The sequence below is a fragment of the Flavobacterium sp. LMO8 genome, from assembly GCF_009495755.1.
In the GTDB taxonomy this organism is placed as follows: Bacteria; Bacteroidota; Bacteroidia; order Flavobacteriales; family Flavobacteriaceae; genus Flavobacterium.
The window spans coordinates 57,672-101,851 of record NZ_WIBJ01000008.1; the positions used below are offsets into that span (position 1 = coordinate 57,672).

General features: G+C 32.3%; 40 protein-coding genes, 1 tRNA gene and 1 pseudogene (1 of these 42 only partly in view). 21 read left to right on the forward strand and 21 right to left on the reverse strand.

Features of this window, described 5'->3' with window-relative positions:
- The 3 genes from rlmD to GFJ94_RS01505 form a co-directional block, all read left to right on the forward strand.
- Positions 1–450 carry the end of a 23S rRNA (uracil(1939)-C(5))-methyltransferase RlmD gene (gene rlmD, locus GFJ94_RS01495; RefSeq protein WP_153199701.1) on the forward strand. The gene continues 963 nt to the left of window position 1, outside the view, so the window shows 450 of its 1,413 coding nt (coding positions 964–1,413); its start codon lies off the left edge, out of view; its stop codon occupies positions 448–450.
- Between the two features lie 150 nt (positions 451–600).
- Positions 601–1,104 (forward strand): DUF6452 family protein, encoded by a 504-nt coding sequence (locus GFJ94_RS01500; protein ID WP_153199703.1) that lies wholly within the window; start codon positions 601–603, stop codon positions 1,102–1,104.
- A complete protein-coding gene (locus GFJ94_RS01505; protein WP_153199705.1) occupies positions 1,085–1,771 on the forward strand; it encodes a DUF6048 family protein in 687 nt (228 codons plus the stop codon). Before GFJ94_RS01500 ends, GFJ94_RS01505 begins: the two co-directional genes overlap by 20 nt.
- Positions 1,772–1,808: 37 nt before the next feature.
- Here GFJ94_RS01505 and mtaB read toward each other — a convergent pair whose 3' ends face one another.
- A complete protein-coding gene (gene mtaB / locus GFJ94_RS01510) occupies positions 1,809–3,137 on the reverse strand; it encodes a tRNA (N(6)-L-threonylcarbamoyladenosine(37)-C(2))-methylthiotransferase MtaB (protein ID WP_153199707.1) in 1,329 nt (442 codons plus the stop codon).
- Between the two features lie 113 nt (positions 3,138–3,250).
- On the opposite strand from mtaB, the gene GFJ94_RS01515 reads away from it, so the two are divergent.
- The gene (locus tag GFJ94_RS01515) at positions 3,251–4,099 is read left to right on the forward strand and encodes a hypothetical protein (protein ID WP_153199709.1); all 849 of its coding nucleotides are present in this window, start codon (positions 3,251–3,253) and stop codon (positions 4,097–4,099) included.
- Between the two features lie 46 nt (positions 4,100–4,145).
- On the opposite strand, the gene GFJ94_RS01520 is transcribed toward GFJ94_RS01515, so the two are convergent.
- Together GFJ94_RS01520 and GFJ94_RS01525 are read right to left on the reverse strand one after the other, a co-directional pair.
- Positions 4,146–5,321 (reverse strand): GlmU family protein, encoded by a 1,176-nt coding sequence (locus tag GFJ94_RS01520; protein WP_153199711.1) that lies wholly within the window; start codon positions 5,319–5,321, stop codon positions 4,146–4,148.
- Positions 5,322–5,449: 128 nt separating this feature from the next.
- Complete coding sequence (locus GFJ94_RS01525; protein ID WP_026724762.1) at positions 5,450–5,701, reverse strand: type B 50S ribosomal protein L31; 252 nt, start codon at positions 5,699–5,701, stop codon at positions 5,450–5,452.
- A gap of 228 nt (positions 5,702–5,929) precedes the next feature.
- Between GFJ94_RS01525 and GFJ94_RS01530 the strand changes: the two genes are divergently transcribed.
- The 5 genes from GFJ94_RS01530 to GFJ94_RS01550 all read left to right on the forward strand — a co-directional run bounded on the left by GFJ94_RS01530 (position 5,930) and on the right by GFJ94_RS01550 (position 11,939).
- On the forward strand, positions 5,930–6,457 hold the full coding sequence (locus GFJ94_RS01530) for a DUF4199 domain-containing protein (RefSeq protein WP_153199713.1): 528 nt from the start codon (positions 5,930–5,932) through the stop codon (positions 6,455–6,457).
- 4 nt (positions 6,458–6,461) lie between these two features.
- Positions 6,462–7,403 carry a glycosyltransferase family 2 protein gene (locus GFJ94_RS01535; protein ID WP_153199715.1) on the forward strand — a complete coding sequence of 314 codons (942 nt, stop codon included), beginning with the start codon at positions 6,462–6,464 and terminating at the stop codon, positions 7,401–7,403.
- Between the two features lie 39 nt (positions 7,404–7,442).
- Positions 7,443–9,170, forward strand: coding sequence for a phospho-sugar mutase (locus tag GFJ94_RS01540; protein WP_153199717.1), 1,728 nt, complete (start codon positions 7,443–7,445; stop codon positions 9,168–9,170).
- Positions 9,171–11,018: an ABC transporter ATP-binding protein gene (locus GFJ94_RS01545; RefSeq protein ID WP_153199719.1), complete on the forward strand. Its 1,848-nt coding sequence runs from the start codon at positions 9,171–9,173 to the stop codon at positions 11,016–11,018.
- A 219-nt stretch (positions 11,019–11,237) separates the two neighbouring features.
- Positions 11,238–11,939: a hypothetical protein gene (locus GFJ94_RS01550; RefSeq protein WP_153199721.1), complete on the forward strand. Its 702-nt coding sequence runs from the start codon at positions 11,238–11,240 to the stop codon at positions 11,937–11,939.
- A 245-nt stretch (positions 11,940–12,184) separates the two neighbouring features.
- Here GFJ94_RS01550 and GFJ94_RS01555 read toward each other — a convergent pair whose 3' ends face one another.
- From GFJ94_RS01555 to GFJ94_RS01565, 3 genes are read right to left on the reverse strand one after another with little or no spacing between them, the layout of a single operon-like run.
- Complete coding sequence (locus GFJ94_RS01555) at positions 12,185–12,892, reverse strand: hypothetical protein (RefSeq protein ID WP_153199723.1); 708 nt, start codon at positions 12,890–12,892, stop codon at positions 12,185–12,187.
- 43 nt (positions 12,893–12,935) lie between these two features.
- Positions 12,936–15,404, reverse strand: coding sequence for a carboxypeptidase-like regulatory domain-containing protein (locus GFJ94_RS01560; protein WP_370513777.1), 2,469 nt, complete (start codon positions 15,402–15,404; stop codon positions 12,936–12,938).
- Positions 15,405–15,413: 9 nt separating this feature from the next.
- Positions 15,414–17,093 carry a M23 family metallopeptidase gene (locus GFJ94_RS01565; protein ID WP_153199727.1) on the reverse strand — a complete coding sequence of 560 codons (1,680 nt, stop codon included), beginning with the start codon at positions 17,091–17,093 and terminating at the stop codon, positions 15,414–15,416.
- A 193-nt stretch (positions 17,094–17,286) separates the two neighbouring features.
- Here GFJ94_RS01565 and GFJ94_RS01570 point away from each other — a divergent pair, with 193 nt between their 5' ends.
- From GFJ94_RS01570 to rny, 3 genes are all read left to right on the forward strand, one after another.
- The gene (locus GFJ94_RS01570) at positions 17,287–17,577 is read left to right on the forward strand and encodes a hypothetical protein (RefSeq protein WP_153199729.1); all 291 of its coding nucleotides are present in this window, start codon (positions 17,287–17,289) and stop codon (positions 17,575–17,577) included.
- Between the two features lie 7 nt (positions 17,578–17,584).
- Complete coding sequence (locus GFJ94_RS01575) at positions 17,585–17,878, forward strand: cell division protein ZapA (RefSeq protein WP_153199731.1); 294 nt, start codon at positions 17,585–17,587, stop codon at positions 17,876–17,878.
- Positions 17,879–18,086: 208 nt separating this feature from the next.
- Positions 18,087–19,643 carry a ribonuclease Y gene (gene rny / locus GFJ94_RS01580; protein WP_153199733.1) on the forward strand — a complete coding sequence of 519 codons (1,557 nt, stop codon included), beginning with the start codon at positions 18,087–18,089 and terminating at the stop codon, positions 19,641–19,643.
- Positions 19,644–19,942: 299 nt separating this feature from the next.
- Here rny and xerA read toward each other — a convergent pair whose 3' ends face one another.
- Both xerA and GFJ94_RS01590 read right to left on the reverse strand, forming a co-directional pair.
- Positions 19,943–20,842 (reverse strand): site-specific tyrosine recombinase/integron integrase, encoded by a 900-nt coding sequence (gene xerA / locus GFJ94_RS01585; RefSeq protein WP_153199735.1) that lies wholly within the window; start codon positions 20,840–20,842, stop codon positions 19,943–19,945.
- 76 nt (positions 20,843–20,918) lie between these two features.
- Complete coding sequence (locus GFJ94_RS01590; protein ID WP_153199737.1) at positions 20,919–21,569, reverse strand: porin family protein; 651 nt, start codon at positions 21,567–21,569, stop codon at positions 20,919–20,921.
- Positions 21,570–21,874: 305 nt separating this feature from the next.
- On the opposite strand from GFJ94_RS01590, the gene GFJ94_RS01595 reads away from it, so the two are divergent.
- From GFJ94_RS01595 to GFJ94_RS01605, 3 genes are all read left to right on the forward strand, one after another.
- Positions 21,875–22,429, forward strand: a complete 555-nt coding sequence (locus GFJ94_RS01595; RefSeq protein WP_153199739.1) for a porin family protein — start codon at positions 21,875–21,877, stop codon at positions 22,427–22,429.
- 76 nt (positions 22,430–22,505) lie between these two features.
- Entirely contained in the window at positions 22,506–22,919 is a 414-nt protein-coding gene (gene aroQ, locus GFJ94_RS01600; protein WP_153199742.1) for a type II 3-dehydroquinate dehydratase, read from the forward strand.
- Positions 22,920–23,021: 102 nt separating this feature from the next.
- Positions 23,022–25,487 (forward strand): DUF5686 and carboxypeptidase regulatory-like domain-containing protein, encoded by a 2,466-nt coding sequence (locus tag GFJ94_RS01605; RefSeq protein WP_153199743.1) that lies wholly within the window; start codon positions 23,022–23,024, stop codon positions 25,485–25,487.
- A gap of 36 nt (positions 25,488–25,523) precedes the next feature.
- Here the strand turns inward: GFJ94_RS01605 and GFJ94_RS01610 are convergent, their stop codons facing one another.
- From GFJ94_RS01610 to GFJ94_RS01625, 4 genes are all read right to left on the reverse strand, one after another.
- A complete protein-coding gene (locus GFJ94_RS01610; RefSeq protein WP_153199745.1) occupies positions 25,524–26,291 on the reverse strand; it encodes a TSUP family transporter in 768 nt (255 codons plus the stop codon).
- Between the two features lie 82 nt (positions 26,292–26,373).
- Positions 26,374–27,684 (reverse strand): UDP-N-acetylglucosamine 1-carboxyvinyltransferase, encoded by a 1,311-nt coding sequence (gene murA, locus GFJ94_RS01615; protein WP_153199747.1) that lies wholly within the window; start codon positions 27,682–27,684, stop codon positions 26,374–26,376.
- 8 nt (positions 27,685–27,692) lie between these two features.
- Positions 27,693–28,394: a DUF4290 domain-containing protein gene (locus tag GFJ94_RS01620; RefSeq protein WP_153199750.1), complete on the reverse strand. Its 702-nt coding sequence runs from the start codon at positions 28,392–28,394 to the stop codon at positions 27,693–27,695.
- 7 nt (positions 28,395–28,401) lie between these two features.
- Positions 28,402–28,686 carry a DUF493 family protein gene (locus GFJ94_RS01625; protein WP_153199773.1) on the reverse strand — a complete coding sequence of 95 codons (285 nt, stop codon included), beginning with the start codon at positions 28,684–28,686 and terminating at the stop codon, positions 28,402–28,404.
- A 302-nt stretch (positions 28,687–28,988) separates the two neighbouring features.
- On the opposite strand from GFJ94_RS01625, the gene GFJ94_RS01630 reads away from it, so the two are divergent.
- From GFJ94_RS01630 to GFJ94_RS01650, 5 genes are all read left to right on the forward strand, one after another.
- Entirely contained in the window at positions 28,989–29,528 is a 540-nt protein-coding gene (locus GFJ94_RS01630) for an AAA family ATPase (protein ID WP_153199751.1), read from the forward strand.
- 38 nt (positions 29,529–29,566) lie between these two features.
- Positions 29,567–31,453, forward strand: a complete 1,887-nt coding sequence (locus tag GFJ94_RS01635; protein ID WP_153199753.1) for an ATP-dependent DNA helicase RecQ — start codon at positions 29,567–29,569, stop codon at positions 31,451–31,453.
- Positions 31,453–32,400: a methionyl-tRNA formyltransferase gene (gene fmt / locus GFJ94_RS01640; protein ID WP_153199755.1), complete on the forward strand. Its 948-nt coding sequence runs from the start codon at positions 31,453–31,455 to the stop codon at positions 32,398–32,400. The genes GFJ94_RS01635 and fmt overlap by 1 nt, the downstream gene beginning before the upstream one ends.
- Before the next feature lie 176 nt (positions 32,401–32,576).
- Complete coding sequence (locus tag GFJ94_RS01645) at positions 32,577–32,855, forward strand: HU family DNA-binding protein (RefSeq protein WP_111567791.1); 279 nt, start codon at positions 32,577–32,579, stop codon at positions 32,853–32,855.
- Between the two features lie 120 nt (positions 32,856–32,975).
- Entirely contained in the window at positions 32,976–33,536 is a 561-nt protein-coding gene (locus GFJ94_RS01650; protein WP_153199757.1) for a YqgE/AlgH family protein, read from the forward strand.
- Here the strand turns inward: GFJ94_RS01650 and GFJ94_RS01655 are convergent.
- The gene (locus GFJ94_RS01655) at positions 33,529–34,368 is read right to left on the reverse strand and encodes an aminotransferase class IV (RefSeq protein WP_153199759.1); all 840 of its coding nucleotides are present in this window, start codon (positions 34,366–34,368) and stop codon (positions 33,529–33,531) included. The genes GFJ94_RS01650 and GFJ94_RS01655 overlap by 8 nt on opposite strands.
- 52 nt (positions 34,369–34,420) lie before the next feature.
- The gene (locus GFJ94_RS01660; protein WP_153199761.1) at positions 34,421–34,813 is read right to left on the reverse strand and encodes an START-like domain-containing protein; all 393 of its coding nucleotides are present in this window, start codon (positions 34,811–34,813) and stop codon (positions 34,421–34,423) included.
- A gap of 152 nt (positions 34,814–34,965) precedes the next feature.
- Between GFJ94_RS01660 and GFJ94_RS01665 the strand changes: the two genes are divergently transcribed.
- Positions 34,966–35,039 (forward strand) — tRNA-Met (locus tag GFJ94_RS01665).
- Between the two features lie 76 nt (positions 35,040–35,115).
- Here the strand turns inward: GFJ94_RS01665 and ilvA are convergent.
- The 7 genes and pseudogenes from ilvA to GFJ94_RS01700 all read right to left on the reverse strand — a co-directional run.
- Positions 35,116–36,357, reverse strand: a pseudogene (gene ilvA, locus GFJ94_RS01670) (threonine ammonia-lyase IlvA).
- Positions 36,357–37,403 (reverse strand): ketol-acid reductoisomerase, encoded by a 1,047-nt coding sequence (gene ilvC, locus GFJ94_RS01675; protein WP_153199763.1) that lies wholly within the window; start codon positions 37,401–37,403, stop codon positions 36,357–36,359. The pseudogene ilvA and the gene ilvC overlap by 1 nt, the downstream one beginning before the upstream one ends.
- 23 nt (positions 37,404–37,426) lie before the next feature.
- Positions 37,427–38,014 carry an acetolactate synthase small subunit gene (ilvN, locus tag GFJ94_RS01680; protein WP_040470898.1) on the reverse strand — a complete coding sequence of 196 codons (588 nt, stop codon included), beginning with the start codon at positions 38,012–38,014 and terminating at the stop codon, positions 37,427–37,429.
- 10 nt (positions 38,015–38,024) lie between these two features.
- Positions 38,025–39,770 carry a biosynthetic-type acetolactate synthase large subunit gene (gene ilvB, locus GFJ94_RS01685; protein ID WP_153199765.1) on the reverse strand — a complete coding sequence of 582 codons (1,746 nt, stop codon included), beginning with the start codon at positions 39,768–39,770 and terminating at the stop codon, positions 38,025–38,027.
- 3 nt (positions 39,771–39,773) lie between these two features.
- The gene (ilvD, locus tag GFJ94_RS01690; RefSeq protein ID WP_153199767.1) at positions 39,774–41,453 is read right to left on the reverse strand and encodes a dihydroxy-acid dehydratase; all 1,680 of its coding nucleotides are present in this window, start codon (positions 41,451–41,453) and stop codon (positions 39,774–39,776) included.
- The gene (locus GFJ94_RS01695) at positions 41,453–42,340 is read right to left on the reverse strand and encodes a branched-chain amino acid transaminase (RefSeq protein WP_153199769.1); all 888 of its coding nucleotides are present in this window, start codon (positions 42,338–42,340) and stop codon (positions 41,453–41,455) included. Before GFJ94_RS01695 ends, ilvD begins: the two co-directional genes overlap by 1 nt.
- A 232-nt stretch (positions 42,341–42,572) precedes the next feature.
- On the reverse strand, positions 42,573–44,180 hold a 1,608-nt coding region (locus GFJ94_RS01700), incomplete at its 5' end, for a T9SS type B sorting domain-containing protein (RefSeq protein ID WP_153199771.1).

Genomic DNA, 44,180 nt, shown 5'->3' on the forward strand with positions numbered 1-44,180 from the left:
ACTGGAAATGAAACCGTTTACGATTTATATACAGGAACTGGAACTATTGCGCAATTCGTTTCGAAAAAAGCGAAGAAAGTTATTGGTGTTGAAGCCGTTCCAGAAGCAATTATTGATGCAAAAGCGAATGCTGAACGCAATAACATTACCAATTGTGAGTTTTATGTAGGTGACATGAAAAACGTTTTCAACGACGAATTCATCAACCAACACGGACAACCAGACGTTATCATCACCGATCCACCAAGAGATGGAATGCATAAAGATGTGGTAGAAATGTTATTAAAAACAGATGTGCCAAAAATTGTGTATGTAAGTTGTAATTCGGCAACACAAGCCCGTGATTTAGCTTTGATGGACGAAAAATACAAAGTAGTTCGTGTACGTCCCGTGGATATGTTCCCACAAACGCATCATGTGGAAAACGTGGTTCTTTTAGAAAAAAGATAATTAAATTTAAACCACATAGAAACATAGAAAAGCATTTTTTTTGAGATAAACATAGCATTTCATTAACACTGAGCTATGAAAACTATGAAAAGTGTCACGTCTCAACTCATTTTGGAAAACTATGTGTCTATGTGGTAAAATAAAAAATTTATGAAAAAATTAGTTTTTATAACCCTATCCTTGCTTTTAGCCGTTTCGTTTTGGAACTGCGAAAAAGATGATATTTGCGCTGAAGGAACGCCCGTAACACCTCGGTTAATTATTGAGTTTTACGACGCTACTAATCCTTCTGTTTTAAAAAATATTACGAATTTAGGTATAATTGAACCTACTTTCACACAAGGATTTCCTTTTAATGGAGTCTCTAAAATTCAAGTTCCATTGCGAACAACGGCTGATATTACTACTTTGAATTTTATCCAAAACGGAAGCGACACCGATTCTGCAAACGACAATATTGATTTGATTACTTTTAACTATGAAAGAATCAATGAATATGTTTCTCGTGCTTGTGGCTATAAAACACTATTTTATTTAAATGATATCAATCCAATTGAATTAACTGCTGATGGCAACAACTGGATTCAAAACATTGAAGTAATGCAACCTAATATAGAAACCGAAAATGAAGTACATGTTAAGATTTATTTTTAGTCTGAGCTTGGTTTGTATTTCATTATTAGGAAATGCACAACCCAAAGACACCGCAAAAGTTATATATCCTGAACGCTATGGATTGCGCTTGGGCGTTGATTTACACAAAATAGCGCGTTCGTTTTACGAAAAAGACTATAGAGGTTTTGAAGTAGTTGGAGATTATCGTTTAACCAAGCGTTTTTACATAGCAGGTGAAATTGGAAACGAAGATAAAACCGTGGACGACGACCGTTTAAACTTTACTACAAAAGGAACGTATTTTAAAGTAGGTTTTGATTACAACTCGTTTGAAAACTGGCTCGACATGGAAAACATGATTTACATAGGAATGCGTTACGGAGTAAGTAGCTTTAATCACACTTTAAATAGTTATAAAATCTATGATCCAACAAATTATTATGGTGAAAACACCATAATTTCAGGAGCAGAATTTGATGGCTTAAATGCAAGTTGGTTAGAAGTTGTTGGTGGAATCAAAGCTGAGTTATTTAATAACCTTTATATGGGTTTTTCGGTACGATTGAACTATTTGGTATATGACAAAAAACCTGAAAACTTTGATAATTTATTTATTCCAGGTTATAATCGAACATACGATGGGAAATTTGGTGCAAGTATAAATTACTCTGTAAGTTATTTTATTCCAATTTATAAAAAAAAGTAGAGACTGTAAAATAATTATTAATTCATTTATTTGAATTTTACTTTTTCGGAAAAACAAATTCTATTCTTACACTTCCGTCTTCGTCGATTTTTGTTAATTGAATATCGTGTAAAGTATTGACTAATTCTGGATTCCAAGGGGTTTTTACTTTTACGTAATTTTCGGTAAATCCGTGGATATAGCCTTCTTTATTTTCACTTTCAAATAAAACCGTTCTGTTGGTTCCAATTTGACTTTCGTAAAATGCTCTTCTTTTCTTAACAGAAAGCCCGCGTAGCATTTTACTTCTTTTCGAACGTACATTAGCTGGCACTACTCCATCCATATCAACCGCTTCCGTATTATCTCTTTCCGAATAGGTAAAAACATGTAAATACGAAATATCTAAATCATTCAAGAAATGATACGTTTCTAAGAAATGTTCGTCAGTTTCCCCTGGAAACCCAACAATAACATCAACTCCAATACAAGCGTGTGGCATTACTTCACGAATTTTTGCAACACGTTCTGTATATAATTCACGCATATAACGACGTTTCATTTTTTTTAAAATATCATTAGAACCCGATTGTAAAGGAATATGAAAATGTGGCACAAATGTTCGGCTTTGTGATACAAATTCAATCGTTTCGTTTTTCAACAGATTAGGCTCGATGGAAGAAATTCGTAAACGTTCAATTCCTTCTACTTCATCTAATGCTATTACTAAATCTAAGAAAGTGTGTTCGTGTTTTTTATTTCCGAATTCCCCTTTACCGTAATCACCAATATTTACTCCAGTAAGAACAATTTCTTTGATGCCTTGTTCTGAAATTTCTTTAGCATTTTTCAATACATTTTCCAAAGCATCACTTCTAGAAATTCCTCTTGCTAATGGAATCGTACAATACGTACATTTATAATCGCAACCATCTTGCACTTTTAAGAAAGCACGAGTTCTGTCGCCAATTGAATAACTTCCTACATAAAAATCGGCTTCTTCGATTTCGCAGGAATGCACTTCGCCCATGTCGTTTTTCGACAAGTCGTTGATATAATCGGTGATTTTAAATTTTTCGGTTGCTCCTAAAACCAAATCTACGCCATCAACTGCGGCTAATTCTTCTGGTTTTAATTGCGCATAACAACCTACAGCTGCTACGAATGCTTTATCATTCAGCTTCATTGCTTTTTTAACAATCTGCTTGAATTGCTTGTCCGCATTATCGGTAACCGAACACGTATTAATTACATAAATATCTGCAATTTCTTCGAAATCAACACGTTCAAAACCTTCATTTTGAAAATCACGTGCAATAGTAGACGTTTCTGAGAAGTTCAATTTGCATCCTAAAGTGTAGAAAGCGACTTTTTTCTTGTTTTCCATAAGTACAACTCAATTAATGAAATCGTTGTCAAAAAATTGAGAGTGCAAACTTAATATTTTATTTCAATAAAATCAGAAACATTATCCAATGTATTACAAAATAATTTTTAATTTTGGAAGAAACTATCTCAATGAATTATAGAGAATTACTAGATAAGTTAAAATCAGACATTGAAAATATTACCAATGAAACTGAATCTTTAACCAAAGAACTAAATTTAAAAAATAATGATGTCAGAAAAGACTTTTTTGGTCTATTTCAAACTGTAATTGATGAGTATTATTTGGGATTAAATACATTTATTTTTTTTAAAACCAATAATCCAGTTAAGATTTATGAAATTTATGTTTATGAAAATGAAATAAAGTTCCTTGATAATCACATCAGAAAATTGTTTGCAATAAAAGAAAATGAAGTTCTAAAGAAGAAATATATTAACAACTTGGAAAAAAATTTAATATTGGGTTGTTTTGCTGTTTTCGAAACATGTGTAAATCTGATTTTTAATAAATTTTATGAAGAATCTAAATTTCATGAATTTATCATACAAGAAATAAAAAAAGATGAATCTAAATTTTTACATCAAAATGATTTCAATGAAAATCAAAAAGAAAAAATTATTGAAAAACTTTTTGATAAATTAACTCTGCATAAAAAATTCAGATATCTATCAAAAGATAAATATTCAAAAGAAATGAGACCTTCAGATTTGGAATTTATAAAATTTATATCAGACTATAGAAATTGCAATATTCATTCAAATGGGATTTGTAATAATGATTTTGAAAAAACATATTTCAATTCGACTTTCATCTTTAAAAAGAATCATACTATTAAAATTATAGATAAAGAAGATTTTTCATTTACGAGTTGGAGTATATGCTTTGAAATGAAAGACATTTTTACAAGGCTAATAAAAACTATCAACTACGATGAATTAATTGAACATCCAGAACAATAAAAAGCCTATATTTTATAGGCTTTTTATTAAAATATTTCTAATCAAACTACTCTTTTCTATACTTCTTCGTTTCTTCAAAAACGTGTTCTAAAATTTTAGCGTCTTCTTCGGTGAATTCTACATGACGGCGACTCATTACAATTTTAGCGGTTTCAAAAGCTTTTTTAGTGATGTAAGTGGTAAATCCTGAAGCACCGCCCCATGAGAAACTTGGTACAAAATTTCTTGGAAATCCAGAACCAAAAATATTCGTTGAAACTCCAACTACAGTTCCTGTATTGAACATGGTATTAATACCGCATTTGCTGTGATCGCCCATCATTAATCCGCAGAATTGCAAACCTGAGCGAGCAAAGCCTTCGGTTTCATAACTCCACAAACGTACTTCTTCGTAGTTGTTTTTTAAGTTGGAATTATTAGAATCGGCACCAATGTTACACCATTCTCCTAAAACGGAATTCCCTAAAAATCCATCATGTCCTTTATTAGAATACCCAAATAAAACCGAATTATTTACTTCGCCACCAATGCGACAATGAGGTCCCACGGTTGTAGCTCCATAAACTTTGGTCGCTAATTTCACTTGTGCTTCTTCGCACAAAGCAAATGGTCCACGAATAACCGAACCTTCCATGATTTCTGCATTTTTTCCGATGTAAATTGGACCCGTTGAAGCGTTTAAGGTTACGAATTCTAACTTCGCTCCTTCTTCAATGAAGATGTTTTCAGGTGCAATTACGTTGACGCTTTTTGGAATGGGTTGAGAAAATCTATCTTCTGTAAGTAGTTCAAAATCTTCACGAATAGCCGCATCATTCTTTGCGAAAATATCCCAAGTATTTTCAATTCTTAAAACGTCACCTTCATATTCAATTAATTCATATTCATCAAAATCGATATCTTCTTGTGTGTCATGTGTATGAAAAGCAATGATTTCTTCCCCAAAAAGAATCGCTTCTTTTGGATTCAGATTTTGAACCATATCAATTAAAATTGGATTAGGCAAAAACGAAGCGTTAATCATGATGTTCTCTTCCATTTCTACCATTGGGTATTTCTCCATCAAATATTCTTCGGTAAGTGTTGTGGTAGTATATCCTAAATATTTTTCCCACTTTTCACGAATGGTTAAAATTCCGATACGAATATCAGCTACTGGACGCGTAAAAGTAAAAGGAAGTAACGCATTGCGAACGGTTCCGTCAAAAAGTATATAGTTCATTATTTTTTATTTTATCGTTGAATCGTTGCAATGCAACGATTGTACATTATAGATTCAAAAATACAATTTATTCCATAAAAAAAGCCTCACCTAAGTGAAGCTTTTCTCTATTTTGAAAAAGCGAAAAATTATTTAGCTTTTTTAGCGTATTTGCTGTTGAATTTATCGATACGACCTGCTGTATCAATAAGTTTAGATTTACCTGTGTAAAAAGGGTGAGAAGTTCTTGAAATCTCCATTTTGAAAACTGGATACTCAACACCTTCGTGAGTAATAGTTTCTTTAGTTTCTACTGTAGATTTAGTGATAAAAACATCTTCATTTGACATGTCTTTAAATGCAACTAATCTGTAATTTTCTGGGTGAATACCTTTTTTCATTTTGTAATTCTTTTTTTATTAAGCGATTATAACTTGTTTCGCGGCTCTACATTAAAAGAGGTGTAAACATTTTATAACCTTTTGGTTTATAAACTTTTTATTTCAGAGTGCAAAATTACATTTATTTTTTAATCTAACAATCTTTATGTAACTTTTTTTTATTTTTTATCACTCATATAGAACGATTAGAATTCTTATATTTGTAAATTAATTAAACCAAAACAAACTATGAACGAAATTATTAAAAAGAACGGAATTAACTTTGGAATTATTACCGGAGTATTAAGTGTATTGATTACAACATCAATTTACATTGTTGATTTAGCCTTAATGACTAAATGGTGGTTAGGCATTTCTATTTTGGTTGTCTACATTATTATTGGTTGTGTTTTATTAGTTAAAACTAAAAAAGACTTAGGCGGTTATATGAGCTTTAAAGAAGGTTTTACTGTTTATTTCATTTCAGCACTTATTGGTATTGCAATTTCTGTTATTTATAATATTTTATTGTTCAATGTTATCGACCCTGAAGCAGCTATCCGATTAAAAGAACTTACACTTGAATCAACTGTTCAAATGTTAGAGAAATTTGGAACACCAACTTCTGCCATCAAAGAAACTGTTGACAAAATGAAAGACTTTAATCAATTTTCTCCGATGGAACAATTAAAAGGAAGCATCTGGAGCATTGTTGGTTCTGCTGTTTTTGGTGCTATTTTAGCTGCTATCTTCAAAAAAGACAAACCTGTATTCTAAATAAATGAATTTATCTATAGTTATCCCATTATTAAACGAAGAAGAATCGTTACCAGAATTACACAATTGGATTGTGAAAGTGATGCAAGCGCATAACTTTTCATACGAAATCCTGTTTATTGACGATGGTAGTACCGATGCTTCTTGGAATGTTATTTCACAGCTTTCAAATGAAAATCCGAATGTAAAAGGAATCCGTTTTCTTAGAAATTACGGAAAATCGCAAGCATTACACGCAGGTTTTGCTAAAGCGCAAGGCGATGTCGTAATTACCATGGATGCCGATTTACAAGATAGTCCAGATGAAATTCCTGAATTATTCCGTTTAATTACTGAAGATAATTATGATTTGATTTCGGGATGGAAGAAAAAACGTTACGATTCAGTTGTAGCGAAAAATATTCCTTCTAAATTGTTCAATTGGGCGGCTCGAAAAACGTCTGGAGTTCATCTGAACGATTTCAATTGCGGATTAAAAGCTTACAAAAATATTGTCATCAAAAACATAGAAGTTTCGGGAGAAATGCACCGATATATTCCAGTTTTAGCGAAAAATGCAGGATTTGGAAAAATCGGTGAAAAAGTCGTGATTCATCAAGCCAGAAAATACGGAAGTTCTAAATTTGGAATGAGTCGTTTCATCAACGGCTTCTTAGATTTAATTACGATTTGGTTTCTATCAACTTTTGGGAAGCGACCTATGCACCTTTTCGGATTATTAGGCTCTATCATGTTTGTAATTGGATTTTTATTCGCTTTCTACTTAGGAATCGATAAATTATTCATCAACACTTCAGGAAGATTAATCACCGAAAGACCGCAATTTTATTTGTCGTTAACCGCAATGTTAATTGGAACGCAATTATTCTTAGCCGGATTTTTAGGCGAAATTATCCTAAGAACCAAAAACAACGAAGAACGTTATAAGATTTCAGAAGTATTATAATATATGAGAAAACACTAGTTTTCTCAAAACATACAGATTATGCACATCGAACAAAGTATTTTAAACAAAGTAAACGAGTGGTTAACCCCAACATTTGACGAAGCAACTCGAAACACTATCAAAGAAATAATGACTTCGGCTCCAAAAGAGTTGGAAGAAAGTTTCTATAAAAATTTAGAGTTTGGAACCGGTGGAATGCGCGGTGTTATGGGTGTTGGAACCAATCGTATCAACAAATATACACTTGGAAAAAACACGCAAGGTTTGTCAGATTATTTACATAGATCGTTTCCTAATGAGCAATTAAAAGTAGCAATTGCTTACGATTGCCGTCATAACAGCGATACATTGGCAAAAATAGTGGCCGATGTTTTTTCTGCTAACGGAATTCAAGTATATCTGTTTTCAGATTTGCGTCCAACACCTGAATTATCATTTGCAGTACGTTACTTAAATTGTCATGCAGGAATCGTGTTAACCGCTTCTCACAATCCACCAGAATACAACGGATACAAAGTATACTGGCAAGATGGCGGACAATTAGTACCACCTCAAGATGCAGAAATTATCAAAGTAATTGAAGATTTAAAATACAGCGATATCAAATTCGAAGCGAACAATGGTTTAATTAAATATATTGATGAAGAAATTGACGAAGCATTTGTAAATTCTACTGTAGAAAATGCAAGTTTTAACACACCGCAAAGCGCAAAAGACAATCTAAAAATTGTTTATACTTCATTACATGGAACATCAATCAAATCAGTTCCAGACGTTTTAGCAAAAGCAGGTTATAAAAATGTAAATATAGTTGCTGAACAAGAAGTTCCTGATGGAAATTTTCCAACAGTAAAATCACCAAACCCAGAAGAACCCGAAGCTTTAGCAATGGCTACCGCTTTAGCTGAAAAAATCAATGCAGATATTGTTGTAGGAACAGATCCAGACAGTGATCGCGTTGGTGTTGCTGTACGTAATTTAGAAGGCGAAATGGTTTTACTTAACGGAAATCAAACAATGGTCGTTATGACTGCCTTTTTGTTAGAAAAATGGAAACAAGCGAATAAAATTACAGGCAAACAATTTATTGGTTCAACAATTGTATCAACGCCTATGATGTTAGAATTAGCATCTGCTTATGAAGTTGAATGTAAAGTTGGATTAACCGGTTTTAAATGGATTGCTAAATTCATAAAAGACTTTCCTAATCAGCAATTTATTGGTGGTGGCGAAGAAAGTTTTGGTTACATGGTTGGTGATGCCGTTAGAGATAAAGATGCCGTTGCCGCTATTTTATTAGTTTGTGAAATTGCTGCAATTGCAAAAGCGAACGGAAGTAGTATTTTCCAAGAACTTTTAAATCTATATGTTGATTATGGTTTTTACAAAGAAAACTTAATTTCTCTAACCAAAAAAGGAATCTCAGGTTTGGAAGAAATAAACCAAATGATGATTGATTTACGCGAAAATCCAATGAAAGAAATCAACGGGCAACGAGTAATTTGCATCGAAGATTATCAAGCTTCCAAAGGAAAAGACTTCATGAACAATGAAGAATTTGAAATTCATATTCCAAAATCAAACGTATTAATTTACTATTTGGAAGACGGAAGTAAAATCTGCGCAAGACCAAGTGGAACTGAACCTAAAATTAAATTCTACTTCAGCGTCAATGGAGTTTTAGATTCGATTGAAAACGCTGAAACAGTAGAAAAAGAATTAGACAACAAAATTGCTGGTATTATTTCAGCAATGAAATTAAACTAAATGGACGAAAATCTAAAGAAAATAATTCCGTTTGCCCTGAAGTACAAAAAAGATGTGGTAATGAATATAATTTACAATATTCTTTATGCACTTTTCAGTACGTTATCTTTCGTTGCATTAATTCCAATGCTAGACGTTTTATTCAAAGATGCTGAAAAAATTGTCACCGAACCAAAACTAACATCAATTTGGGAGATAGCAAGTTATGGAAATGATTATTTATACTTTTATATTACAAAACTCACAAACGAAAACGGAGCTCAATATGCACTTTTGTTAGTAGTTTCTATAATTATTACAACATTTTTATTAAAAAATATTTTCAATTACCTCGCTCTTAACCACTTAATGCTACTAAAAAATGGTGTTTTAAGAGATTTAAGAAATAAAATGTTTGATAAGATTATTAGCCTACCTATTTCTTATTATTCCGAAAAAAGAAAAGGTGACATGATGGCAAGAATGCTTGGTGATGTTATAGAAGTAAAAAATTCTTTTTTTAACATTTTAGAGTTGGTAATAAAAGAACCTATGACAATTGTTTTTACAATAGGTGCAATGATAGTTATTAGCTTTAAATTGACATTATTCGTTTTTATTTTCATCCCAATTTCGGGTTTTGTTATTTCTAAAATCGGAAAAAGCTTAAAAGCAAAATCAAAAAGAGCACAAGATGAAAACGGCTATTTGATTTCAGTTGTAGAAGAAACTTTAGGCGGATTAAAAGTAGTGAAAAGTTACAATGCGGAAGGCACTTTTACCAATAAATTCAATAGTTCTATACAAAGATTATATCGATTAACAAACAGCATAGGAAGAAAAAATAATCTTTCATCCCCAATGAGTGAATTTATGGGAATTGTCGTAATCGCTATCTTACTTTGGTATGGAGGAAACATGGTTTTAGTTGAAACTTTTGCAGATGGAACTCCTTTACTTGAAGGTTCTAAGTTTATTGCGTATATGGGATTAGCTTATAATATTCTTACTCCAGCAAAAGCAATTTCTAAAGCTTCCTATCAAGTAAAAAGTGGATTAGCTGCAGCCGAACGTGTTTTTGATGTATTAGAAGTAGAAAATACCATTACCGATAAAGAAAATGCAGTTGTAAAAACTTCTTTTGAAGATTCCATCACAATTGAAAACATCAACTTTAAATACGAAGAAGAAAATGTACTGAAAAACTTCTCTTTGGAAGTTCCAAAAGGAAAAACAGTGGCTTTAGTAGGCCAATCAGGTTCTGGAAAAAGTACGATTGCAAATTTATTGACTCGTTTTTATGATGTACATGAAGGAAGCGTAAAAATCGATGGCATCGACATCAAAGACATGACGTTAGAATCGTTACGTCATTTAATGGGATTGGTTACACAGGATTCTATTTTATTTAACGATACGATTAAAAACAATATTCTATTAGGCAAGCAAGACGCAACCGATGAAGAAATTATTGCGGCTTTAAAAGTAGCCAATGCCTTCGAATTCGTGAAAGATTTACCTAACGGAATTGAAACCAATATTGGTGATGCTGGAGGAAAACTTTCGGGCGGACAAAAACAACGTTTATCGATTGCTAGAGCGGTTTTGAAAAATCCACCAATTATGATTTTGGATGAAGCTACTTCGGCGTTAGATACGGAAAGTGAAAAGTTCGTTCAAGTAGCGTTAGAAAACATGATGCAAAACCGAACCTCAATTGTAATTGCTCACCGTTTATCTACAATTCAAAAAGCCGATAAAATTGTGGTTATGCAAAAAGGCGAAATCGTAGAACAAGGAACACATGACGAGTTATTAGCATTAAACGGAACGTATTCGAAGTTAGTGATGATGCAGAGTTTCGAGTAGTTTAGCACGCGGATGAAACTGATTCGCTAAATCAAAGCGCGGATTTATACTGATTTCTTAATTTTTAAACATATAAGTCAGATAAGGTTTTGTAAGTTCATTATCTTTATGAATAAGTTCATTTAAGATCTAAACGCAAACTTGTCATTCCGATAGGAATCTCTTTAATAATTGAATTTTGAACTTGTAATTGATTTTGATTTTTGAATTTGAACAACTATGTATATAAACCATCCAAATATCACTTTACCCGAAGACAATGACACCATTGTTTGGAAATATTTGGACTTGTCTAAGTTTTTAGACATGTTGTTGTCGCGTCAGTTATTTATGTCGCGTTCAGATAAGTTTGAAGATCAATATGAAGGCACATTTTCGGAACCTACTTTTGAAGAAATTAAGAAAATTGCTGCTAACAATCCGAAGTTCTTAGATTACTATAAATCGCATCGTGAAAAAGTAGTAATTAGTAGTTGGCACATTAACGAATACGAATCGTTTGCTATGTGGCAAATTTTTACTCAAAATACGGAAGGTTTAGCGATTCAAACTACAATTGGCAGACTTAAAGAAGCCTTACAACCTGAAAGACAAACCGAACAATACATTGGAGCAGTAAATTACATCGATTACAAAAAAGAGTTTATTCCCTTTGAGGATACGTTTTTCCCGTTCTTGTTTAAACGCAAAAGTTTTCAGTATGAAAGAGAAATTCGCATTATTTCTGACGTTACCAACAGCGGAATGAAAATCGACAACGGATTAAAAGTAGATGTTAATTTGAATCAATTGATTGAAAAAATCTACATTCACCCAAAAAGTGAAAACTGGTATAAAAAACTAGTAATTGAATTAGTTTCGAAATTAGGATTTGATTTTGAAATTGAAAAATCAGATTTAGAGAGTGATATTTTGATTTAGTGTTGGAACGCGGATGAAACGGATTCGCTAAAACGAAACGCAGATTAAGCAGAATTTTAATTGTTAATGTCGTCCCTACGGGACTTTTATTCATGCTTGGAGTATTTTACCAAAATATCGTTCCTACGGAACTAACAAGTTTATGCTAAAATAAATATTTCTGCAATTTGAATAAATGCCGTTAGGCATTAAATATTGGTAAAAAAATATCAGCAGTATCTAAAATCCCGAAGGGATGTCATAAACTAATTCGGAGTATACATCTCCACTTTCCACTCGTCTGCCAACAAATTTACATAGTGATAATGTACTTTATCATTTTTATCAAAAGCACCGTTTTTGTTGATGTCTTCGATGCATCTGAAGTATAAACGGTTTTGTGCTTCGATGATATTCCAATCGATTAATTCTAAAAGGTTTTCAGATAACTTAGTGAAATTTTCTCCACTAGATAAACTCAAATATAACGAACGAATATCATTTTGATCAATTTTACCATCTTTATTGGTATCGTTATCGACTAAAGTATATACAATGATTTGCTTTTTAGCTTTATTTGTAATTCCGTCTAAAAAAGTAGCGGTTTGAATTTGGATCTTTTTATCGGTTAACGGTTTTATATTCGTAGAATCAATGTGTTGAAAATTCAAATTATCAAAATATCCTGTAATTTCAAATCGGTTATAATTGGAAATCGCATAACTTACCTGATTCGTTTTGCTACTTCCATACACTTTACTATTTGTATCATAAACTCGAACATCGCCCACAGGATGAATCAAATATTGCGTTCCTTCCATCAAAATTGGCAAATCGGCCACTTTTATAGACGAAGTATCTATCGCTTCTGCTTTTGTTTTTCCTTCTTCGTAGATAACCTTAGGGGTTTCTGCTTCTTTTTTACAACTCACTAAAGTTGCAACCAAGCTAAAAGTGAAAAGAATACGCTTCATTTGTTTAAATTTTATAGTCAAATATACTAAAATAATCGTTGGCTTACAATCGGGCAACCAATTTGATATTGAAAACACGAGTCGTCATATAATTTGGAATTCCGTATTGCGATTTCGTATATACATCACGCACCCAAGTATTGGTAATCGAATTTTGATTGTTAAACAAATTGAAAATCTCTAAACCTAATGAAAACTCATTAAATGGTTTCAGCCAAGTTTTTGTCGATTTGATACTTTCGTCTTTAAACACATATGAAAAACCTACATCGGCTCTTCGATAATCATTCAAACGTAATTGATAGGCATATGGGTCAGCATAAGCAGGCGAACCGCCTGGTAATCCAGTATTATAAACCAAATTTAAATATAATTTTAAGTTAGGTATATTAGGCATGTAATCTTGAAATAACATTCCAAATTTCAATCTTTGGTCAGTTGGACGAGCAATAAAACCTCTTTCATCTTGATTTTCTTCTGTTTTTAAGTAGCCAAAACTAAACCAAGATTCTGTTCCTGGAACAAACTCACCATTTAAACGCGCGTCAAATCCGTACGCGTAAGCTTCCGCTTCGTTGTTGGCTCTATATCGAATTCGTACATTGTCGATTGTGTATGTATTCACATCAGTAATGCTTTTATAATAAGCTTCAGAAACTAGTTTAAACGGTCGCTTCCACATTTTGAAACTGTAATCGTTACTCAAAACAATATGAAGCGATTGTTGTGCTTTTACATTCGTTTGAACTACTCCATCATAATCACGCAATTCTCTATAAAATGGCGGTTGATGATATAATCCACCAGACAATCGGAACAACATATCTTTTTCCCAATTTGGTTTAAATGCAAATTGAGCTCTTGGTGAAAAAGTAATTTGGCTATCACCTTTTGGTCTTCCATCGGCTTCAACTTGCCATTGATGTGCACGAACTCCAGCATTTACCCAATAATCATGATCGCCAATATTTCCTCTATAATTCCATTGTGCATAACCTGACAATCTATTTATTCTAGTGAAATTTGTAGCTCTTACATTTTGATAAGGTGCTAATGGTCCAACATATGGATTATAAGGTTGGTCGTTTTGATAGTCTAAAATGGGGTTAGGCAATGAAAATCCTGCTGAATCCAAAACTTCCCATTCTACAATTCTATCACGAATATCTTCTTTTGTGAATTTTGCACCCCATTCAAATTGCGATTTTTCATTTAATTCGTGAAAACCTTTAACTTCGGCATTAACGATTAAAGCGTCTAAGTTGTTGCGGGCGTGATTTAGTTGTGAGCCGATTCCACGAGTAAAAACTACATCACCAAACGTTTCTGAGCCAATATTAGCATCTACTTCGCCCAAACGATATTGAGCCAAAATATCATAATATTCTTGCTCTTGTGTATGATATCCTGAAAGGATGAATTTCAATTTATTTTTTTCGTTGTATTGATAAACGGCTTTTCCGGCACCAAAAAACGTTAGGTATTTATCTTTTTCTTGTCCTTCATAAAACACTAATAAAGCAATTGGTTCATCTATAGTTCCAAAATTAGTTTGACGCGTTAAAGGTTCGTAGTTGTATCTATTTTGGGAAATGTTTCCTAAAAAACTAAAATTCCATTTGGTTGAAGCATTGAAATTCAACAAAGTTTGAACATCAAAAAATGTGGGTCTAAAATTAGTTTCTGTTTCCTGACTGTTTACTAAAAGACTATTATCTCTGTATCTAACTCCGGTGATATTAGTCCATTTTTGATTTTTTGAAATTCCTTCTGCTGTTAAACTTCCACCTAACAAACTAGCTTCTAAACTTGCTGCAAATTGTTTCGGATTTCGATAGGTTATATCTAAAACTGAAGACAACTTATCGCCATATTTTGATTGAAAACCTCCAGCAGAAAAATCAACGTTTTGCACCATATCGGTATTCGTAAAACTCAAACCTTCTTGTTGACCAGAACGAATTAAAAAAGGACGATAGACTTCAATTTCGTTGACATATACTAAGTTTTCATCGTAATTTCCACCACGCACAGCATAAGAAGTACTCAATTCATTATTAGAGTAAACACCAGGAAGTGTTTTGATAATATTTTCGATTCCTGCATTAGCACCCGGAATTTTTCTAATGACTACAGGATCAATTGTGGTGACACCCTCGATACGCTTTTTACTATTTCCAGTAACGAAAACTTCTCCAAACTCTTCTACTTTAGCATTCATAACCGGATTTAACTCAAAATCTTCATTTGGCTTCAGATTCAATTCTAAAGTGATTTTTTTTAATGAAACGTGTGAAAAAGTTATGGTTACTTTTGTGTTAGATTCCACTTCCAAAATGTAAAAACCATTTTCATTGGAAACCGTTCCTTTATCTCCCATTTTTACTGTAACATTTTCAACAGGATTATTAAATTCATCTAAAATAACACCTTTAATACGGGCTTTTTGAGCCGAAATAGTCAAAGAAAATAAACAAATAATGAATACTAAAATTATATTTTTCAAAAGAATGGATTTTAATTATCTAAAAAAGTAAGATTCAAAGGTAGTGGAATTTTGTAAATTATCGGTAACCACAATCTTTAAATCGTTTCTACCTTGAACGCAAATATTATCATCTAAATTGTGTACCAACTTTTTTGTTTTATAATCATATTCCATTAAAATCCATTTCCCGTTTAAATAAGCGTTATAAGAATCAATATCAGAATGTAAATCAGTAACAGAAACACTAATTGTTTTTTGTTCTTTTATTGTTTTACCTTCTACAAAATTAACGTTGTAAATTCTTGGCGGTGTTGTATCTTGAGCTAATTTAAACTTCCCTAATGTTTTTGTCTTAATAGAAAATGAATTTCCTTTACGATACGTTTTATTATAATCTAACTTATAACCATCTAAAGTAGCAATATAGGTTTTTGCCAATTGTTCTTCAGTTAAGCCTTTTACTTCATTAAAAGTTATTGTAATATTTTTATGAACTGGAACACTATCATCATGCAACGTTAGAATATCGTTATTCACATCAAAACTCAAATAGAAATTAGAATAAAATGCATTTTCTGGAATTTGAACTGAAACATTATTTTTTTCAAAAATAGCTTCATTTTTAGCTTTTACAAAATAAGGCGTTATTTGGAAAGTTTTTTCAATTTTAGCCTCTTGATATGCAAACTCAATTGGAATTACCAATTCTACTTTATTACCATGAAAATCGTACAATTCTACTCGATACGTATAATTTACTCCTGGTTGTACTTTAATAATTCCATCTTTTTTATTACTCGCTAGAATTGAAAGTGGATAATCTGATATTTGAAATAACTTTTGAATGCGCTGTCCCATCAAATGAAAACGTTCGTAATCGATAAAATTATTAATGTAGCGCGATTCATCAAACGTAAAACCATCAAAACCATATTGGTATTGCAACACTCCGTTTAAATACGTTTTTACTTTATACAATCCGTTTTTATTATACGCATTTGTACAAAAATCGTAGGCATTAATTCCGAATGCAACTTTACCGTCAGCCTTTACTTTTACTCCTAAATAATTTCCATCTGATTGTTTAGAAAATGAAATATTGATGGGTTTTTGAGAATTATTAACCGTGGTTGAATCTAAAGGATAAGCTACAAGACCTTGAATAACTGGCTTTCTATCATCTTTAATGATTTTCTTAAATCCAAAATGCATTGGGTTTAAAATTTCTTCCGATTTTGTGTTTCTAAATTCAAAATGCAAATGAGGACCACCACTTCCGCCTGTATTTCCTGAAAAAGCGATAATATCTCCTTTTTTCACAGGTAATTCAGTTGGGTACAAATACATTTCTATTTCATAGGATTGTCCTTTGTATTGTCTTTCTTTAATGAAAGATTCGATTAATCCATTCGCTTTTTGCAAATGTCCATAAACAGAAGTATAACCATTTGGATGCGTAATATAAATAGCTTTTCCGTAACCAAAAGTTGAAATTTTGATTCTTGAAATATATCCATCTCCTGCAGCATATACAGGTAACCCCTCAACACCTCTTGTTTTTAAATCTAAACCAGAATGAAAATGATTACTTCTTAATTCTCCAAAAGAGCCCGACAAATCTATTGGAATATCTAATGGTGATTGAAAATAATCTTGAGGGAAATCTTGAGAAAAAATTAAAATTGGGGCGAATAGAAGAATAAAAAATTTCATTTTATATATGTTTAGCGCTAAAATAATAAAAATAATTTTAAATAAAATAAATAACACACAAGGCTAAAATAAACTTTTAACAATCAATTAGTTACAAATAATAAACATTAATTCATAAAATTTAGCAAAAAGTATTGCTATTTTTGAATACTAATGCTAACTTTGTGAAATATTGAAATGAATTGTATCATTAATGAATGGATTATCTGAATTAATTGATTCTCTCGAAGTTAAATTTTTTAAGCTTAACCAGAAAGTGGCTCAGCTAGAAAAAAAAAACCAAGAGTTGCAGAATGAATTGTTGCTTTTTAAAAAAAATCAACAACAGCAATTAGGTGAAATTGAAACCCTGAAGAGCCAATTAGATACCCTAAAAATGGTAAATTCATTACTAGGCAGTGAAGAAAATAAAAGAGAAACAAAACTCAAAATAAATTCATTAATCAGAGAAATCGATTATTGTATAGCCCAACTTTCAGATTAGAAAGCTCATGAGTGAAAAACTGAAAATTAAAATATCAATAGCAGATCGTGTATATCCATTAACCGTGGAACCATCACAAGAAGAAGGACTAAGAAGTGCTTCAAAAAAAATAGATGCTATGATTAAACAGTTTGAACAAAGCTATGCTGTAAGAGATAAACAAGATGTTTTAGCCATGTGTGCTTTGCAATTTGCAACACAAGTAGAGCAAAAGCAAATTAGTAAATCTCATGATAATGAAACCAATATAAACAGATTACAAAATTTGGATAAAAAATTGAGCGAGTTACTCTCAAAATAAATACGTTCTTACAACATAAATACAATACTGCCTACATTAGTATATATTTGATAAACTCAACACTAACAAATTAAACGAGTGAATCTTTGCAACTATAACAGGCCCTTAAGTGGGAAGTTTGAACTGCAGGTTAGCTCAAATCTTGTATAACCGAGTTTATACAAACACCTAATGTAGGCTTTTTTTATATAATTTTTTTAACAACATCATGATAGAAATAATAATAGGTATCTTAATAGGTATTGCAGGAGGTTTTGGAATCGCTAAATTTTTAGAGAAAAGTAATGTTTCTAACCTTATTAAAAACGCAAAAAAAGAAGCAGGTTCAATTTTAAAAGATGCAAAAGCTGAAGCTGAAGCTACTAAAAAAGAGAAAATCCTTCAAGCTAAAGAAAAGTTTTTAGAACTTAAAGCAGAACACGAACAAGTAATTTTAGCTAGAGATAAAAAAACAGCTGAAGCCGAAAAAAGAACTAGAGATAAAGAATCTCAAATTTCTAACGAATTAGCTAAAGCAAAAAAAGTAAATGATGAAGCTGAAGCAAAAATCAATGAATACTCAACAAAAATTGAGCTTTTAGACAAAAAACAACAAGAAATAGATAAACTTCACAAAAGTCAGGTAGAACAATTAGAGGTAATTTCTGGTTTATCGGCTGAGGAAGCTAAAGAACAATTGGTAGAAAGCTTAAAAGCGGAAGCCAAAACAAATGCTATGTCATTCATCCAAGATACGGTTGAAGAAGCAAAAATGACAGCACATCAAGAAGCTAAGAAAATCATCATTAGCACCATTCAACGTGTTGGTACTGAAGAAGCGGTAGAAAACTGTGTATCGGTATTTAACATTGAATCAGATGATGTAAAAGGTAGAATTATTGGTCGTGAAGGTCGTAACATTAGAGCACTGGAGGCTGCAACTGGAGTTGAAATCATTGTTGATGACACACCAGAAGCAATCATCTTATCTTGTTTTGATCCTGTAAGAAGAGAAATCGCTCGTTTGGCATTACACAAATTAGTAACCGACGGACGTATTCACCCAGCGCGTATTGAAGAAGTAGTAGCTAAAACAGCTAAACAAATCGACGAAGAAATCATTGAAACCGGAAAACGTACGGTAATTGATTTAGGAATACACGGATTACACCCTGAATTAATTAAAGTAGTAGGTAGAATGAAATACCGTTCATCATACGGACAAAACTTGTTACAACACTCAAGAGAAGTAGCTAAGTTATGTGGTATCATGGCGGCTGAATTAGGATTAAACGTTAAATTAGCTAAAAGAGCTGGTTTATTACACGATATTGGAAAAGTACCAGATACTGAAAGTGAATTACCTCACGCTATCTTAGGTATGCAATGGGCTGAGAAATATGGTGAAAAAGAAGAAGTTTGTAATGCAATTGGAGCTCACCACGACGAAATTGAAATGAAATCATTGATTTCTCCAATTATCCAAGTTTGTGATGCTATTTCTGGAGCTCGTCCTGGAGCAAGAAGACAAGTATTAGATTCTTATATCCAACGTTTGAAAGATTTAGAAGATATCGCTTTCGGATTCAACGGAGTGAAAAACGCTTATGCAATTCAAGCTGGTAGAGAATTACGTGTTATTGTAGAAAGTGAAAAAGTATCTGACGATGCAGCAGTAAACTTATCTTTTGATATTTCTCAAAAAATTCAAACTGAAATGACATATCCTGGTCAAGTTAAAATCACGGTTATTCGTGAAACTAGAGCAGTGAATATTGCGAAATAGAAATTAGGCTTTATGCAAAACCAAAAAACCGTATTAATTCATTTTAATACGGTTTTTTTATGCTCTTTTTTGTCATTCCGTTAGGCATATCTTTAATGAGTGATTAATGTTGTTTGTTTTCTAAACATATAATCATGCAAGTTTTATGTTAAACTTAATTCCGATTTAAAGTTCATAAAAGAGATGCTTGACAGCATGACAAACTAAACGCTAAATCTATTAAACGTCCAAAGCTTTGGACTCTCTCTCTCAACACAAAGTATTTAAAAAAACTCTGTGTATCTCTGTGTAAAAAAAAACTATTTCCTTGGATGATAATTATTCAAAACTTCCGACAAGAACTTTCTATCCAAATGCATGTACACTTCAGTTGTAGTAATAGATTCGTGACCGAGCATTAATTGTATCGAACGTAAATCGGCACCGTTTTCTAATAAATGTGTTGCAAAAGAATGACGAAATGTATGCGGACTAATAGTTTTATTTAAATTGATTTTTACCGATAAATCTTTAATTATCGTAAAAACCATGGCACGTGTTAATTGTCTTCCTCTCCTATTTAAAAACAAAGTATCTTCATGACCTTTTTGTACTGGATAATGCACTCGAATTAAATTAACATACGTCGTTATATATTTAATGGTAGAACCTCCTACAGGCACAAAACGCTGTTTATTTCCTTTTCCGGTAATTTTAATAAAACCTTCTTCAAAAAATAAATCAGAAATCTTTAAACCCACTAACTCAGAAACACGTAAACCACAACTGTATAAGGTTTCTAACATAGCTCTGTTACGCTCACCTTCTGGCATTGATAAATCTATAGCAGAAATTAACGCATCAATTTCCTCAGTTGCTAAAGTATCGGGTAATTTTCTACCTGTTTTGGGAACTTCTATTAATTCTAGCGGTGTATCTTGCCGATAATCCTCAAAAACTAAGTAATTAAAAAAGCTCTTTAATCCTGAAATGACTCGTGATTGACTTCGAGCATTGACTTTTGATGAAATTTCGTAAATGAATTGCTGAATGGTTTCCTCTGAAATAAGAATTGGTGAAACGGCAATATCGTGCTGGTTTAAGAACAAAACTAATTTTTCAATATCAAACGTATAATTTTCTATGGTGTTCTTAGAAAGACCACGTTCTAACCGCAGGTAATTTTGATATTCTTTAATGTAGGATTGCCAAGTGCTCATATTTCAAATGTAGGCAAATTATAGAAACAAAAAAAATCCCGCCGAAGCGGGATTTTTGACTTATTTGTTTTACAAATTAGAATTTGTAAGTTAAACCAAATTGTGCAGCTGAGAAAAAGTTATTGAAAACATTGAAGTTTCCGTTTAACTCAGTTGTTTTAGTTTCTCCACCACCTGGGAATTCTGATTTACCAGATTGGAAAGATAATACATCAGCTAAACCAAAGTTGATAGCCATTTTAGGAGTAACAAAGTACTGAATACCTAAATCAATTCCTAAACCGAAGTTAGAATCTTTTTGAGTTTCAACTCCATTAGTTTCCCATTTTCTTGAACCAAAACCTAAACCAGCTTCAGTATAAGTTTTGAATCTTTGTCCTAAATCTAAGAAATAGTAACGAGCAAAAACACCAGCACCAAAATTGTTTGATGTTGACTCATCAGATCCACCTGGGGAAGACTCTTCTAATTTAGAAGAACCAACTCCTAATTCTACTCCTAAAGCAATTTTGTCAGTTAAAAAATAACCTGCTTTTGGATTGAAGTTGAAGCTATTTGCAGTGTCTTCAAAACCATTACCTAAATCTTCTTTCACTGTACTGAAATTGATGTTACCTTCTACGAACATATCACCTTTTGCAAAACCAAATGTTTTTGCTTCTTCTTCTTGTGCGTTAGCAAAACCGAAAGCCAATAATGCTACAGCAGATAATAAAACTTTTTTCATGTTTAGTTTAAATTTAAAGTTAATGAGGCAAATTTATAGCATTTTTCTACATAAAATAACAAATTTTGTTATGTTATTAACAATTTTATTAACAAGTAAAATAGATAATGTTCATAATCAACAAGTTAAAACTTCAATAAATGAAAAATTTAAACTTTTTTTAATAAATAAATCAAGCCAAAAAAAAATAAAAAAAAACACAAACCACTAACAATCAATACATTCCAAAAAACGTTAAAATATGCATTTCATCGATAATTATACTAAAAAGCGCTAGTAAGTGTTACTCAATAAAACAATTCAATATGAAAAGAACAATTGCAACATTGATTTTACTGGTTCTAGGAACTGGTTTATCAAAGGCTCAAATGCTAAAATTTGGTGTAAAAGGTGGTGTTAATTTTGCCAACTATACTGGTGGAGAAATTTCGGGTGTAGATTTTAAAACCATTACTAGTTATCATGCTGGCGTAGTAATGGAATTAAAAGTGTTTGAAAACTTTGCTCTTCAACCTGAACTTTTATATTCGACACAAGGCTCAGAATTGGAAGGTTTTGGCGAACAAGTTAAAAATGAGTTGGGTTATTTATCACTACCGGTTCTTGCTAAATTTTATTTAACTTCTAACAAACTTAGTTTAGAACTGGGTCCACAAGCTTCCTTTTTAGTTAGCGAACGAAACGAAGTGGACGCAAACGACACTAATTCGTTCGACTTTGGAATTGCAGGTGGTTTAAGTTATAAAATTACCAAAGGCTTATTTGTTTCAGGCCGATATGTTGCGGGGTTAACAGAAGCAAAAAAAGATGCAGATGTTAAAAACTCTGTAATTCAATTTTCATTAGGCTATATGTTTTAATGCTAAAATTCACAATATTTTATTAAAACCATTCTCAAAAAAGAATGGTTTTTTTACTTTTACAAAAACAATCTACATGAAAATTATCATAATAAATGGTCCAAATCTTAATCTGTTAGGAAAAAGAGAACCCGAAGTATATGGAAATGAAACATTTGAATCGTATTTCGAAAAGTTACAAATTCAGTTTCCAACTCTAACATTAGACTATTTTCAAAGTAATATTGAAGGAGAAATCATTTCTAAAATTCAGGAAGTTGGTTTCACTTATAATGGTATCGTTCTAAATGCTGGTGCTTACACACATACTTCTATAGGAATTGGCGATGCAGTTAAAGCGATTACTACTCCAGTTATAGAAGTTCATATTTCCAATACATTTTCTAGAGAATCTTTTCGTCATCAATCGTATATCTCGCCAAATGCTAAAGGTGTAATTATTGGTTTTGGATTGCAGAGTTATGAATTAGCTATACATTCCTTTCTTTAATTTTAACGCAAAGAGCCGCTAAGTTTTTTCGCAAAGCTCGCAAAATCAAATAAAGTTTAAATTGTAAAACATTTTTTTCGTAGTGTAATAAAAACTAACAACATGAAACAACAAATTACGATATTCTTATTATTTTTAACTTCTATCACCTTTGCTCAAATAAAAGGAACTATTAAAGATAAAGATGGAAATCCGCTTGCGTTTGTAAACATATATATAGAGAACACCTATATAGGTACAACTTCAAATGAACATGGAAAGTATGAATTGAATACTACCGAGAAGAATAATGTGCATTTGATTTTTCAGTATTTAGGATTTAAAACTCAGAAACACATTTTAAACATCACTAGTTTTCCATATGAATTTGATGTCATGTTAATGGAAGAAGATTTTCAGCTGAAAGAAGTTGTGGTTGTAAATGGTGAAAATCCTGCGAACGAAATTATCCGAAACGCTATTAAAAGTAAAAAGAAGAATGCCGCTAAAACTGATAAATTTGAAGCCGATTTTTATTCGAGAGGAATTTTTAGAGCAAAAGATATTCCTAAGAAATTCATGGGCGTTGAAATTGGTGATTTAGAGGGCAACTTAGATTCTACAAGAAGTGGAATTATTTATCAATCGGAAACCGTTTCTAAAATTAAATTTCAAAAACCGGATGATTTAAAAGAAGAAATTATAGCTTCTAAAATTGCCGGTAATGATAACGGATTTAGTTACAATACTGCGCTAAAGACAAATTATGATTTTTACGACAACTACGTTGAGTTTAACATTAACATGGTTTCTCCTATTGCCGATAATGCTTTTAATTATTACAAATACAAATTAGAAAGCACTTTTTATAACGAAAGTAACCAATTAATCAATAAAATTTTAGTTACTCCAAAACGCGACAAAGAGCCTGTTTTTGAAGGTTACATTTATATCGTAGAAGACACTTGGGCAATTTACGGAATTGATTTAGACATTAAAGGCTATCGAATGCAACAGCCAATTCTTGAAACCATGAAGGTAACACAAAGTTTTAGTTACAATTCAGATAATAAAATTTGGGCAAAAAACATTCAAACATTAGACTTTAAAGCAGGACTTTTCGGGATGAAATTTGACGGAAAGTTTACGTATGTATTTACTAATTACAACTTCAAAGATGCTTTTGAAAAGAAAACTTTTGGTAAAGAAGTAGTCACTTTTGCTGAAAACGCTAATAAAAAAGAAGAAAACTATTGGAATGAATTCAGACCCGTTCCATTAACTGAAGAAGAAACAACAAATTATATTAAAAAAGACAGTTTACAAACTTTAAGAAAATCGCAAGTTTATTTAGATTCGGTAGATGCAAAAGGGAATAAATTTAAGTTGTTGAAGATTATAACTGGTTACACTTATAAAAATTCGTTCAAAAATTGGAGCTTTAATTACCAAGGCCTTACCAATTTGAGCTCTTTAAGTTTTAATACGGTTCAAGGTTATAGTTTAGATAGTGGATTTTCTTTTAGAAAATGGAATGATGAAACTGGAAAATACACATCAATTTCATCTGTTTTTAATTATGGTTTTGCCGAAGAAAGATTACGTGTAAAAGGTAATTTTTATCACCGATTTAACAACATAAATAACGCGTACATTAGTATAAATGGTGGAAGCGCTATTAGTCAGTTCAATCCAAATGAACCAATAAGTAATTTAGTAAATTCTGTAGCAACATTATTCTTTAAAAACAATTACATGAAATTGTACAATAAAGAATTTGCCGAAATTAATTACGGAAGAGAAGTTACTAATGGTGTTTTTGCTTCAGGGAAATTGTTGTACGAAAACCGAAGAGCGTTATTCAACAACACCGATTATACTATGATTAAAAATGATGATTTGTATTTTTCGAATGATCCGCTGCAACCAAATAATTATACTTCGGTACCTTTTGAAAAGCATCATATTATGAAAGCGAGTTTAGGAACTCGTATTCGCTTTGGTCAAAAATACATTTCGCGTCCTGATGGAAAGGTTAACATTCAAAACGATAATTATCCTATTTTGAGTTTCTATTACGAAAAAGCATTTGGAGCTTCAAACAGTAATTATCATTATGATTTAATCAGCGGAACAGTTGATTACAATAAAACTATAGGTAACAAAGGCGATTTTGGCTTACGTTTTAAAGCAGGAAAATTCTTTAATGCCGATAATATTTCGTTTGTAGATTATAAACACTTCAACGGAAATCAAACGTATGTAAACTTGTTGAACAATTCATTGAACTCTTTTAATTTACTACCTTATTATAGTCACTCTACAAATGATTCGTATTTAGAAACCCATATTGAGCACAATTTTAAAGGCTACATTATGAATAAGATTCCGTTGTTGAACAAACTACAGTGGAATTTAATTGGAGGTTTTCATCAGTTGAACATTCCAAATATGAAACCTTATCAAGAATTTACAATTGGATTTGATAATATTGGTTTTGGAAAATTTAGATTCTTACGAGTTGATTATGTAAGAAGTTACCAAAACGGTTTTCAAGGTGATGGCGTAATGTTTGGCTTGAAATTCTAAAATAACTAGAAGCACTTCAATAAAAGAAGTGCTTTTTTATTTAAAAAACACATCATAACCAAAACGAAGCAACGCCAATCCTACTACAATTAAAAAGAAAATTCGAATAAATCCGTTGCCTTTTGAAATGGCTAATCTTGCGCCTAACCACGAACCGGTAACATTACAAATTGCCATAGGAATAGCAATTGTCCATATGATTTTTCCTTTTAAAACGAATAAAGTTATGGAACCAATGTTTGTTGCCAAGTTGACTAGTTTCGCATAGATATTCGCTTTTAAAAAATCGAAACCAAGTATAGCGATAAACGCCATAATCAATAAACTTCCTGTTCCAGGTCCGATGAATCCATCGTAAAAGCCTAAAAAAACAGCAATTATAATTCCGTAAAGGTAGGTTTGCTTTTGAGTCAGTTTATCGATTTGAAATTGTCCGAAATCTTTCTTAAAATACGAATAAACTAAAAGCAAAATTAAAACCACAAAAAGTAAGGGTTTCATGAAATCGTTTTGCATTACGTTAAGTAAGCTGGAACCTAAATAAGCAAATGAGAAAGAAACAATTGCTAATACTAAAAACAACTTCCAATTCACTTTTGCCGATTTCAAATAGTGATAGGTTGCCATACTCGTTCCACTGAAACCTGGAATTTTTAACGTTCCAATAATGGATGCAACTGGTAAATTAGGCAACAAAATTAAAGCTACTGGTGTTTGAATTAGGCCTCCGCCACCAACAATAGCATCTATAAAACCAGCTACAAAGGAAGCAATGCAGAGAAAAATTATGATGTAGGTTTCCATTTTTAGTAATCAGTGGTCAGTTTTTAGTGTTCAGTAATACAACAGTCTAACTGCTAACTTATTACTGAACACTGAGCACGAACTATACTCTCACAATATTAGCTCCGATTGCGCGAAGTCTTTCGTCGATGCGCTCGTAACCTCTGTCGATTTGTTCGATGTTTTGAATGGTTGACGTTCCTTTTGCTGTTAAAGCAGCAATTAATAAAGAAATTCCGGCTCTAATATCAGGTGAACTCATAGTAGTTGCTTTTAATTGCGATTGGAAATTATGTCCCATAACCACTGCTCTGTGCGGATCACATAACATAATTTTTGCTCCCATATCAATTAATTTATCCACGAAGAACAAACGGCTTTCAAACATTTTTTGGTGAATCAACACATCTCCTTTTGCTTGTGTACAAACAACCAGAACGATACTTAATAAGTCAGGTGTAAATCCTGGCCATGGTGCATCAGAAACGGTTAAAATAGAACCGTCAATATCGGTTTTTATTTCGTATCCGTCTTTATGAGCTGGAATATAAATATCTTCTCCTCTTCTTTCTAAAGTTATTCCTAATTTTCTAAACACGTTTGGAATTTGGCCTAAGTTCTCCCAACTCACATTTTTAATCGTAATCTCACTTCTTGTCATAGCGGCAAGACCAATCCAAGAACCGATTTCTACCATGTCAGGTAAAATTCTGTGCTCGCATCCGCCTAACGTTTCCACTCCTTCAATCGTTAATAAGTTAGACCCTACTCCAGAAATTTTAGCTCCCATAGAGTTTAACATTTTACACAATTGTTGTAAGTAAGGTTCACAAGCAGCGTTATAAATCGTAGTTGTTCCTTCAGCTAAAACGGCAGCCATTACAATATTTGCTGTTCCTGTTACAGATGCTTCATCTAATAACATATAAGAACCTTGTAATCTTCCATCGATTTCCACTCCGTAGAAATGGTCTTCTCTTTCGTATCTGAATTTGGCTCCTAAATTGATAAAACCTTCAAAGTGTGTATCTAAACGACGACGACCAATTTTATCGCCTCCTGGCTTTGGAATATATCCACAACCAAAACGCGCTAACAAAGGTCCAACAATCATAATAGAACCTCTTAAACTTCCACCTTCTTTTTTGAAAGCTTCTGTTTTTAAGTAGTTTACATTTACCTCATCGGCTTGAAAAGTGTAATCACCAGGTCCATTTTTTTGAATTTTAACACCTAAATTACCTAAAAGCGTAATCAATTTGTTAACATCAATAATATCTGGAATATTCGTTACTCTTACTTTTTCAGAAGTTAACAAAACAGGACATAACACTTGTAACGCCTCATTTTTAGCGCCTTGTGGTGTAATTTCTCCTTTTAATGCTTTTCCTCCTTCAATTTTAAATGTTCCCATGTAACTGCCTATTTTTTAAATGTATTTTTATTTTGATTGTTCTTATTTAAATGTCCTTTTAGATTGTTATTTTTCTTAACAATTCCAGGTTTATTTGGGCCAAATTGTGTTTTATTCGATACTTTCTTGTTCACTTTCATTAAATCATGTGTATTCGAAAGTTCTTCGTTGGATTTAGAAAGATTTAATTTTCCTCCAGAAAGTTCTAATAAATGTTCAAAAATCACCTCATCAGTTACCGTGTCTTTGTTCCAACTCAAATAACATTTTTTCATGTGATTAGCGATAACTAAGACTAAAGCATTTTTCAATTCACTTTCTTCCCAGCTATTGGCAACATCAATCATGTATTTGATGTTATTTCCATAAAAACGGTATTTCGGGAAATTTTGTGGATATTTTAAACGCTCTGGCTTCTGAGTTAAAATATCTTTTGATGGAATTGGATAAGGCGAATCTACATCCAATTTAAAATCGGACATAATAAACAACTGATCCCAAAGTTTATGTTGAAAATCCAATACGTCTCTTAAATGCGGATTCAACGAACCCATTACCGAAATGATGTATCTGGCCGCTTTGTTTCGTTCTTCACGATCTTCAATTTCGGTGGCTTGGTCAATCAATTTCTGCAAATGTCTTCCATATTCTGGAATAATTAAATGCGGACGTTCTGAATTATATTCTAAATAACTTACTTCTTCTTGCATGTTTTTTTTATAATGAAATGATGCCTTCGATATCCGAGACTTCAATGTATTTATCTATCACATTTTGAGGACTTGCCATGGTTACACTAATGGAAACACTGGTAAATTTCCCTGTTTTAGACTGTTGTGTAGTAATAACAGCTCCCATATCATTAAAAGCGGCCTCTACCTTTGCAATACTATGCACATCGGAAGGCATAATAAACTTATACAAATACTCTGAAGGCCAAAGCGTTGAATTGCTTAACTCTTCTTTTAATCTTGCGTAAAAATCTTCTGTTTTCTTATCCATCATCATTTCGTATTGGAAAAGCAAATATACTTTTTTATGTTCAGAATTATATTGTAGTAACTTATAAATTTTAACCCAGACTCCACATTAGAAATCTACTCCAACTAAATTCTTCTTCAAACCCAAGAACTTACTCCCATTTTTAAATTCAAAATACAAGAGTATTACATCTTTAAAAATAGTCCGTGAGCTCTTGATTTTATCGAATAATTCAGTTTCGCTACGAAGTCTAATGCGGATTCTGGGTTTTAAGTTGATTAGATTTTTAAAAAAACTTACTTTTGCGCCTTAGTATTTCCAATATGAATAAAGAAATTGTGGTTTTAATTGGTGGTCCAAGCTCTGGGAAAACCACCTTAATAGAGGCTTTAAAAGAAAAAGGACACACTTGTTATCCTGAAGTTTCGCGTGAAGTAATTCGTGAAGCACAAGAACAAGGAATAGAACAATTGTTTCTAGAAAAACCACTTTTATTCAGTGAGTTACTATTAGAAGGCCGAAAAAGACAATTCAAAGAAGCTTTAAATGAAGATGCGAGCATCGTTTTTTTAGACAGAGGCATTCCTGATGTTTTGGCGTATATGCATTACATTGGCGATTCGTACCCTGCTTTTTTTGATAAAGCTTGTCAAGACCATAAATACTCTGCCATTTTTGTTTTACCACCATGGAAAGAAATTTATGTAAGTGATGCCGAGCGTTATGAAAATTACGAACAAGCGGTTTTAATTCACGAACATTTGATGGAAACCTACAAAAATTATGGTTATTCGATTACAGAAGTTCCAAAAGACACGGTAGAAAATCGTGTTGATTTTATTATGAAACATCTTGTTAAATAATTTTTTTTGTAACTTAGTGTTTCTAAAAGCCAATTCACATGTCTGAAGCCTTACAAATTCTTCAAAAATATTGGAAACACGATAGTTTTAGAGAACCTCAAGAAGAAATCATTCAATCGGTTTTAAGTGGTAATGATACGTTTGCCCTTTTACCTACTGGAGGAGGAAAATCGGTATGTTTTCAAATTCCTGCTATTCAATTAAACGGAATTTGCTTGGTAATTTCACCCTTGATTGCTTTGATGAAAGACCAAGTACAGAATTTACAAAGCAAAAATATCAAAGCTATTGCTTTAACTGGTGGCGTTTCTCAAGATGATGTTATTGATATTTTAGATAATTGTCAATTCGGAAATTACAAATTCTTATATCTTTCTCCCGAACGCTTACAACATGACTGGATAGTTGAGCGCTTGAAACAATTACCCATCAACCTTATTGCTATTGACGAAGCGCATTGTGTGAGCCAATGGGGACATGATTTTAGACCGGCGTATTTGAAAATTTCGGCTTTAAAAGAACATTTTCCTACTACTCCATTTTTAGCGTTGACGGCTACGGCCAATAAAAGAGTTCAAGAAGACATTTGTAAGAATTTAGCTTTGGTTAATCCAAAAGTATTTACAAAATCCTTTACTAGAGAAAACTTAGCGTATCATGTGATTAAAACTGAAGATAAGCTTTTCAAAATACAGCAGATTTTAACTAAAAATCCGCAATCTTCTATTATTTATGTTCGTAATCGTAAATCGTGTGTTGAAACTTCACAACAGTTGAATCAATTGGGATTTAGTTGTACTTTTTATCATGGCGGATTACCTGCTAAAGAGAAAGAAAAAAATATGCAATCGTGGTTAGAGAATAAATCTCAAGTCATGGTGGCAACGAATGCATTTGGAATGGGAATTGACAAACCCGATGTAAAAACGGTGATTCACATTCAACTTCCTGAAAACCTTGAAAACTATTATCAAGAAGCAGGAAGAGCAGGAAGAAATGGTGAAAAAGCATTTGGTATTATCTTAACCAATGCTACTGATATAGCCTATACAAAAGCCCAATTTATTGATGTTTTACCCGATAAAAAATTTGTTAGAGACGTTTACGTTAAACTGAATAATTACTTTCAAATTGCTTACGGAGAAGGTTTTAACGAAAGTTTTGCTTTCAATTTAAACCAATTTTGTGCGCATTATCATTTTCCTGTAATTGCAACTTTCAATAGCTTACAATTTTTAGATCGACAAGGTATTATTACTTTCCAAAGTGAATCTACAGAAAAAATTAGTTTGCAGTTTATCATTCCGAGCAAAGAAGTGATTCGCTACATTAGTTTGCATCCGCATGACGAACCTATTATTACTACGATTTTAAGAACTTATTCTGGAATTTTTGATGTTGAAACTACCATAAATCCACATTTAGTAGCCAAAAAGGCGCACACTACAGAAGCAAATGTAGAAGAAGTGATTGATAAATTAGCCGAAAGCGAATGTATTATTTTACACGCTAAAAATAATGATAGTTCAATTACTTTTAACGAAGTACGAGAAGATGATTTAACGATTAATCGAGTGGCGAAGTTTTTAGAACACCAAAACAAATTAAAACAAGATCAGTTTCAGAGCGTTGTTTACTATATTTCTGATGAAGCTACCTGCAAAAACAAAATGCTATTGGCGTATTTTGATGAAATTTCGAAAGAAGATTGTGGTATTTGCTCCTATTGTACTTCTAAAAAAAAAGTCAATCCAATTGAAATAACCAATACAGTTATTCAATTATTAGAAAAAAGTCTGTTAACCTCAAGAGAAATTGAAAACCAACTGCACATTTCTTCAGAAGCGACTATCTTTGCGATTCAATTATTATTAGAGAATAATCGAGTCAAAATCAATTCAAACAATCAATATTACCTTATATAATGGAAAAATTAAAAATTGTATTCATGGGAACTCCCGATTTTGCTGTTGGGATTCTGGATACTATTTACAAAAACAACTATGATATTGTTGGCGTTATAACCGCTCCTGATAAACCAGCTGGTCGTGGACAAAAAGTAAGCATGAGTGCGGTTAAAGAATATGCTTTAGAAAAAAACCTTCGCTTATTACAACCTACCAATTTAAAATCAGAAGAATTTTTAGCCGAATTAAAAAGCTTGGATGCGAATTTACAAGTCGTTGTTGCTTTTAGAATGTTACCTGAAGTAGTTTGGAAAATGCCAAAGTTAGGGACCTTTAATCTTCACGCGTCTTTGTTACCAGAATATCGTGGTGCTGCACCTATTAATTGGGCTATTATTAATGGCGAAACTAAAACAGGAGTTACTTCGTTCTTTATTGATGATAAAATTGATACCGGCGCGATGATTTTAAGTAAAGAAACGAAAATAGGAGCTAATGAAACTGCTGGTGAATTACACGATCGTTTGATGCATTTAGGAAGCGAGACAGTTTTAGAAACTTTACAATTAATTGAAACCGGAAAAGCAATTACAACATTACAAGAAAACAATCCCGATGTTAAAACCGCTTACAAATTAAATAAAGACAATTGCAAAATTGATTGGTCGCAATCAGGAAAGACGATATTTAATTTGATTAAAGGTTTATCACCTTATCCAGCGGCTTGGACCTATATTAAAGATGGCGAGCAAGAATGGAATGTAAAAATCTATTTGGCTAGTTTTGAAGAAAAAGAGCATTCTGACTTCATTGGAAAGATAACAACTACTAAAAAAGAGATTTTTATTACTACAAAAGATGGTGTTTTAAAAATCGAAAGTTTACAATTTCCTGGAAAGAAAAGAATGTTGGCTCACGAATTATTAAATGGAGTTTCGTTTTCAGAAAATGCAATAGCGCTTTAAGCCTTGAAAACACTATATTTAAGCGTGAAAATTGAAAAAACAAACAATGTTATTAACATTTAATCTATTTTATTAACATTTTAGTCGAAAAATAGCACGAATACTTGCGTAGTTCAACAATACCGCTAAATTTGTGATAAATAATTAAGTTTAACCAATTATAAATAACTTTAATCATGAACAAATCAGAATTAATCGATGCAATGGCAGCTTCTGCTGGTATTACAAAAGCAGCTGCTAAATTAGCTTTAGAATCATTTTTAAGCAATGTTGAAGGAACTTTAAACAAAGGTGGAAGAGTATCTTTAGTAGGTTTCGGTTCTTGGTCAGTATCTAAAAGAGCTGCAAGAGATGGTAGAAACCCTCAAACTGGTAAAACTATCAAAATTGCTGCTAAAAACGTAGTAAAATTCAAAGCTGGTGCAGAATTAGAAGGAGCAGTAAACAAAAAATAATTTTGTTACAATAAATAAGAGAGTCCCGATGCAAGTCGGGACTTTTTTTTTGCATTTCATCGAGAATATTTTGAATTTGTAATTTTTTTTTGATAACTTTAATTAATTAACTACAGAAATATGATATCAACTTTACCAAAAAAAGGCCATTTGCTAATTGCAGAACCTTCCATTTTAGGCGATGTTTCTTTTAATCGCTCTGTGGTCTTATTAGCAGAACATAATGATGAAGGTTCTATTGGTTTTATCTTGAACAAACCTTTGAACTATACAATCAATGATTTGCTTCCCGAAATTGAATCTTCTTTTAAAATATACAATGGTGGCCCTGTTGAACAGGATAATCTGTATTTCATTCACAATATTCCAGATATTATTCCAAATAGCGTTGAAATATCCAATGGAATTTATTGGGGTGGTGATTTTGAAACCACAAAACAACTCATAAACGAAGGAAGAATTACGAAAAACCACATTCGTTTTTTCTTGGGCTACAGTGGTTGGAGTGTAAACCAACTAGAAATGGAGATGCAAGAAAATTCATGGATTGTTGCCGAAAACACCCTGAAAAACAAACTGCTTTCAAAAGCAAGTACTTTATTTTGGAAAGAAAAGATAATTGAGCAAGGTGGCGAATATGTTTTATTTTCAAACGCTCCAGAAAACCCAATGCTTAACTAAGTCGAATTTTAGCATTCAATCTTTTAAGTACATCTGAAGCAAATTCAGTTGTATATTCTTTTTTACGATATTTAGTTATAGGTTGAATTCCCGAAATTACGTTAGTTAAGAATAGCTCATCCGCTTTTTGCAAATCGAAAGGAGAAATTGAAGCTTCTTTAACTTCGATTCCTTCTATTTTTTTCAAAATTTCAAGTACTTGTTTGCGCATAATTCCATTTAAACAACCATCAGAAACTGGCGGAGTTACCACTATATTACCTGTTTTCATAAACAAGTTACTTTGTAATGCTTCTACTACATTCTTTTCATCATTTAAAACCAAGCAATTATCATAACCGTTTTCGTCTGCAAAAATACTTCCTGTAATTTGAAGCATTTTATTATTGGTTTTTAAAGAGGAAAGTAATTGTTTAGAAACATAAAAATCTTTGTATAATTCAACTTCATAAGATTCTTTAGCAATAGCATACAAATCAGAATTTAATGCAGAAGCAGTTACAATAAATTGAACACTTCTAGTTTTTGGCAAATAAAAACCATCTGAATCTCTGTAAACAGAAAAGCGAACACGATACGAATTAGAATCTGAAAATGTATCAATTAGATTTAAAATTTGTGTTTCAAAATACTCCATGGTAAAATTCATTGGAATTTCCATGCGGCAAATACGCATAGAAGCCATCAATCTAAAATAATGATCTTCTAAAAAAAACACTTTATTATCCAGCACTTTAATGGTTTCAAAAACACTATCTCCAAATAAAAAACCTCTATTAGAATCAATAAAAATTGTGCTATTTTCCTGAATATTTCCGTTACAATTTACCATAAAAAATCCCGATTTTAAAATCGGGACAAATATAACTTATATAATTGATTTTTTAAACGGAACCTAACACATGTTTTAAGTCAGAAATTTGATTTTCCCACAATAATTTAGATTCATCTAATTCATCTTCGTGAGCAAAATCAGAAATTACAATAGAAACGTCTTTAGTAATTTCATCTTCCATAATTTTTAATTCGAAGAAGTAATCAGTTTCAGTATTATCTTCTTCTAACCATCTGAATTTAATGCGCTCTCCTGTTTTCTTAGAGGCTAATTTTGCTTTCTCTTCCGAGTCATTCCAAATAAAAGTAAAAAACTCACCTCTCGAATTTACGTTATCAGCAAACCATTCTGACAAACCTGAAGGTGTAGAAATATATTGATATAATAGTTGTGGCGAAGATTGAATGGGGAATTCTAATTCATATTTTACTTTTGCACTCATTATTGTAATATTTAAGTTGGAAATATATATAGAATTAATTGAATAAACAAAAAAACATTTTATTTATTTTTTTTTACAAAATTATATTTGCAAAGAATATAAATAGTTTTATATTTGCACCCGAATTCAACAAGGATGTGAGACGAATATTTGGCGAGGTAGCTCAGTTGGTTAGAGCGCAGGATTCATAACCCTGAGGTCACGGGTTCAACTCCCGTCTTCGCTACGAAAATTAAGTTATTAAAAATCAGCGGATTAGTATTTACTAATCCGTTTTTTTATATATTTAAAACAAAAAAAATCTAAATCAAAATAGAAAGCAAGGGTTCTTTCTCATTCAAATATTGAAACTGAAACCCCTTTTCTTTCATTTTTAATTTAACTGAAGCTACATCATTTTCATTTTTAACTTCTAATCCAACCACTACTGGTCCAACATCTCTATTGTTTTTTTTGATGAATTGAAAATAGGTTATATAATCTGACTCGTTTAAAACTTCATTTACGAATTCTCTCAAAGCACCAGGTCTTTGGGGAAATTGAATCATAAAATAATGTTTTAAACCTTCGTAAATTAAAGAACGTTCTTTTATTTCTTCAGTACGTTCAATATCATTATTACTACCGCTGACCACACAAACTATTGTTTTTCCTTTAATTTCGTTGGCAATAAAATCTAATGCAGCAATTGATAATGCTCCGGCTGGTTCTACTACCATCGCTTCTTCATTATACAATTGTAAAATGGTAGAACATACTTTACCCTCTGGAACTAAAATCATTCTATCGAGTGTGTTTTTACAAACAGCAAACGTTTCCTTTCCAACTTGTTTTACAGCAGCACCGTCAACAAACTTATCAATTGAAGTTAATGGTAGTGCTTCGTTTTGGTCTAGAGCAAATTGCATTGAAGGTGCACCTTCTGGCTCAATTCCTAATATTTTTGTTAAAGGACTTAATTTTTTAAAAACCGTTGAAACTCCCGCTGCTAATCCACCACCACCAACAGGCAGTAATACATAATCAATCGTTGGGATTTGCTCCGATAAAATTTCTAAACCAACCGTTCCTTGCCCAGCAATTACCTCTAAATCATCAAAAGGATGAATAAATTCTAATTGATTATCAATAGAAAATTGCTTTGCGGCATGAAAAGCATCATCAAAGGTATCCCCTATCAAAACAATTTCTACAAAAGATATTCCAAACAACTGTACTTGTTTAATTTTTTGTTTTGGAGTTGTTTTTGGCATGTAAATTTTACCTTGAATTTGTAAAACCTGACACGAATAGGCTACACCTTGCGCATGATTACCAGCACTAGCACAAACAATTCCGTTTGCCTTTTGATGCGAATTTAACTGACTGATTTTATTGTAAGCTCCTCTGATTTTATAGGAACGCACTTGTTGTAAATCTTCACGCTTTAAATAAATGGAAGCTTGAAATTTATCCTATAAGTTGATACTGAATTGAAGTGGTGTTTTAACCACCACCCCATTCAGATTGTCTTGAGCTTTTACGATTTTATCAAATAAAGTCATTAGTTTAATTTTGGTCTTAATTTTCTAACCGCTGCACCCGCTTGCCATAATTCTGATTCACGTATTTCTTTTAACTCTACTTCTAGTTTTTGGCGGTAATCTGTTTTACTTCCTTCAGAAATTACTCTATTAGCTTCTCTTCCAGAAGACACTTCTTCATATAAATTTTCAAAAACTGGTGTAGTTGCATCTCTAAATTTACCTTTCCAATCTAAAGCACCACGTTGCGCTGTTACAGAAGTATTAGCAAACATCCAATCCATACCGTTTTCAGCTACTAAAGGCATTAAACTTTGCGTTAATTCTTCTACCGTTTCATTAAAAGCTTCCGATGGCGAATGTCCGTTTTTACGTAATACGTTGTATTGTGCTTCAAACAAACCCGCTAAAGCACCCATTAAAATTCCACGTTCTCCAGTTAAATCTGAATACACTTCTTTTTGAAAATCGGTTTCGAATAAATAACCAGAACCTACACCTATTCCTAATGCAATTGCTTTATCTTTTGCTCTTCCAGTAGCATCTTGAAATACAGCAATACTAGAATTAATTCCTTCACCTTTTAAGAACAATCTTCTTAATGAAGTTCCAGAACCTTTAGGTGCAACTAAAATTACATCTACATCTGCAGGAGGTACAATACCCGTTTTTTCATTAAATGTAATTCCGAAACCATGAGAAAAATACAATGTTTTCCCTGCTGTTAAATGTTTTTTTACAGTATTCCATGCATCTATTTGACCTGCATCTGAAAGTAAATATTGAATAATTGTAGCGTTATCACAAGCTTCTTCAATATCAAACAATGTTTCGTCTTCTATCCAACCATCAGCTAGTGCTTTATCCCAACTTTTTCCGCCTTTACGTTGACCTACAATTACATTGAATCCGTTATCTCTTAAATTTAAAGATTGTCCTGGACCTTGAACACCATAACCTATTACAGCAATTACTTCATGTTTTAATGTTTCTTGTGCTTTTGCTAATGGGAATTCGTCTCTTGTGATTACTGTTTCGTTAACTCCCCCAAAATTTATTGTTGCCATTATTTTTCTTTTTTAATTTTAATTTACATTTGAAATACTTGATCTTTTTTATCTAAAAATTCGTTGTTAATTGTTTGCAGAGCTGGATTTTTTTGCTCCATTTCTACTACTTTTTTATGAATTCCTTCGCTTGCATTGATTATTGCAATTCGGGAACTTCTTACAAATTCGATTAAACCAAATTTGTCTAGTTTTTTAAGTAATTTATTAATTTCTTCTCCTTGCCCTGTAGCTTCAAAAACGGTATAATCGTTTCGAATTACAACTGCTTTAGCTCCGTATTCTCTGAGTAAACGTTCTACTTTTACTTCATTAATAATTACTTCTGTAGGCACTTTATACAAGGCCATTTGTTGCCAAACAATTTCGTCATTTGTGTTGCAATACACTTTAAAAACATCTACAATTTTCTCAATTTGTTTGACCAAATTTTTTACAACTGCTTCTGCCTCAATTACAACAATAGTAAATCGATAAATGTTTGGTACTTCGCTTGGGGAAGTATTAAAACTCTCTAAACTAATTTTTCGTCTTGAAAACATGATGGCTATTTTATTAATTAATCCCACATGATTTTCAGTATATATGGTTAAAGTAAATTCTTTTTTCATTTCCTTTATTTTAGATATCTTCTTTACATAAAACAATTTCCGAAACTCCTTTTCCTTGTAGTACCATTGGAAAAACATTATCTTCCATACGAACTGCTACTTCTAACAAAAAAGACTCTGGACAATCAATCATTTCTTGTAGAGCCAATTTTAATTTTTCTCTCAAAGCCACTATATTTCCTTTAATTCCATACCCTTTTGCTACTTGAACAAAATCGGGACTTTGAATATCGGTAAACGAATATCTTTTTTCATGAAATAGTTCCTGCCATTGGCGCACCATTCCTAAAAAACTGTTGTTTAAAATCAGAATTTTTACATTTGGTTTGAACTGCATGATAGTTCCTAATTCTTGAATATTCATTTGCGCACCACCATCTCCCATTACAGCAATTACTGTTCGTTCAGGCGCTCCGTATTTTGCACCAATTGCAGCAGGAAGAGCAAATCCCATAGTTCCTAATCCGCCACTAGTGATATTACTTCTTGTTTTATTTTGATAAGAATAGCGACAAGTTATCATTTGGTGTTGGCCAACATCAGTAACCATTACCGCTTCTCCATTAGTTAATTCATTAATTAATTGAATCACTTCACCCATAGTAATTTCGCCTTCCGATGGAAACAACTCTGGCTTAATTAACTTTTCCGTTTCAACTTCTATGGCTTTATGAAATTTTGAAATCCATTCTTGATGTGATTTTTTCGCTACTCTTTCTGTTAATAAGGGTAACGTTTCTTTACAATTTCCCCAAACAGGAATTGAAACCAAGACATTTTTATCAATTTCAGCTGGATCTATATCCAAATGAATAATTTGGGCTTGCTTTGCATATTTATCCAAACGACCCGTAACTCGGTCATCGAAACGCATTCCGATTGCAATTAAAACATCACATTCATTGGTAAATAAATTAGGTGCATAATTTCCGTGCATACCTAACATACCAACTGCTAAAGGATGATTGGTTGGAATTGCACTCATACCCATAATTGTCCATGCTGCCGGAATTCCTGTTTTTTCTAAGAATTGTAAAAACTCCTTTTCAGCATTTCCTAAAATTACGCCTTGACCAAAAATTACAAATGGTTTTTTAGCTTGATTAATAATTTCGGCAGCTTGTTCGATATAAGAAACTCTTACATCAGGTTGTGGTTTATAACTTCTTATAAACTCGCATTTTTCATACCCACTATAATTGAATAACTGTAATTGGGCATTTTTAGTGATGTCGATTAAAACAGGTCCAGGTCTTCCACTTTTAGTAATGTAAAATGCTTTTGCTAAAACAGCAGGAATTTCGGAAGCATCGGTTACTTGATAATTCCATTTGGTTACTGGAGAAGTTATATTTACGATATCCGTTTCTTGGAAAGCATCGGTTCCTAATAAATGTGCGAAAACTTGCCCCGTAATACAAACTAAAGGAGTTGAATCGATCATCGCATCCGCTAAACCAGTGACTAAATTTGTTGCACCTGGTCCGCTTGTTGCAAAAACAACACCTGTTTCCCCACTTACTCTTGCTAAACCTTGAGCAGCATGAATAGCACCTTGTTCATGACGAACTAAAATGTGATTAATTTCTTTCTTGTAGTCAAATAATGCATCATAAATAGGCATTATGGCTCCGCCAGGATATCCAAAAATAGTAGTCACATTTTCGGCTAACAATGCTTCAATAACTGCAACACTTCCTGAAACTAGTGTTTCGGATTTCTGCTTTTCTGTTTCTTTTATTTCTAATGTATTCATTTTCTAATATTCATCGGTTACACAACCATTTGAAGCATCTGTAACTAATTTTGCATACTTTAATAACACACCGTTAGTTACTTTTAATTTTGGTTGATTCCATTTACTTTTTCTATACGCTAATACTTCATCACCAACATGTAAATGAATGGTATTATCAACAGCATTAATTTCTATAATATCTTCATCTTCAACTAAAGCAATTGTACCTCCATCATAAGCTTCAGGAGAAATATGACCTACTACAAAACCATGTGTTCCTCCACTAAAACGACCATCGGTAATTAATGCAACACTTTTTCCTAAACCTGCACCAATTAAGGCTGATGTTGGCTTTAGCATTTCGGGCATTCCAGGACCACCTTTAGGACCTACATAACGTATAACTACGACATCGCCAGCTTTTATTTTTTTATCTTCGATACCTTTTATTAATTCTTTTTCACCATCAAAAACACGAGCTGGACCTTTAAAAAATTCGCCTTCTTTACCTGTTATTTTTGCTACGGAACCTTTTAAAGCAAGATTTCCATATAAAATTTGAAGATGCCCTGTAGTTTTTATTGGATTCTCTATCTGACGAATAATATTTTGATCATTAAAATCAATATCTATTACTGCTTCTAAATTTTCAGCTAAAGTTTTACCCGTTACCGTAATACAATTTCCATGTAACATTCCTTTAGAAAGCAAATATTTTAAAACCATTGGCACACCACCTTTTTCATGTAGGTTTTGCATTAAATAATTTCCACCTGGTTTAAAATCGGCAATTAATGGAGTTGTATTACTTAATCGTTGAAAATCATCTTGACTTATAGCTACTCCAACACTTTTTGCCATTGCAATCATATGCAAAACGGCATTTGTACTTCCGCCTAGAGCAATTAAAACGGTAATAGCATTCTCAAATGCTTCAAACGTCATAATGTCTTTTGGACAAATATTTTTTTCTAATAATAATTTTAAATATCCAGCGGCAGATTCACATTCTGCAATTTTATCATGACTTATAGCAGGATTTGAACTTGAATAAGGTAAGCTCATTCCTAATGCTTCAATAGCAATAGCCATTGTATTTGCCGTATACATGCCACCACAAGCTCCTGCTCCTGGACATGAATTCTTTATAATTCCTTTATAGTCTTCTTCAGAAATTGTGCCTGCAATTTTTTCTCCTAATGCTTCAAATGCCGAAACAATATTCAAATCTTTACCTTGGTATTTTCCTGGTGCAATTGTACCACCATAAACCATTATCGATGGACGATTTAATCTTCCCATTGCAATAATACTTCCTGGCATATTTTTATCACAACCAGGAATAGAAATTACACCATCATAGTAATGACCTGAAACAACACTTTCAATACTATCTGCAATAATTTCTCTACTCACCAGAGAATAACGCATTCCATCCGTACCGTTGGTAATACCGTCACTAATACCAATTGTGTTGAAAATTAAACCCACCATATCATTAGCATTAACTTCTTTTTTAATTAAAGATGCTAAATGATTTAAATGCATATTACAAGTATTACCATCATAACCCATTGAAGCAATTCCTATAAAAGGTTTTGCTAGTTGTTCTTCAGTTAAACCAATTCCATATAACATTGCTTGAGAAGCAGGTTGAGAAGGATCTTGTGTTATTGTTTTACTATATTTATTTAATTCCATTATAGGTATACATTTTGATATTCGTTATGAGCGACTCTTCTTTTGTATTTTTTTTGAATGACAGCACCAATAGAATCTTCCCAATTTAATGGAAATTTATAATCATTAACTGATTGTATTCCGATTACTTCAGCAGCTGTACCGCAGAAAAAAGCACTGTCAGCCGTAAAAATTTCTTCTGGAGTAAAATATTTTTCTTCTATTTCATAACCTAATTCTTTCCCTATTTCTAAAACAGTTTGGCGCGTAATTCCTGCTAAAATATTTCCTAAGGGAGCAGTATATAATTTACCTTGTTTTTCAATAAAGAAATTTGCACCAGGTCCTTCTGCAACATAACCATTCATATCAGTTAATAATGCTTCATCATAACCATTTGCTTTAGCTTCTGTAGTTGCTAAAATGCTATTCGTATAATGTCCAACTACTTTAGCTTCCACAAAACATGATTTAGGGTTAGGCCTTTGGAACGAAGACAACATTAATCTAAGTAATGAATCTCCTAAATATTTACCCCATTCCCATGCCATTATGACTACATTAACTTCACTAGTAGGAGTTAAAGACATGTTTTCTCCTAGATAAACCAATGGTCTTATATAGGCATCTTTTAAATTATTTAACTCTAATAATTTATATGTAATTTGTTCTAATTCCTTTTCAGTATATTTTAAATCAATGTGCATTACTTTTGCTGAATAATGCAATCTTTCAAAATGTTCCTTCGCTTTGAAAATTCTGACACCATCTGGAGTATCGTAGGCTCTAATACCTTCAAATACACCATTACCATAATGCATGGTTTGATTGTAAATACTTACTGGAGCATCTTTTACTTTTATAAATTCTCCGTTAAAAAAAATGGTGGTGTTTTCGTTGTAATACATAATTTTTAAAATTTTAAAATAAAAAAAGCCTTTTCCTAAAAACGGAAAAGGCTTATAATAATCAAACCAATCCGTCTATATAACACGAATATTTTTTAAAATACTAATTGTAATATTTATATTTTTCATTTTTAGCTACACTTAACTATTAAAATTAAAAGTCCGATCGAAATAATGGTATTTATTACGATAACGATTTTGTTCCATATATTTGGATTAACTCTCATTTGTATTATCGTATTAATGAGAAATGCGCTTTAAACTGTTTAGCGACTCCATTTTCTGTGTAATCTAATGAGAACCAGTAATCTGTTGATGGAAGTAACTCTTGATTATATGTTCCGTCCCAACCCTCGCTATCGTCTGTAGCGCTTAGTTGTTTTATTAATTTTCCATAGCGGTCAAAAATGTACAACTTAGCATCTGCTTGATTCAAGCCACTGATGTTCCAAGTATCGTTGATTCCATCACCATTCGGTGTGAAGTATTTTGGATAATCAATTACCAGTATTGTTTGAGTAATATATGTACAACCTTCTGTATCGATTACTGTAACTGTATGCTCTCCTGCACTTACTCCTGTAAACACATTTGAAGACTGTAATGTACCTTCATCTAATGAATACATTAAAGTTCCTGTTCCTCCTGTGATATTAACTGTTAATGTAGCATTATCACTAAAATAATCTGTTTGTACAACTGAGATGGCTGTAGCTGGAGTTGTTGAACTTACTGTTGCTGTTGCTGTTGATAACATAGGATCTGATGAACATGTTGTTAACGTATTAGTAGCAATGACACTGTAGGTTCCTACTGCATCAACTACTAATGTTGAACTAGTTGCACCCAAAATAGTATCTCCATTACTATCAAACCATTCAAAGTCATAGTCAACATCATTTAATCCTGTGTTTAATGTGTAGGTTTGGAATACTTGACCATCTGGAGTTATACAAATATTGCCATCTTTTAACACAGGTATAGGAGATGGATTTACATTTACTCGGTAATCTGTATATCCGCCTTGACAATCTCCTAAACTTGACCAAACTCGATAAATAACATAACCATCAGTTGCATCTATTGTGGTTAACACATCATTTATAGTTATTGGTGCTACTCCTGTTCCTGAAAGTGCTCCTGATACATTATCAAACGTTAATACATCCCACGTTAATTCGGTTCCTGCTATAAGTGGAGAAACATTAACTATTAAATCCGTATTTTCTCCACTACAAATTGTTTTAATTGGAGATAGAACTGGCAACCCTGGATTTGGATTTACAGTAATCAATTCACTCTGAAGTGTATTGCCTGGACATCCATTACGTACAGAACTTACTACAAAATAAATTGTTCCTGCAACTAACGGATTACTTGTTATAACTTGTAAATCTATAGCAGTAGCTGTGGAAGTTGATGTAATAGTACCCGAAGTTACACCTCCTAAAACCGTAACTCCATTTGTAATAGCTGTCCAAGTATAAGTTATTCCACTTATATTACCAACAATATCAACATGAACATTATTTGTAGAATTTGTTGAAGAACAAACAGAATTGTCAGCTACTGTAACACTTCTAATCTCAGGATTTGGATTTACAGTAATAGTAATTGGATTTGATGGTATTCCATCACATCCATTAGCTCTTGGAATAATTATTATCGTTATAGTTCCAACATTCTCTGAATCTGTTAATGTTGCTATTTGATTAATGTTAGTCTCATCACCACTAGTTACAAAAGTACTTGTGATATTAGATATCGTTGCGCTCCAACTATAAGTTGTGTTTGGTAAATTACTACTTAAAACAAAATCTAATGGGCTACCATCACAAAT

Excerpts from the sequence above, each read along its gene's own strand:
- GFJ94_RS01500 (WP_153199703.1), top strand. The coding sequence starts at position 601 with ATGAAAAAATTAGTTTTTATAACCCTATCCTTGCTTTTAGCCGTTTCG.
- GFJ94_RS01505 (WP_153199705.1), top strand. The coding sequence starts at position 1,085 with ATGTTAAGATTTATTTTTAGTCTGAGCTTGGTTTGTATTTCATTATTA.
- mtaB (WP_153199707.1), bottom strand. The coding sequence starts at position 3,137 with ATGGAAAACAAGAAAAAAGTCGCTTTCTACACTTTAGGATGCAAATTG.
- GFJ94_RS01520 (WP_153199711.1), bottom strand. The coding sequence starts at position 5,321 with ATGAACTATATACTTTTTGACGGAACCGTTCGCAATGCGTTACTTCCT.
- GFJ94_RS01525 (WP_026724762.1), bottom strand. The coding sequence starts at position 5,701 with ATGAAAAAAGGTATTCACCCAGAAAATTACAGATTAGTTGCATTTAAA.
- GFJ94_RS01530 (WP_153199713.1), top strand. The coding sequence starts at position 5,930 with ATGAACGAAATTATTAAAAAGAACGGAATTAACTTTGGAATTATTACC.
- GFJ94_RS01535 (WP_153199715.1), top strand. The coding sequence starts at position 6,462 with ATGAATTTATCTATAGTTATCCCATTATTAAACGAAGAAGAATCGTTA.
- GFJ94_RS01540 (WP_153199717.1), top strand. The coding sequence starts at position 7,443 with ATGCACATCGAACAAAGTATTTTAAACAAAGTAAACGAGTGGTTAACC.
- GFJ94_RS01545 (WP_153199719.1), top strand. The coding sequence starts at position 9,171 with ATGGACGAAAATCTAAAGAAAATAATTCCGTTTGCCCTGAAGTACAAA.
- GFJ94_RS01550 (WP_153199721.1), top strand. The coding sequence starts at position 11,238 with ATGTATATAAACCATCCAAATATCACTTTACCCGAAGACAATGACACC.
- GFJ94_RS01555 (WP_153199723.1), bottom strand. The coding sequence starts at position 12,892 with ATGAAGCGTATTCTTTTCACTTTTAGCTTGGTTGCAACTTTAGTGAGT.
- GFJ94_RS01565 (WP_153199727.1), bottom strand. The coding sequence starts at position 17,093 with ATGAAATTTTTTATTCTTCTATTCGCCCCAATTTTAATTTTTTCTCAA.
- GFJ94_RS01570 (WP_153199729.1), top strand. The coding sequence starts at position 17,287 with ATGAATGGATTATCTGAATTAATTGATTCTCTCGAAGTTAAATTTTTT.
- GFJ94_RS01575 (WP_153199731.1), top strand. The coding sequence starts at position 17,585 with ATGAGTGAAAAACTGAAAATTAAAATATCAATAGCAGATCGTGTATAT.
- rny (WP_153199733.1), top strand. The coding sequence starts at position 18,087 with ATGATAGAAATAATAATAGGTATCTTAATAGGTATTGCAGGAGGTTTT.
- xerA (WP_153199735.1), bottom strand. The coding sequence starts at position 20,842 with ATGAGCACTTGGCAATCCTACATTAAAGAATATCAAAATTACCTGCGG.
- GFJ94_RS01590 (WP_153199737.1), bottom strand. The coding sequence starts at position 21,569 with ATGAAAAAAGTTTTATTATCTGCTGTAGCATTATTGGCTTTCGGTTTT.
- GFJ94_RS01595 (WP_153199739.1), top strand. The coding sequence starts at position 21,875 with ATGAAAAGAACAATTGCAACATTGATTTTACTGGTTCTAGGAACTGGT.
- aroQ (WP_153199742.1), top strand. The coding sequence starts at position 22,506 with ATGAAAATTATCATAATAAATGGTCCAAATCTTAATCTGTTAGGAAAA.
- GFJ94_RS01605 (WP_153199743.1), top strand. The coding sequence starts at position 23,022 with ATGAAACAACAAATTACGATATTCTTATTATTTTTAACTTCTATCACC.
- GFJ94_RS01610 (WP_153199745.1), bottom strand. The coding sequence starts at position 26,291 with ATGGAAACCTACATCATAATTTTTCTCTGCATTGCTTCCTTTGTAGCT.
- murA (WP_153199747.1), bottom strand. The coding sequence starts at position 27,684 with ATGGGAACATTTAAAATTGAAGGAGGAAAAGCATTAAAAGGAGAAATT.
- GFJ94_RS01620 (WP_153199750.1), bottom strand. The coding sequence starts at position 28,394 with ATGCAAGAAGAAGTAAGTTATTTAGAATATAATTCAGAACGTCCGCAT.
- GFJ94_RS01625 (WP_153199773.1), bottom strand. The coding sequence starts at position 28,686 with ATGGATAAGAAAACAGAAGATTTTTACGCAAGATTAAAAGAAGAGTTA.
- GFJ94_RS01630 (WP_153199751.1), top strand. The coding sequence starts at position 28,989 with ATGAATAAAGAAATTGTGGTTTTAATTGGTGGTCCAAGCTCTGGGAAA.
- GFJ94_RS01635 (WP_153199753.1), top strand. The coding sequence starts at position 29,567 with ATGTCTGAAGCCTTACAAATTCTTCAAAAATATTGGAAACACGATAGT.
- fmt (WP_153199755.1), top strand. The coding sequence starts at position 31,453 with ATGGAAAAATTAAAAATTGTATTCATGGGAACTCCCGATTTTGCTGTT.
- GFJ94_RS01645 (WP_111567791.1), top strand. The coding sequence starts at position 32,577 with ATGAACAAATCAGAATTAATCGATGCAATGGCAGCTTCTGCTGGTATT.
- GFJ94_RS01650 (WP_153199757.1), top strand. The coding sequence starts at position 32,976 with ATGATATCAACTTTACCAAAAAAAGGCCATTTGCTAATTGCAGAACCT.
- GFJ94_RS01655 (WP_153199759.1), bottom strand. The coding sequence starts at position 34,368 with ATGGTAAATTGTAACGGAAATATTCAGGAAAATAGCACAATTTTTATT.
- GFJ94_RS01660 (WP_153199761.1), bottom strand. The coding sequence starts at position 34,813 with ATGAGTGCAAAAGTAAAATATGAATTAGAATTCCCCATTCAATCTTCG.
- ilvC (WP_153199763.1), bottom strand. The coding sequence starts at position 37,403 with ATGGCAACAATAAATTTTGGGGGAGTTAACGAAACAGTAATCACAAGA.
- ilvN (WP_040470898.1), bottom strand. The coding sequence starts at position 38,014 with ATGAAAAAAGAATTTACTTTAACCATATATACTGAAAATCATGTGGGA.
- ilvB (WP_153199765.1), bottom strand. The coding sequence starts at position 39,770 with ATGAATACATTAGAAATAAAAGAAACAGAAAAGCAGAAATCCGAAACA.
- ilvD (WP_153199767.1), bottom strand. The coding sequence starts at position 41,453 with ATGGAATTAAATAAATATAGTAAAACAATAACACAAGATCCTTCTCAA.
- GFJ94_RS01695 (WP_153199769.1), bottom strand. The coding sequence starts at position 42,340 with ATGTATTACAACGAAAACACCACCATTTTTTTTAACGGAGAATTTATA.